Consider the following 56,957-nt stretch of genomic DNA (forward strand, 5'->3'; position numbering starts at 1 on the left):
CCCCCCCCCCCCCCCCCCCCCCCCCCCCCCCCCCCCCCCCCCCCCCCCCCCCCCCCCCCCCCCCCCCCCCCCCCCCCCCCCCCCCCCCCCCCCACGACCGCTCTTTTCGACTTCCTGAGAGGACCTCATGACCACCGCCCTGGACACGGGTACGTACGAGGTGCTGCGCGACCGCCTCACCGCGCAGGCGGCCGAACTGGCCCGCCGCGCCGAGGCGCTGAACGCCCGCCGCGTCGAGGAGTTCGGCTCCCTGCGCCTGGAGCTGGCCGGCACCGAACAACTGCGCACCGAGTCGGCGTGCGTGCCGCGCGACCTCGTGTCCGTCGGTGACGTCCTGCTCTTCGGCTACAACGCAGTCCCCGGCCGTGGGGCCGAGACCACCGTCGGTGACGTCTTCGCGCTGCACGACCGCGCCCTGAACAGACTGTCCGACGACGCCGTGCCCGGCCTGCTCGACGACCCCGCGTTCGTCCGGGAGTTCGCCGCGCTGCACCGGTACTTCCACCAGGCCCGGCTCCTCCGGCTCCGCCGGGTCGAGGACAAGGTGCTCGCCGTCTTCCGGACCGGCGAGAAGGCCGACGACATCCGGGTCCTGCGCTGGGCACTGTCCGACGACGGCCGGGCGTCCTTCCTGGACGCGCGCGGTGACCGCGACCACGTCCTGCCGCCCGCGCACGACTTCGCGTGGACGGTGACGACCCGCGAAGACCATGTCCTGGGCCGGCACCCGCACGTCTCCATCGAGGGTGAGGTGTTCGTCGAGACGCTGGGCGGGACGCTGACGGTCAAGGCCGAGGACGACACCGAGACGGACGACGGCGTCTACGCGGAGCCGGTGGCCGAGCCGCTGCAGTCGCTCGCCGACGCGCACATCGCGTACGCGCGGGTGGGCGACCTGATCCTGGTGGACGTCCTCCCCTACAAGGAGGACGCCCACCGCTACCTGGTGTTCAACACCCTCACCAGAACCGTCGTCCGCCTCGACGGCATCGGGCAGGCGTGCCGCCGGCTGCCCGAGGACCAGGGGATCGTCTTCCCCGGTGGTTACTGCCTGGCCACCGGAACCCACCGGACGTTCGACGGTGTCGACACCGAGGGCATGGAGTTCGAGCGGGTGGTCCGCTCCCCGAACGGCGAGGACGTCCTCTTCGCCTTCCACGCCCGCGTGGCGGGGCGCAGTCTGCTCCTGCCCTACAACGTCATCCGCAAGGAGGTCGCCGCCCCGCTGTCCTGCCAGGGCTGGGCCCTGTTCGACGACGGAGCCCTGCTCGCCCTGCGGGCGGCCGGCGCCGAGCCGCAGCGCGTGCACCCCGTTCAGCGCTGGATCTCCCCGTACGTCTCCGACACCCACGCCGCGGCCCAGCCGGCCGGCACCGGTCCGCTCGCCCGCGTCGGCAATGCCGACCTCGTGCGCGGCATCTCCGACTGTCTGTCCGTCACGCGCGCGGTCACCGAGACCACCCCGACCGGCGAGGTGTACGAGGCGCTCGTGGGGGCCTGCGCGCGGGTCGCGGACTCCCACCACTGGCTGGCCGAAGCGGACCTCGGCGCCCTGCACGAGCCGCTCACGCAGGTACGGGCCACCGCCGAACAGGTGCTGGCCGAGTTCGAGACCGTGCAGACGCTCACCCGGCAGGCGGCCGACGCGCTCACCGGGGCGGCGGCACGCGTCGCCACCGTCGTACGGCGCCTGCGCGGCGAGGCCCCGCGCGGCGCCGCGGCATGGGTCGCCGGGCTCACGGAGCTCCGGCAGGCGCAGGGACACCTGCTCACCCTCAAGGACATGCGGTACTCGGACCCCGACCGCATCGACGAGCTGGCCGCGGACATCGAGCGTGACCTCGCCTCGTTCGGGCAGCGGGCCGTGACCCACCTGGCGCACGAGGACGCCTTCGCCGACCACCGGGCCGACGTCGAGCAGCTCGTCGCCGACGCCGAGGCGATCACCACCGTGGCCGAGGCGGAGCCCGTCGCGGCCCGTCTCGACGAGCACGCCGACAACCTGCGCACGGTGACCGACGTCGTCTCCGGACTGGACATCGGTGACGCCACCGTCCGCACAGCCGTCCTGGAGCGGATCGCCGAGGTCCTCGGCGGCGTCAACCGCGCCCGTGCCACGCTGGACGGCCGCCGTCGTGCCCTGCGGGACCGCGAGGGCCGGGCCGAGTTCGCCGCCGAGTTCGCGCTGCTCGGCCAGGCGGTCACCGGTGCCCTCGCGGCGGCCGGCACCCCCGAGGAGTGCGACGAACAGCTGGCCCGCCTGCTCGTACGGGTGGAGGACCTGGAGTCCCGGTTCGCCGAGTCCGACGACTTCCTCGCCGAGCTGGCGGACAAGCGCGACGAGGTCCACGAGGCGTTCTCCGCCGGCAAGCAGACCCTCGCCGACGCCCGTGCCCGACGTGCCGAGCGCCTGGCCGAGTCGGCCGACCGGGTGCTGGGCACGATCGTCCGCCGGGCGTCGGCACTCGCCGACACGGACGCCGTCACCACGTACTTCACCTCCGACCCGATGCCCGCCAAGGTCCGCCGTACGGCCGACGAGCTGCGCGGACTCGGGGACCAGGTCAGGGCGGAGGAACTGGACGGCCGCCTGAAGTCCGCCCGGCAGCAGGCTCTGCGCGCGCTGCGCGACCGCACCGATCTGTACGCCGACGACGGCCGCACCGTCCGCCTGGGCGGTCACCGCTTCGCGGTCAACACCCAGCCCCTCGACCTCACCCTCGTGCCCCGAGGCGAGGGTCTGGCCTTCGCCCTGACCGGCACGGACTACCGTGCCCCGGTCACCGACCCCGAGTTCGCCGCGACCCGCCCGTACTGGGACCGACCGCTGCCCTCGGAGTCGCCCGAGGTCTACCGCGCCGAGCACCTGGCCGTCCGCCTGCTCGACGAGCACGGTCCGGCCGTTCTCGCAGCGACCGAGGACCTGCCCGCCCTGGTCCGGCAGGCGGCGGAGGCGACCTACGACGAGGGCTACGAGCGCGGTGTCCACGACCACGACGCGGCCCTGATCCTCGCCACCCTCCTGCGCCTGTACGAGGGCGCGGGTCTGCTGCGTCACGAGCCGGCCGCGCGCGCCGCCGCCCAGCTCTTCTGGGCGCACGGCACGACGGCCGAGGAACGTGACGGCTGGACGCGGCGGGCGGTGTCCCTGGCCCGGGCCCGTGACACCTTCGGACTCACCCCCGCGATCGCCGATCTGGAAGCCGAACTCGCCGGGGCGATCGGCACGCGGGCGGCAGCCGCCTACCTCTTCGAGGAGCTGACGACCGGCCCCGACGGGTTCGTGCTCGGCGCGGGCACCCGGACCCTGCTCGACAAGTTCCGCCGCACGGTGGGTGACTCCGCCTACGACGACGACCTCACCGCCCTCACCGACCCGGCCGCCCGCAGGCAACTCGTCGAGGCGTGGCTGACGTCGTACACCACGGCGACCGGCACCGGCCTCGCTCCGGGCGATCTGGCCGAGGCGGTGGCCGCGGAGCTGTGCCCCGGCCTGCCCCGCTACGAGTCGGACGCGCCCCTGACCGAGACCGTCGAGGGCCTGCTCGGTACCCACCCGCGCGTCCACCACCGGACCCTGACCGTCCGCGTCGACGAGCTCATCGCCCGCGTACGGGAGTTCCGCGCCCGGGAGGTCCCCGCCCACCGGGCCTACCAGCGCCGCCGCGCGACACTGGTCGCGGCCGAGCGCAGCCGCCTCCGCCTGGACGAGTACCGGCCGCGCGTGATGCAGGCGTTCGTGCGCAGCAGGCTCATCGACGAGGTCTACCTTCCCTTGATCGGCGACAGCCTCGCCAAGCAGATCGGCACCACGGGCGACACCAAGCGCACCGACACCGGCGGACTGCTGCTGCTCATCTCCCCGCCGGGCTACGGCAAGACGACCCTCGTGGAGTACGTCGCCGACCGGCTCGGCCTGCTGCTGGTGAAGGTCAACGGCCCGGCCCTGGGCCACACGGTGACCTCCCTCGACCCGGCCGAGGCCCCGAACGCCACCGCCCGGCAGGAGATCGAGAAGATCAATTTCGCGCTGGAGGCGGGCAACAACACGCTGCTCTACCTCGACGACATCCAGCACACCTCACCCGAGCTGCTGCAGAAGTTCATCCCGCTGTGCGACGCCACCCGGCGGATCGAGGGCGTACGAGACGGTGAGCCGCGCACCTACGACCTGCGCGGCAAGCGCTTCGCGGTGTGCATGGCGGGCAACCCGTACACCGAGTCCGGCAGCCGCTTCCAGGTCCCCGACATGCTCGCCAACCGCGCCGACGTGTGGAACCTCGGCGACGTCCTCACCGGCAAGCAGGACGCCTTCGCTCTCAGCTTCGTCGAGAACGCCCTGACCGCCAACGCGGTCCTCGCTCCGCTCGCCGGCCGTGACCGCGCCGACCTGGAACTGCTGCTCCGGCTGGCCGGGGGCGACCCGGCCGTACGCGCCGACCGGCTGACCCACCCGTACGCGCCTGCCGAGCTGGACCGGATCACCGCGGTCCTGCGCCATCTGCTCACCGCCCGCGAGACCGTCCTCGCGGTCAACGCCGCGTACATCGCCTCGGCCGCCCGGACGGACGCCACCCGGACCGAGCCGCCCTTCCGGCTCCAGGGTTCCTACCGCAACATGAACAAGATCGCCCAGCGCATCCAGCCGGTCATGAACGACGCCGAGCTGTCCGCCCTGGTGGACGACCACTACACGGCCGAAGCCCAGACCCTGACCACCGGCGCCGAGGCCAACCTGCTGAAGCTGGCCGAGCTGCGGGGCACCCTCGCCGCCGGCCAGGCCGCCCGCTGGACCGAGCTGAAGGCGGCGTACGTCCGCACCCAGACCCTCGGCGGTCCCGAGAACGACCCCCTCACCCGAGCCGTCGCCGCCCTGGGACTGCTGGCCGACCGGGTCGCGGCCGTCGAGTCGGCCATCAACCGCGCCGTCGACCCGCGTCACCACATCGCCAACCCGGCAGCCCGGCACGCCGTCCGCCCGGCGCCGGGGAACCGGGAGGACTGACAGGGCCGCGCGGTGGCGGCAGCCGCCTTCGTTGCCGGATGCCGGCAAGCATCCGGCCCTGCTTTCCGCCCCGTCCTGCGGATGATCTGTCTCCTCCGGACGGTCATCATGCCGAACCGGGGCGGCCCTCGCAGGGGATCCGCGTTGGGAGAGTGAGATCCGGGTGATCAGTATCCAGACCGATGCGTTGGATACGGCCGGGGGAGTGTTCATGGCCGTCGCGGGGCTGGGTTGCGCATGCTTCGGAGGGCTGGCCGTGCTCCGGCCGGGCAGTCCACCGAAGCCGTTCGAGGGGCCTGCGTGGGTGGTCCGCGCCTGGGGGTTCGGTTACGTGCTGCTGGGGCTCGGTACGGCTGCCAGGATGGGTCTCATGCTGGTCGGCAAGGAGCCGGCCCGGCTGACGGCCGTGACCCATTCGGTCGCCACACCGCTGCTCATTTGCTCGGTCACGGCAGCGTACGTGGTGCGGAGGCGGCGGCGTCGTCCGGCCGGGACCGCTGCCGTCGGACGGCACAAGTGAAGCAGCCCGTCGTCCGGAGCGAGGCGGTCCTGGTGATCGCCGCCTGCTGGGTGGTCAACGGTCTGGGGTACGGGGTGTTCGCTGCCCTTGACGAGCCTCAGCCGTCCATGGCGCCTCTGATCCGCATGGGGCCGGCCCGGTGGTTCTTCGCACGTCACCGCTGTTGGCGGGCCGCGATCGCGACGGGATTCACGGGGACTGCCGTGCTGTCCGGGCTCATGGACGTCCTGCGGCCGGGCCTGGACAAGTACGTGGCGGACGCCCTGGCCACGGGAGCGGCGGTGACGGTCGCCCTGACCGTCTTCACCTTGGCCGGCCGCGCAAGCGGCCGCAGTCAGGACTCGGCGAGCCGACTCCGGCCCGACCTGGCCCTTTCACCGACCGGACGCTCCCCGGCCGCTCCGTTGTCTGCCGGAACGCGGCAGTGTGCGGTGGATGACGCTGCCCGCCAGGCACCTGTCAGGAAGGCGTAAGGAGTGTGTAAAGTCCGTCGCGGAGTGCCGGGAAGCCTGGTCGGCGACAGGGAACAGCTGTCTTCGTCGATCGGAGTTGGTCTTCGTGGTGCTCGTCGCGGTCTTCGGCGCCGCTCTGCTCATCGCGGTTCTTCTTTCCGGACTCGCGGCCCGGACCGTGCTGTCCACCTCCTTCCTCTTCCTGGTCGGCGGTGCGCTCGTCAGCGACGGCTTCCTCGGGCTGATCCACATCACCCCTGACAGCGACATCGTCGCGGTCACCGCCGATCTGGCGCTGTTCGCGGTGCTGTTCACCGACGGCATGCACGTGTCCTTCCCGAAGCTTCGGGAGAACTGGAAGAACCCGGCCCGCGCCCTTGGCCTCGGCATGCCCCTCGCCTTCGTCGGTATGGCGCTGATCACCCACTACTTGGTCGGGTTGGACTGGACGACCTCCTTCCTCGTGGGCGCCGTCCTGGCCCCCACGGACCCCGTGTTCGCCTCGGCGATCGTGGGCCGCAAGGAAGTACCGCCCAAGCTCCGGCAGTTGCTGAACGTGGAGAGTGGTATCAACGACGGGCTCGCCCTGCCGGTGGTGCTCGTCCTCATCGCCGTCGCAGGACCGACCAGCGGCCACGCGGAGGCGTCCTTCGGAAAGATCGCCCTGGAACTCGGGCTGGGGCTGGCCTTCGGGGTGCTGCTGCCACTCCTGGTCAACGGACTCGTACGGTTCCGGCTGCTGGGAGCGGAGCCCAAGCTGCAGCCACTGCTGCCACTGGCCACCGGGATCATCCTGTACGGCGCGTGCCATCTGACCCATGCCAACCCTTACCTGGCTGCCTTCTCCGCAGGTGCCGTTCTCACCGCCGTCTCACCGGAGGCGAAGACGGCCTTCGAACCGCTGGGTGAGGCGCTCGCGGAACTGGCCAAGTTCGCCGCACTGCTGGTCTTCGGCGCACTGCTGACGCCCCAGCTCTTCGCCGACCTGTCCTTGGCCGGTTACGTGGCGGTGGTCCTGGCGATCGTGCTGGTGCGCCCGGCATCGATGATGATCTCTCTCGTCGGCACGCAGTTCGACCGACGGGAGAAGCTGGTGGCCGCGTGGTTCGGCCCCAAGGGGTTCGCGTCGGTGGTCTACGGGCTCCTCGTGCTGCAGGCCGGCATTCCGCAGGGGGAGCAGGCGTACACGCTCATCGCCGTCTGCATCGCCTTCTCGATCGTCGCTCACAGCAGCACCGACGTGCCCATCGCGAGGATCTTCGATGTCGAGGACCTGACCGGCATTCCAGAGCAGGCGAGCAGCGCGCAGACGCGGGTCGCGAGCGAGGAGGACGGGCATGTCCGCCGGCCGTGAGCACGGCGTGCGCCGACCGGGACGAGGGATCGTGGGATGGCTGATCGGCGTGGGCGCACTGGCTGTCGTGGCCGGGAGCGTGATGTACGTGCTGCCCGGCCCCGGCTTGCCCCTCTTGGCCACGGGGGCGTTGCTCCTGCTCGGCGGGGCGGTCCTGTGGCTCCTCGGACGGAGGTGGAGATGACCGCGGGGCCCCCGGAACCGTACGTGTGGCGTGCCGGATGGCCGGCCCGCGTGGCGGCTGCGGGGTCGTGTCTGCTGTTCGTGGTGCTCGCTGAGCGTCCCCACGGCGGGACGCTGGCCGACCCGCGGCCCGGCGCGGTGTTCTTCGCGGTGTGGACGTCGCTGGTGGCCGGATGGCTGTGCTGCCGAGTGGGACTGTGGCGCATCACCGCGGACCGGGACGGGGTGCACATCCGCAGGATGTGGGCCGTGACGTTCCTGCCGTGGTCGAGGATCGGACGAGCGGAGCTGCGGCGCGACGGGCTGCTCGAGTTCGTGGGGGCGACGGAGATTCCGCTGGCGGGTCTGTTCGCGCCGTCATGGGCCGACAGGCTGGCGCGTCGTAGAGGAGCCGGAGTCCGAGCGGCACAGGTGCTGACCGAGATGGCGCGAAGCCCCGGTCTGCGTCCGCAGGTCCGGGCAGGGCGGGCCGCGACCGGATCGGCGTTCGCTCATCGGGCGCTGCCGCTGGCAGTCGCAGTGTTCGCCGCAGCGGAGTGCATCCACCGCTGACCCGTCTGCCCGGGGGCGAGTTGTCGGCGATTACGCGAACTGGGGTTTCCTGACCGGCTTCACCACGCTGTGGCTGCCCTTTCCGGTGCCACGCCGCGGCAGCTCTCCCGCTGATGCGAGCCGCGGTGCTCGGCTGCGATTGCCTCGTTCGGGAGGAGCCCATCAAGATCTTCTCCCGGATTTCTCCCAAACGATCTCCAGGAACCACTCAGGGGCCCGACCCGCTGTGCGGATCAGGCCCCTGACTTGGTACTTCTCTGTCGGGGTGGCGGGATTTGAACCCACGACCTCTTCGTCCCGAACGAAGCGCGCTGCCAAGCTGCGCTACACCCCGATCGTCGCTGCTCTCGCGGCGACGACGTTTACTTTAGCCCACTGGGGGCCGGAGACGAAATCCGGTTTTCGGGCGGTGACGGACCGGGTTCGGGCGGGTGTGGTCCAGGGCCACGAGGAGGACGGCCAGGGCGTAGAAGGCGAGGCCCAGGAGGAGGGCGTTGGCGAGGACGCCCCTGTAGCCGTGCCGGGCGACGTCGAGGAAGGGGTAGAGGTAGCGGGCGGGGGAGCCGGGGAGGAGTTCGCCCCGGATCAGGGTGAAGGCCAGGTAGGCCAGGGGGTACAGCATCCAGGTGGCGGCCTGGCGGAGGCGGGTGCGGGCCGGCGGGGTGAGGAGGAGCCAGTCCAGCAGCGCGGCGATGGGGAGCACCGTGTGCAGGGTGTGGGCGGCGAGCGGCTCCAGCCAGCCTGCCGTCCCGGCGGTCCCGTCCGTCATCGAGAAGCGCGGGGCCGCGTCCGCCAGGAGGATGTGGTGGACCAGGGACGCCGTGATCACGTACAGCAGGGCCGCTCCCGTGATCGCGCCCGGCAGGGGGTGACGGGCGCTCCAGGCACGGCGTGCCGAGGCGAGCGTGACCAGGGCCAGCAGGAGCGCGCTCTGGACCGTGAAGTGGCTCAGGACCCGGACCGGGCTGCCGAGGAGGGTCTCGACCAGCACCGCCCCCGCCGCCAGCAGCGCCAGGACCAGGCGGTACGTCGCTGCCGGCGGGCGGCGTACCAGGGGTACGACGGCTCTGGCGGGGGCGAAGAGGGCGGCCGACGCCGGATGCGTCCGCGGCAGGGCGGGGATGTCCGGGAGGTCCCTGGGTATCGGGGCGGTCATGCACCCCAGCGTGGGCGGATGTCCGGTCCGGGGCGATGCGGGTGGGCCGGACGGGTGATCTCGGTCCCGGCCGATGCGGGTGATCCCGGCCCGGCCGGGACGAGTGGTCTCAGTCCCGGCCGACCAAGGTCAGCAGTGTCGCCTCCGGAGGGCAGGCGAAGCGGACCGGGGTGTAGCGGCTGGTGCCGCAGCCCGCGGAGACGTGGAGGTAGGACGTGCGGCCCTCGGACGTGTGCGTGGACAGGCCCTTCACACGGTCCGTGTCCAGGTCGCAGTTGGTGACCAGGGCGCCGTAGAAGGGGATGCAGAGCTGGCCGCCGTGGGTGTGGCCGGCCAGGACCAGCGGGTAGCCGTCGGCGGTGAAGGCGTCCAGGGCGCGCAGGTACGGGGCGTGGACGACGCCCATCGAGAAGTCCGCCCCGTCCGACGGGCCGCCCGACACCTCCGCGTAGCGGTCGCGCTTGATGTGCGGGTCGTCCAGGCCGGTCAGCTCGATCGACGTGCCCTCGATCTTCAGGGTGCCCCTGGTGTTCGTCAGGTTCAGCCAGCCGGCCGTGTCGAAGCCGTCCCGCAGGTCCTCCCACGGGTTGTGGACCACACCGACCGCCTGGGCGTTGCCGTTCAGGCCGTGGCGGCCCTGGACCTTCTCGATCAGATAGCGGCCGGGGTTGCGCAGGGTGGGGCCGTAGTAGTCGTTGGAGCCGAAGACGTACGCGCCCGGGAACTCCATCAGGGGACCGAGTGCGTCGAGGACCTCCGGCACGCCCTCGGGGTCGGACAGGTTGTCGCCCGTGTTGAGCACGAAGTCGGGGCGCAGGCCCGCCAGGGAGCGCAGCCAGCGCTGCTTCTTGCGCTGGCCGCCGACCATGTGGATGTCGGAGACCTGGAGCACGCGCAGGGGGCGCATCCCGGACGGGAGGACGGGGACGGTCACCCGTCGGAGACGGAAGGAGCGGGCCTCGAAGCCCGCCGCGTACAGCAGCCCGGCGGCGCCGGCCGCCGTGATTCCCAGGGGGATTCCGTATCGCGCGCGCATGGGCCCATCGTGTCAGATCCGACGGGGTCCCTCCGAACGGCCCCAGGCAACCCTCCGGGGGAACAGGGGACCTTAAATCAGTAGGCGTTCGTCGTCGCGCACCTGCGACAATCAAGCCATGACCACGCTCAAGTCGAAGCTGCAGGATGACCTCAACGCCGCGATCAAGGGGCGCGACGAGCTGCGCTCCTCGACGCTCCGGCTGACGCTCGCCGCGATCACCAAGGAGGAGGTCGCGGGCAAGGAGAAGCGCGAGCTCTCCGACGACGAGGTGCAGAAGGTGATCGCCCGCGAGGCGAAGAAGCGCCGTGAGGCGGCGGAGGCCTTCGCGCAGGGCGGCCGCTCCGAGCAGGCCGAGCGGGAGAAGGCGGAGGGCGAGGTGCTTGCCGAGTACCTGCCGAAGCAGCTGAGTGACGCCGAACTGCAGCAGATCGTCGCCCAGGCCGTCGAAGAGGCGAAGGCCGCCGGGGCCGAAGGGCCGCGCGCCATGGGTCAGGTCATGAAGATCGTGAACCCGAAGGTCGCGGGTCAGGCGGAGGGCGGTCGGGTCGCCGCGGTGGTCAAGAAGCTGCTGGCCGGCTGAGGGTCCTCCCGGAGGGTCTGCCGGGCCGCGGCTTCGGCGGCACGCGTCTGTTCATCGCCGCCGGACAGCACGGGAAGCGGCTCGTAGCCGATGGCGGACCTGTGTCTTCGAGCGAGCGAAGGGGACCTGCGCCTTCGAGTGAGTGAGAGTGAGGGGGCGGCGTTCTTCTCGCCGGTGGCGGGCACGGGGTTTCCTCGCTCACGGTGAAAGGGCCGTGTGCACCACGGATTCGGGTGGGCACACGGCCCTTCTCCCTCGTGCGCTCGCGCTGTCAGCAGATCAGCGACTGCGACGCGTTCTCGTTCTTCAGCGTGGAGTTGAGGTTGCCGTTGGTGCCGGCCGAGAACTTGTCCTGGGCGCCGCCGTATCCCGAGTTGTAGTGGATCACGGCGGTGCAGCTGGCCAGGTTGTTGCCGACAGCGGCGGCGTTGTTCTTGACCGGCTGGTCCGCGCCGTTGCCGCCCCAGCAACCACTGGTGCCGTAGTGCAGGCTGTACTGGATCTGATGGGTGTTGAAGACGTAGGAGTACTGGATTCCGTCACCGGCGTAGCGGCCGGAGTAGTCCGGGATCTCGGTGTTGGAGAGGAAACAGGCGCTCAGCCAGCCGCCGTTCCCGGAGTTGTAATTGAGCATGATGCAGCGACTGTTCCCGCTGGAGCTGCATTGATCCGACGAGTAGACGGTCGCCGCCGATGCGGTGGTGGGGAAGCTGAAGCTCATGGCGGCAGCAGCCGTGGTGGCGGCCGCTATTACTCCTGATCTTGCCCGGAAGCTCATGTGTTTTCCTCTCTTGGCGGGTGGATGATCAGCGGTACTCTGCCGCACGCTTCATGATCGTTTCGTTCTTCGACTTCTGTTCGTCGAGAGCGAGTTGCTCTTCCTCGATCCGTTTCTTCTGCAGGGTGGTCTCGGTCGAGAAATACACGTCGATCAAGTGCGTGGACTTCTTGCAGTCGATATCGGCGATCGCCATGGCTATCTCGGCTTGAGAGGCCTTTGCGGTGCCGTTGGAGAATGCTTGGTTGAGCGCCTCCAGCGGTGTGCCGACCCGGTACCCCTTTCCCTTCATGCAGGAGGACCACTTGTGGTTCACCGCCAGAACCCCGGGGTCTTGCTTGGCCCGCTGGAACGTCTCGACATTGATCTTGGCGGCCAGGCTGTCGTCGTACGATCCGAGCTTGCGGTCCGTTTCGCCCCGGCAGCCGCCCTCGGGGATCCGGTCGCCCTCGTACACTCCGCCCGCGGGCGGCTTCTGTCCCGAGGCCGTGGTCAGGTCGAAGACATAATTGGCGTCAGGTCCCTGTAGCTCGTACGGCTTCCAGTCGCCGGTGGGCTCCCGCGGGAGCCGGTAACCGTGCTCTCTGGCCTCCGCCGGATCCGTGATGCCCCAACGGCGCTTCATGTTTGCCGCGTTGTAGCTGTGCGGAGGGCGATTGCCGGGGGCCGGAGGGTCGTAGTCGAAGCCGAACCTCTTCATGCACGCGCGATTCAGGACGTTCTTCGCGTGCTGGAGCGCCACTTCTTCGGGATAGGTCTGGAGATAGGGTTCGATGGGCAGGGCCAAGCCCTTGACCAGCCCCCTCTCGACCTCTGCCGCCGGCCAGTCGCTCTTGTCGGCCCTGCCTCCGGTGGACTTGTCATCTCCGGCGGCTTCTTCGGCGGCCGGCGCACAGGAGACAAGACCGAGCGCGCAGACGAGAATCACCAAGCCGGCCAGGGGTGAGAAGCGGGGAACGTCTCGTCGATCCGATCTGGTTCGTGTCATACCTTCATGTCCACATGTCTATGCCCTGGAAAGCGGTCGGGTCAGAAGCTGGGAGTGCGGTGCCGGCTCGGCGTCGACGCGCTCGACTCCGTGTGCGAGCTCGACTGCGACGACGGAATGTGCTCACACCGTCCCCGGTCCGGCCTGCCGAGCAGGCCGAATTCCTGGGCCCGGGCGCCCAGGGCGACCCGTCCCGCCGCCTCCAGGCGGATCATCAGGCTTTGTACGTGACGTTGTACGGTGCGGTGCCCCAGATTCAGACGCCTGGCAATCGAGGCGTCGGCGAGGCCCAGATACAGCAGACTGAGGATCTTGAGCTCTGTCTCGCCTATGTCCGGCTTCTCGGACAACCCCGCCCCCTTGCCACCCGTCCCGTTCACATGCGTGATCACCTTACGGGGGAGTTCGGCATTCCTGTAAGGGGTACAAACTTTCACGAAAGGAGCTACATGGGTTATTAATGTTGGCGTAATTGCGCCAGCCGGAGAGGTTTATCCGGATGCCGGTCGTCCCGAAGACATTGTCCCGAAGACATTGCCGCGCTGACGTCCGGCCGGCGCGTCTCACGTAGGACGTTCACCGTGAGCGGGAACCCTTTGTGGCGGGGAGCGGAAGTGCTCCGGGAATCGCCAGGTCATGCTGCTGGGACGCCATTTCAGTCGGTGGGCCCGCGGTGGTGTTCGAGGCTCGCGGCGATGGCGGTGGAGGCGAGGAGGCGTTCCGGCTTGCGTTCGTAGCGTCGGTGGAGACGTCGGTGGAGGCGTCGGCGGCCGGACAGCCGGCGTCGCAGGTGCCGGTGGGCGTACACCTTGGCCCCGGTCCACTCGGTGAACCGGGGCCGGCGGCACCACCCGCTGGAACGACTCCCGCAGGTCTTCCGGTGCCATGCGTTCCACAAGCGCGGCAGCCGTCGCCCCGGACCGCCGCGAGATCACACCGACCGAAACGGCGTCCGAAGCCCGGTGTCGACGGGCGACTCTCCCGCGAACGGACGACTGCGGGTGCGGAGTCGGTTCAGTCGCGTCCTCCGGGGCCGGTGCCCGCCCCCCGGATGAAGCCTTCCGGGGCGGAGAAGCCCGGGTCCGGCTCGGTGTCTCCCGTGCCGCCCGATCCGTTGCCGCCCCCGTTGCCGTTGCCGCCGCTGACCAGGCCGCCGATGAAACCGCCGTCGCCGTTGTCACCGTTGTCGCCGTCGTCGTCGCCGCGGCCGGGCTTGTCGCGGTCGTCCTCGTCCTTCTCCTCCGGGTCGGGGATGTGGACGGGGACGAAGGACTCGGCCTCCTTGCCCGCCAGGGCGCCGGTCATGGCGTCCTTCCAGATGGGGCCCGGGGTGTCGGAACCGTAGACGAGGTCGTGGTGGACGCCGCCGATGGTGATGTTCCGCATCTTGACCTGCTGGCTGGCGCTGCCGACCCAGACGGCGCCCGAGAGGTTCGGCGTGTAGCCGACGAACCAGGCGTTGCGGCGCTCGTCGGTGGTACCGGTCTTGCCCGCGCTGTCCCGGTCGGAGAGGCCGGCCTGCTGACCGGTACCGGAGTCGACCACGCCCTTGAGCAGGGCGTTGATGGTGTCGGCGGTTCCCTCCGACATGGCCCGCGAGCAGGTGGACTTCGGCACTTCGAGGCTCTTCTTGGTCTCGCCCACCTGCTGCGTGACCGCCTCGATGGCGATGGGCGTGCAGTACATGCCGCGGTTGGCGAAGGCGGCGTACGCGGACGCCATGGTCAGCGGGGAGACGGACTCGGTACCGAGGGCGATCGACGGGACCTGGGGCAGTTCCTTGCCGCTGCCCTGGCGGACGTGCAGCTTCTCGGTCATCTCGGTGACCGGGCAGAGGCCGATGTCCGCGACCATCTCGATGAAGTAGGTGTTGACCGAGAGGGCCATCGCCTTCTTCAGCCGGTAGGGGCCCTTCTCCGACTCGTTCTCGTTCGGGATCTTGGTGCCGTCTTCGTTGGTGTAGGGCTTGCCACACGTCTGAATGGGGCTCGGGACCGTCAGCTCGTACGGCGAGGGGTACTCCTGGGTCGCCGGGCGGCCTTCCTCGAGGGCGGCCGCGGCCACGAACGGCTTGAACGTGGAGCCCGTCGGGAAGCCGTTGCTCGTGCCCAGCTTCTGGTCGGCCGAGTAGTTGATCACGGTCTCGTGCTGCTTGGCGTTGGTGCCGTACGGCTTCGACTGCCCCATCGCCACGATCTTGCCGGTGCCGGGTTCGACGAGGGTGGTCGCGGCGGCGACCTCGTCGCTCTTGTAGACGTGATCCTTCAGCGACTGCTGGACGGAGTTCTGGGCCTGCGGGTCGAGCGTCGTACGGATGGTCAGGCCGCCCTGGTTCCAGATCCTGGCCCGGTCCTCCTTGGTCTTGCCGAAGACCGGGTCGTTGAGGAAGACGTTCCGTACGTAGTCGCAGAAGAACCCGGCGTCGTTGACCGCGGTGATGCAGCCGTTCTTCGGCTTGCTGACCTTCAGGCCCAGCGGGGCCTCCACCGCCTCGTCGACCTGCGCCTGCGAGACGGCGCCGACCTGGGCCATCCGCCGGAGGACGACATCGCGCCGCTTCTTCGCCTCCGCCTCGTCGTTGACGGGGTCGTAGCGGCTCGGCGACTGGACGAGGCCGGCGAGGAGGGCGGACTCCTGGAGGTTGAGGTCCTTGGCGGACTTGGAGAAGTAGCGCCGGGCGGCGGCCTCGACGCCGTACGCCTGCTGGCCGAAGAAGGTGATGTTCAGATAGTTCTCGAGGATCTTCTTCTTGCCCAGCTCCTCCTCGACCTGGATCGCGTACTTCAGCTCGGCGATCTTGCGGCCGATGGTCTGCTGGGTGGCCTGCGCGACCTTCGTCGGGTCGTCGCCCGCCTCCTCGACGAAGACGTTCTTCACGTACTGCTGGGTGAGCGTGGACGCGCCCTCGGAGACCTCGCCGCTGCGCGCGTTCTTGTTGAGCGCGCGCAGGACGCCCTTGAGGTCGATCGCGCCGTGCTCGTAGAAGCGAGAGTCCTCGATCGCGACGATCGCCTTCTGCATGTACGGCGAGATGTCCTTGAGGTCGACCACCGTGCGGTCACGCGAGTAGACGGTGGCGAGCTGGCCGCCGTCGGAGTCGAGGATGGTGGTGCGCTGGCTCAGCGGCGGCGTCTTGAGGTTGGCCGGGAGCTCGTCGAAGCTCTCCACCGATCCCTTGGCCGCCAGGCCCAGCGCGCCCACCGCGGGCAGCGCGATGCCGGCCATGACGGCCCCCGCGAGGACACTGACACCGAGGAACTTGGCGGCCTGCTGTGCGGGAGACAGGCCACCGCCCGAGCGCTTCTTTGGCATGGGAGCAGCCTACGTTCTCATTCGCCGGACAAGCGTATATGCCTTGGCCTAAGCTGCTCTCAACTGTCACAGCAGTGAGGCCACGTATCAATACGTCCGGCGACCCCGAATCGTTCCGGATCTCCTCGATTTTTTTCGTACTGGTTTACGTCGAGGGTTGTTGAGCCCGTGTCCGGATCCGCCTCGTGTGTCATGCGGTGTCCGTTGTGACGCAACTGAACTGACCTGAAATGCCGGGTTTGTCGCGCATGTCGTCCCCTCACTCCCCCGGGTGATCTGCCGCTTACCCATAGTCCGTTCGGACCATTCAAGATTGGGCCCGCTGGGGGTGTTGCGCTGTGCCCACCTTCCGTAACGTCCTCAACTGGCGGCGGTGAATATGCCGCTGCCGCCGTGGGGGAGCCTCGATTCGGGAGAGGACGGCGCCGGTATGGGCTGGGTTACCGACTGGAGTGCGCAGGCTGCCTGCCGCACTACCGATCCGGATGAACTGTTCGTTCAGGGAGCAGCGCAGAACAGGGCCAAGGCGGTGTGCACCGGATGCCCGGTACGCACCGAATGTCTGGCCGATGCGCTCGACAACCGCGTCGAGTTCGGCGTATGGGGAGGCATGACGGAGCGTGAGCGCCGCGCACTGCTGCGCCGGCGGCCGACCGTGACCTCCTGGCGCAGGCTGCTGGAGACCGCGCGCTCGGAGTACGAGCGGGGGCCGGGTGTCGTACCGCTCAACGACGACGAGGTGTACGAGAACTACGCGGCGGTGAGCTGAGGGTCCTCGGGGGGTCTTGCGTCCCCCTGTTTCCTCCTCCCCCCGCGGTGCTGGTCTAGGGCGTTTCGGGCAGCTCCGGCCGGTCGGCCGCGAGCCGGTCGCCGATGTCCCGCAGTCCCGCGAGGTCGTGCACATCGCCGGGCAGCGCGGCCACCTCGGTCACCGCCACCTCGGGGTGGAGCGCGGTGAAGCGGTCGCGTGTGCGCTGCTCGCGCGAGAGCAGCCGCATCCGCTCGGCGTGCAGCCGCAGCAGGCCCGCGGTGAGCCGGTCGACGGACCGGTCGGGGTCGGCGTCCGTGGCCTCGGGGCTGCCGGCGTCAGCCGTGTCCTCGGTGTGCGCGGGGGATTCGGCAGGGTCGGGGGATCCTGCGGGAGCAGGGGATCCTGCGGGAGCAAGGGATTCTGAACTGCCGTACGTTTCGGGAGAGTTACGAAGTCCAGCTTTCCCGTCCACCTGATCCACAATGCGGGAGTCCTCAAGATTTTCCGCGGCGGCCAGCGCCCGCTCGGCCGACAGCCGGTCCGCGCCGCTGCCGTGCACCCGGTTGAGCACCAGCCCGGCCAGCGGCATCTCCTCGGCCGCCAGCCGCTCCACGAAGTACGCGGCCTCGCGCAGCGCGTCCCGCTCCGGGGCCGCCACCACCAGGAACGCCGTCCCGGGTGCCTGGAGCAGCTTGTACGTGGCGTCCGCGCGCGTACGGAACCCGCCGAACATCGAGTCCATCGCGGCCACGAACGTCTGTACGTCCTTCAGCAGCTGGCCGCCGAGCACCTTGCCCAGGGCGCCCGTCATCATCGACATCCCGACGTTCAGGAACTTCATCCCCGCGCGGCCACCGACCTTCGCCGGGGCCAGCAGGACACGGATCAGCTTGCCGTCGAGGAAGGACCCGAGCCGCTTGGGGGCGTCCAGGAAGTCCAGGGCGGAACGGGAGGGCGGGGTGTCGACCACGATGAGGTCCCACTCGTCCCGGGAGCGCAACTGGCCCAGCTTCTCCATCGCCATGTACTCCTGCGTGCCGGCGAAGCCCGCGGAGAGCGACTGGTAGAAGGGGTTGCCCAGGATCGCGGCGGCCCGGTCGGGGTCCGCGTGCCCCTCGACGATCTCGTCGAAGGTGCGCTTCATGTCGAGCATCATCGCGTGCAGCTCGCCGCCCGCGGAGTCGTCGATGCCCTTCACCCGGCGCGGGGTGTTGTCGAGCGAGTCGATGCCCATGGACTGGGCGAGGCGGCGGGCCGGGTCGATGGTGAGGACCACCACCTTGCGCCCCCGCTCGGCCGCGCGCAGGCCGAGCGCCGCCGCGGTGGTCGTCTTGCCGACCCCGCCCGAACCGCAGCACACCACGATCCGGGTGGCGGGGTCCTCGATCAGCGGGTCGATGTCGAGCGTGCGGGTGGGGGAGAGGTGGTGACGGGCCGGGTCCTGGGCCTGCGCCGGTTCCGGACGACGACTCATGACATCCCCTGCTTCCGGTGCTTCCGACTCGTGACGGGGTTGGTACGACGGTGGAGGTGCCGGTGGTGACGGCCGGTGCGGGGCCGGGACGTACGGGCGTGGTGCTCGGTCATGACATGCCCTGTTCGCGCAGCTCCCTGGCCAGTTGGTACAGGCCGGCCAGATCCATGCCCTCCGCGAGCAGCGGAAGCTCGTGCAACGGCACGTCGAGGTCCGCCAGCACGGCGCGCTGCTCGGTCTCCAGCGCGTACCGCTCGGCGTACTCCTCCGCCTGCGCGAGCAACGGGTCCACCAGCCGCTCGGCGTGTCCCCCGCGCCGCGCGCCACCGAGGCCGGCGGACGACAGTGCCCGCGCGATGGAGGAACGAGGGACCGCCGTCGCGAGTTCCAGGCCGTCCCCGTCCAGCACCTCCGGCCGGACCATGTTCACCACGACCCGCCCCACCGGCAGCCGCGCGGCGCGCAGTTCCGCGATGCCGTCGGCGGTCTCCTGGACCGGCATCTCCTCCAGCAGCGTCACCAGGTGCACGGCCGTCTCCGGCGATTTCAGCACCCGCATGACCGCCTGCGCCTGATTGTGTATCGGGCCGATCTTGGCGAGTCCGGCGACCTCGTCGTTGACGTTGAGGAAGCGGGTGATGCGGCCGGTCGGCGGGGCGTCCATCACGACGTAGTCGTAGACGAACCGCCCGTTCCTGTCCTTGCGGCGCACCGCCTCGCACGCCTTGCCGGTGAGCAGGACGTCCCGCACACCGGGCGCGATGGTGGTGGCGAAGTCGATCGCGCCGAGCTTCTTGAGGGCCCGGCCGGCGCCGCCGAGCTTGTAGAACATCTGGAGGTAGTCCAGGAGGGCCAGTTCGGCGTCGATGGCGAGGGCGTACACCTCGCCGCCTCCCGGAGCGACGGCGATCTTCCGTTCCTCGTAGGGCAGCGCCTCCGTTTCGAAGAGTTGCGCGATTCCCTGGCGGCCCTCGACCTCGACGAGGAGCGTCCGCTTCCCCTCCGTGGCCAGGGCCAGCGCGAGGGCCGCGGCCACCGTGGTCTTGCCGGTTCCGCCCTTGCCGCTGACGACCTGGAGCCTGCTCACGCCTTCGAGCCTAAATGCTCGCCCCGCACCCCGGCGGCTCCGGGTGGCGGTTCCCGGACGTCACGCCCCGCGCGAGGGGGTGGGACGGGGGCCGCGTCCCACGCGGGCGGGGGCTAGAGTCGGCCGCATGACCAAGTGGGAATACGCGACTGTGCCGCTGCTCGTCCACGCAACGAAGCAGATTCTGGACACCTGGGGCGAGGACGGCTGGGAGCTCGTCCAGGTCGTGCCCGGGCCGAACAACCCCGAGCAGCTGGTGGCCTACCTGAAGCGCGAGAAGCAGGCATGAGCGCCGTCGAGGCGAAACTGGCCGAGCTGGGCCTGAGCCTGCCGGAGGTCGTCCCGCCGCTGGCCGCGTACCAGCCGGCCGTGCGGTCGGGGCGGTACGTCTTCACCGCCGGCCAGCTGCCCATGGTGGACGGCAAGCTCCCGCTGACCGGGAAGGTCGGCGCGGAGGTCACCCCGGAGGAGGCGAAGGAGCTGGCGCGCACCTGCGCGCTGAACGCCCTCGCCGCGGTCAAGTCCGTCGCCGGGGACCTGGACCGGGTGGCGCGCGTGGTGAAGGTCGTCGGCTTCGTGGCCTCCGCCGCGGACTTCACCGGCCAGCCGGCCGTCCTCAACGGCGCGAGCGAGCTGCTCGGCGAGGTCCTCGGAGACAAGGGCGTCCACGCCCGCAGCGCGGTGGGCGTCGCGGTACTGCCCCTGGACGCTCCGGTGGAGGTCGAGATCCAGGTGGAACTCACGGAGGCGTAGCCCTCGGCCGGCCGGGTCCGCCACGTCGGCCGGGTCCGCCTGGCGGCAGGGCCTGCCCCGTCGACCGGACCCGCCTGGCGGCAGGGCACGCTGTTTCGGCGCGGTGCGCCGACAGGGCGGGCCCGGGCGGACCGCCGCCGGCCTGTTCCGGTGGGCCCCGCCGCCGTGCTGTGAGGAGCCGGGGTGCTCGTCCTGCCGGAGGTGCCGGTTCCGTCCGCGTGGGCGAGGAGCCGGGTCGGCCGGCGATGCCACCGGCCGCTTCCCCAGGCCCGCCGCCGCGAGTGAGAGAAGCCGGGACGGCGGTCGGCCCCGTTGCCGGGCTGCGCCCCGGGACGCCGTCGTCGGACCCTTTCGCCGGCTTCCCCGGCCGGCCGCCGGGGGTGGACAACGGGTGGCTCCTTCATGTGTCCCGGGCTCCGCCGTGGCCGTACCGGCCGCCGGTGCGCACCGCGCGGGGGTGCCGGTGCTGCCCCCGCACCGCGGCGGTCGGCGCCGGACGCCCTCCGCGCGGGGCCCGCCCCGCGTCCGTACCGCCTCCGCGCGGTGCCCGCCCGCGTCCGTACGCCGCTCGATGGCCCCGCCGTCCCCCATGGGCACTCGAACATCCGCCCGTCACGGGATAGCCTCCGGCCATGGTGAATGCGCAGGCCGGCGGGCAGTGGTACCCGCCCGAGTGGCCGGAGCGGATCCGTGCGCTGGCGGGTGGCGGCCTCACACCGGTCGTGCCGAGGCGAGCGGCCACCGTCATGCTGCTCAAGGACACCGGTGACGGGCCCGCCGTGCACATGCTGCGCCGGCGTACGTCCATGGCGTTCGCGGGCGGCGCGTACGCCTATCCCGGCGGCGGCGTCGACCCGCGGGACGACGACCGGCACGTCCGCTGGGCGGGCCCCACGCGCGCGTGGTGGGCGGACCGGCTCGGCGTCGACGGGACGGGGGCCCAGGCGATCGTCTGCGCGGCCGTGCGGGAGACGTACGAGGAGGCCGGTGTCCTGCTCGCCGGGCCCACCCCCGACACCGTGGTCGGCGACACGACCGGCGACGACTGGGAGGCGGACCGTGCCGCGCTCGTCGCGCGGGAGACGTCCTTCGCGGAGTTCCTGGACCGCCGCGGACTGGTCCTGCGCTCGGACCTGCTCGGCGCGTGGACGCGCTGGATCACCCCCGAGTTCGAGCCCCGCCGCTACGACACCTGGTTCTTCGTCGCCGCGCTCCCCGAGGGCCAGCGCACCCGCAACGCCTCCACGGAGGCCGACCGCACGGTGTGGATCACACCCCGCGCGGCGGCCGAGGGGTACGACCGGGGCGAACTGCTGATGATGCCCCCGACCATCGCCACACTGCGCCGGCTCACGGCGTACGGGACGGCCGCGGAGGTGCTCGAAGCGGCGCCCGCGCGGGACCTCACGCCGGTGCTGGCCACCGCGCGCCTGGTGGAGGGCGAGATCGTGCTCTCCTGGCCGGGGCACGACGAGTTCACGAAGCACATCCCGACCGGTGGAGCCCCCGAATGACGGACGCAAGCACCCTTCCGGGCCAGCCGCGGGGCGGTGTCCTCTCCGGCCCCGCCACCGCGCGTGCCGTCAACGTGCTGGCCCCCAACGCCTCGGCGATGACCCTGGACGGCACCAATACCTGGATCCTGTCGGAACCGGACTCCGACCTCGCCGTCGTGGTCGACCCCGGCCCGCTGGACGACGGACACCTGCGGCACGTCGTCGGGACCGCCGAGCGGGCCGGAAAGCGCGTCGCCCTCACCCTGCTGACGCACGGCCACCCCGACCACGCCGAGGGCGCCGCCCGTTTCGCCGGGCTGACCGGCACGAAGGTGCGGGCACTGGACCCGGCGCTGCGGCTCGGCGACGAGGGACTGGCCGCCGGGGACGTCATCACCGTCGGGGGCCTGGAGCTGAGGGTCGTGCCGACCCCCGGCCACACGGCCGACTCCCTGTGCTTCCATCTCCCGGCCGACCGGGCGGTCCTCACGGGCGACACCATCCTGGGGCGCGGTACGACCGTCGTGGCCCACCCCGACGGCCGTCTCGGCGACTACCTGGACACGCTGCGCCGGCTCAGGTCGCTCACGGTCGACGACGGCGTCCACACGGTGCTGCCCGGCCACGGGCCCGTCCTGGAGGACGCCCAGGGCGCCGTCGAGTTCTACCTCGCCCACCGCGCCCACCGCCTCGCCCAGGTCGAGACGGCCGTCGAGGACGGCCACCGCACCCCGGCCGAGGTCGTCGCCCACGTCTACGCCGACGTCGACCGCTCCCTGTGGCCGGCCGCGGAACTGTCCGTCCGCGCACAGCTGGAGTACCTCCAGGAGCACGGGCTCATCTAGCCCGCGGACACGGCGAGGCCCCGCTTCCCACGGGAAGCGGGGCCTCGATGCCGGCTCCGGATGTCAGCGGGAGCGCTTCGCGAGGCGTTCGACGTCCAGGAGGATCACCGCGCGGGCCTCCAGGCGGAGCCAGCCGCGCTGGGCGAAGTCCGCCAGGGCCTTGTTGACCGTCTCGCGGGACGCGCCGACCAGCTGGGCCAGCTCCTCCTGCGTGAGGTCGTGCACGACGTGGATGCCCTCCTCGGACTGCACGCCGAAGCGCCGGGAGAGGTCCAGCAGGGCGCGGGCGACACGGCCCGGGACGTCCGAGAAGACCAGGTCCGACATCGCGTCGTTGGTCTTGCGCAGCCGCCGCGCGACGGCCCGCAGCAGCGCCGTGGCCACCTCGGGGCGGGCGCTCAGCCAGGGCGTCAGGTCGCCGTGGCCCAGGGCGAGCAGCTTGACCTCGGTGAGCGCCGTGGCGGTCGCGGTGCGCGGACCGGGGTCGAACAGCGACAGCTCACCGATCAGCTCGCCCGGACCGACCACCGCGAGCATGTTCTCGCGGCCGTCGGGGGACGTGCGGTGCAGCTTGACCTTGCCCTCGGTGACCACGTACAGGCGGTCTCCGGGGTCGCCCTCGTGGAACAGGGAGTCGCCCCGTGCGAGGGTCACCTCACTCATGGAGGCGCGAAGCTCGGCGGCCTGCTCGTCGTCGAGCGCCGCGAAGAGCGGATTCCGCCGCAGAACGTCGTCCACGAGTTCTCTCCTTGTCGACCTGCTCAGGGGAGCTTGTTCCCCCACGTACCAGGGGACCGTGGTTCCCATTTTGCCGGACGGTCCAAACAGTGTGATCTGTCACAAGGATGCCGTACGGGCCGGTCGGGGTAAGCGGCAGGGGTCCAATTGGACGCCGATCCTCGGGGTCCGGGGCGGATGTCGGTGCCGGGCCGTAGGCTGGCCGGGTGTCCAATTCGCCGGTGAGAGCACAGGCCTAGGGAGCTGCGGGAGTGGGTGTACGTCGTGATTCCGCTGTGGGCGAACAGGGCTCCGATGGCGGTAGGGAAACGGCGAAAGCGACAAAGAGGCCGCCGTTGAAGGAGAAACCGACGACCCGCGCGAGCGGGGCGGCCGAGGCGACCGGGGAGACGGGCGCGCCGGTGAAGAAGACGACGGCGAAGAAGGCGGCCGGGGCGAAGAGGACCGGGGCGAAGAAGGCGACCGCCGCCAAGAAGGCGACCGCCGTGAAGAAGCCGATCGTCGCCCCCGGGAAGGCGACCGCCTCCGTGAAGGCCGCCCCGGTGAAGACCGTCGTCAAGCCGGCCGGGGACGAGTCGCGCACTGCGCTGGTCCGCCGCGCGCGCCGGATCAACCGCGAGCTCGCCGAGGTGTTCCCGTACGCCCACCCGGAGCTGGACTTCGAGAACCCCTTCCAACTCGTTGTCGCCACCGTGCTGTCGGCCCAGACCACCGACCTGCGCGTCAACCAGACGACCCCCGCCCTCTTCGCGAAGTACCCCACCCCCGAGGACCTGGCCGCCGCCAACCCCGAGGAGGTGGAGGAGATCCTGCGCCCCACCGGCTTCTTCCGGGCCAAGACCAAGTCGGTCATAGGCCTGTCGAAGGTGCTCGCGGAGGACTTCGGCGGCGAGGTGCCCGGCCGGCTCGAGGATCTCGTCAAACTGCCCGGCGTCGGCCGCAAGACCGCCTTCGTGGTGCTCGGCAACGCGTTCGGCCGCCCGGGGATCACCGTGGACACCCACTTCCAGCGCCTGGTGCGCCGCTGGCGCTGGACCGAGGAGACCGACCCCGACAAGATCGAGGCGGCCGTCGGCGCGCTCTTCCCCAAGAGCGACTGGACCGACCTGTCCCACCACGTCATCTGGCACGGCCGCCGCATCTGCCACGCCCGCAAGCCCGCCTGCGGCGCCTGCCCCATCGCGCCGCTCTGCCCGGCGTACGGCGAGGGCGAGACGGACCCGGAGAAGGCGAAGAAGCTGCTGAAGTACGAGAAGGGCGGCCTCCCGGGCCAGCGGCTGAAGCCCCCGCAGGCCTATCTGGACGCCGGCGGCAGGCCCGCCCCGCCGCTGGGGGCCGGATGAAGGGGCCGCACACGCGGCGGCGGCCGGTGGAACGATCTCGGGGCCGCCGGGCGTTGGACCCGTGGGACGCGGCCGGACGACGGGGGTGGCGATGACGCGGACGAGCGGTACCCAGGGCGGCCCGGTGACGCTCAGCCGGGAAGGTCTGCCCTCCTGGCTGGACCCGGTGGCCCACGCGGCGGAGACGGTCAGACCGACCCAGCTGAGCCGCTTCCTGCCCCCGGAGAACGGCACGGGGCGCCAGTCCGCCGTCCTGATCCTCTTCGGCGACGGCGACGGTGAGCGCGGCCCGGAGCTGCTGCTCATGGAGCGCGCCAGCTCACTGCGCTCGCACGCCGGACAGCCGTCCTTCCCCGGCGGTGCCCTCGACCCCGAGGACGGCGACCCGCAGGGCGACGGCCCGCTGCGGGCCGCTCTGCGCGAGGCCGAGGAGGAGACCGGGCTCGACCCGTCCGGCGTCCAGCTCTTCGGCGTACTGCCGAAGCTCTACATCCCGGTCAGCGGCTTCGTCGTCACACCCGTGCTCGGCTGGTGGCGCGCACCCAGTCCGGTGGGGGTCGTCGACCCGAACGAGACCGCGCGGGTCTTCACCGTCCCGGTGGCGGATCTCACCCACCCGGACAACCGTGTGACCACGGTCCACCCCAGCGGTTACCAGGGTCCGGCGTTCCTGGTCGAATCGGCCCTCGTATGGGGCTTCACCGCCGGGGTCATCGACCGGTTGCTGCACTTCGCGGGGTGGGAGCGGCCCTGGGACCGGGACCGGCGGGTCCCGCTGGACCTGCGGTCATGACAGGGTGGGCGCCGTGCTGGGTCGGACGAGGCGAGGCTTGAAGCGGTGAACGTGCTGGACATCCTGTTGCTGCTCGCCGCCGTGTGGTTCGCGGTCGTCGGCTACCGCCAGGGCTTCGTCGTCGGCATCCTGTCGGTGATCGGCTTCCTGGGCGGCGGTCTCGCCGCCGTCTACACACTGCCCGTCATCTGGGACGCCCTGACGGACGACTCCGAGGTCGGTACGACGGCCGCCGTCGTCGCGGTCGTCGTCGTCATAGTCTGCGCCTCCGTCGGCCAGGCCCTGACCACCCACCTCGGCAACAAACTGCGCCGCTACATCACCTGGTCCCCGGCCCGCGCGCTGGACGCCACGGGCGGCGCCCTGGTCAACGTCGTCGCGATGCTCCTGGTCGCCTGGCTGATCGGCTCGGCCCTCGCCGGCACGACGCTGCCGACGCTCGGCAAGGAGGTCCGTAACTCCAAGGTGCTGCTCGGGGTCTCCCGGGCGCTGCCCGGCCAGGCCGACACCTGGTTCGCCGACTTCTCCTCCGTCCTCGCGCAGAACGGCTTCCCGCAGGTCTTCAGCCCCTTCGCCAGCGAGCCGATCACGGACGTACGGCCCCCGGACCCGGCCCTGGCGAGCAGCCCCGTCGCCCTGCGCGCGCAGCGCTCCATCGTCAAGGTGATGGGCACCGCCGCGAGCTGCGGCAAGGTCCTGGAGGGCACCGGCTTCGTCTTCGCCGAGCGCCGCGTCATGACCAACGCGCACGTCGTGGGCGGCGTCGACGAGCCGACCGTGCAGATAGGCGGCGAGGGCAGGAAGTACGACGCGACGGTCGTCCTCTACGACTGGAAGCGCGACATCGCCGTCCTCGACGTGCCCGATCTGAAGGCGCCCGCGCTGCGGTTCACCACCGAGGACGCGAGCAGCGGCGACGGGGCGATCGTCGCCGGCTTCCCGGAGAACGGGGCGTACGACGTCCGCGCCGCGCGCCTGCGCGGCCGCATCACGGCCAACGGCCCCGACATCTACCACCGCGGCACGGTCCGCCGTGACGTGTACTCCCTGTACGCGACGGTGCGTCAGGGCAACTCGGGCGGCCCGCTGCTCACCCCCGAGGGGGAGGTCTACGGCGTGGTCTTCGCGAAGTCGCTCGACGACGCCGAGACGGGTTACGCGCTCACCGTGGACGAGATCCAGGAGGACATCGCCGCGGGCCGTACCGCGAACCGGCAGGTGGACAGCGACAGCTGCGCGCTGTGAGGTGAGGCCGCGGGTCAGCCGCGGGGGTGGCGCAGGCGGACGGAGACCCAACGCGCCCTGCGGCGGAGGATGCGCGGGATTCCCACCCTGAGGTCCGTACCTGCCATCTGTGGTGCACCGCCTCGCTGGTGGGAACCCATCCCGCCCGCCGTGCGGCGGTCGCGGCTTGCGTCACTGTAGTCGTGCGTCCAGCCCATACCCCGACGTCTGCCCCCGCCCCAAGGTCGATAACCACCTCGCGCGCCCCTAATTGGCCTATGCGCCGGGCAATTGGCCGACCGTCAGACGAACGCTCGATCCGGTCACCGATCGGGTTCGGGATCCTTCAGCCAATTGATCAGTTCGGTGGAGAAAGTGACCGGGTCCTCCTCGTGCGGGAAGTGCCCCAGCCCGTCGAACAGCCGCCAGCGGTACGGCGCTTCGACGTACTCCCCGGACCCCGCGGCACTGCGCGTGCGGACCACCGGGTCCAGCGAGCCGTGCAGATGCAGCGTCGGCACCCGCACCGGGCGCTTCATCCTGCGGTTGAACTGGATGCCGTCCGGGCGGGCCAGGGAGCGCACCATCCAGCGGTACGGCTCGATCGAGCAGTGCGCCGTGGACGGGATGCACATCGCCCGCCGGTAGTTCTCCAGCGCCTCCTCGTCCGGCAGGTGCGGCCCGGACCAGTCCCGGATGAGCTCGGCCACCAGCGCCCCGTCGTCCGCGGTGAGCCGGCGCTCCGGGATCCAGGGCCGCTGGAACCCCCAGATGTGGGACAGGGCTGCGGACTGCCTGGCGTCGGAGACCAGCGCCGAGCGCCAGCGCCGTGGATGCGGCATGGAGGCGACCGCGAGCCGCCGTACGAGCTTGGGGCGCATCGCCGCGGCCGTCCAGGCCAGATACCCGCCCAGGTCGTGCCCGACCAGCGCGGCGTCCGGCTCGCCGAGGGAGCGGACCACTCCGGTGATGTCCAGCGCGAGGTTGGCCGGGTCGTAGCCGCGCGGTGTGCGGTCGCTGCCGCCGACACCCCGCAGATCCATGGCGACGGCCCGGAAACCGGCGTCGGCGAGCGCCGTCAGCTGGTGCCGCCAGGTCCACCAGAACTGCGGGAAGCCGTGCAGCAGCAGCACCAGGGGGCCGTCGCCCAGCTCCGCGATGTGGAAGCGGGCACCGTTGGCGGCGACGTCCCGGTGCGTCAGCCCGGCGCCGCCCGGGATGTCGAGGCGTACGACCGAGGCGGGCTGCGCCGGAGGCGTGGCGGGATCCGTCATGAAGACGAGCGTGCCACAGCCTCGATGGCCTGGGGGACCCGGTCCTCGGGCAGTTCGGGGCGCGGGTGCGGCTTGGCCTTCTGCAGCACGCCCGCCGTCTCCTTCACGGAGGCGGCGACCTTCTGCGGGCCCCGGCCCTTCTTCGCCTTCTTCGCGAAGACGGCGCCGATCAGCGCGAGGAACAGCGCGATCAGCACGTTCGCCGCGAAGGAGAGCAGGAAGCAGAGCGCGAGGTTCCAGTCGCTCCAGGTGCGGATGCCGTAGGCGAGGGCGAAGCTCAGCATCGGCAGGGAGAACAGGAGCACCAAGCCGGCCAGCGTGAACAGGCCGCCGCTGGTCGCGCCCCGCCTGACGTCCTGCTTGAGCTGCGCCTTCGCCAGCGCGATCTCGTCGTGCACCAGCGCCGACATGTCGGCCGTCGCGGAGGCGAACAGCTGGCCGATGCTGCGTTCGGCGCCGACCGGGCTGCCGTCGGGTGCGCTCATCGCGGTCTCCCTCTCCTGCGTACGCTTTGTGTCCGCGCGTACGGTTCAGTCTTTTGTACCGTCTCGTCAGATCATGCCGGACCGTTGTGCTCCTCGCCTGCCCCGCCCGTCACTTCGGCAAGCGCGTCCCGCTCGGCGGCCTTCTCCCGGGCGAGCCGCCGGTGCTCGGCGGCCTTCCGCTCGTGGATCTCCGCCATGCGCAGGTGGTACGCCGGGTCGTCCTGCTCGTAGATGTCCGGGATGCCGCTGAGGTCCTCGTCGCGCTCCTCCTCCTCGGTCAGCCTGCGGTACTTGGCGTTCCGTATCTTCAGCAGCACCGTCGCGACGGCGGTGGCGATCAGCGAGCCGGCCAGGACGGCAGCCTTGACGCTGTCGGTCATCGACGCGTCGTCCTCGAAGGCGAGCTCCCCGATGAGCAGCGAGACGGTGAAACCGATCCCGGCGAGGGTCGCCACCGCGAACACGTCCGCCCAGGCGAGGTCGTCACTGAGCGAGGCCCTTGTGAAGCGCGCCGTCAGCCACGTACCGCCGAAGATGCCGAGCGTCTTGCCGACGACGAGTCCGAGCACCACGCCGAGCGTCTCGGGCTGGGTGAACACGTCCGCGAGGGCGCCGCCGGAGATCGCCACGCCCGCACTGAACAGGGCGAACAGCGGCACCGCGAGGCCCGCCGAGAGCGGCCGGACGAGGTGCTCGATGTGCTCGCCGGGGGAGTGCTCCTCGCCCTCGCGGCGGTGGCAGCGCAGCATCAGGCCCATGGCGACACCGGCGATGGTGGCGTGGATGCCGCTGTTGTACATCAGCGCCCACACGACCAGCGCGAGCGGCACGTACACGTACCAGCCGCGTACGCCCTTGCGCAGCAGCAGCCAGAAGACGGCCAGGCCGGCGACGGCGCCGCCGAGCGCCGCGAAGTTCAGGTCGTCGGTGAAGAAGACCGCGATGATCAGGATGGCGAAGAGGTCGTCGACGACGGCGAGGGTGAGCAGGAAGGCGCGCAGCGCGCTGGGCAGGGAGGTGCCGATGACGGCGAGCACGGCGAGCGCGAAGGCGATGTCGGTGGCGGTGGGCACGGCCCAGCCGGCCAGCGAGCCGCCGCCCACGCCGCTGGTGAGCGTGTAGACCAGCGCCGGTGCGGCCATGCCGCACAGGGCGGCGACGACGGGGAGCGCGGCGGCCTTGGGATCGCGCAGATCACCGGCGACGAGTTCGCGTTTGAGCTCGATCCCCGCGACGAAGAAGAAGATCGCGAGCAGTCCGTCGGCGGCCCAGTGCGCGACGGACAGGTTCAGCCCGAGGGCCTCGGGGCCGAAGTGGAAGTGGCTGACGCTCTCGTAGCTGTCGTGCAGACCGGGTACGTTCGCCCAGATCAGCGCGGCGACGGCGGCGAGGAGCAGCAGGACGCCGCCGACCGTCTCGGTACGCAGCGCGTCCGCGACGTACGACCGCTCGGGCAGGGAGAGGCGTCCGAAGGCCTTGCGGGGGCTGGGGGTGCGGGGCGCGGTCACGGGGGAGTTCCTCTGGTCGACGGGCAGCACGAATCGTGTGCCGACCAGACTTCCCGGCGCCCCATGAGACAGCTTTTTTGTTTAGTTTAGCTAACGTGCTCCTGGGGCGCATCAGGAGCATACGGTGGCACCCGGCGCAGGGGGTGCGCCGGGTGCCACCGTCCGGACGGTGTCCGCTCAGTCCTCGCTGGGCGCCGCCGGGAGCTTGGCCTGGATGAGGTCCATGACCGTGCTGTCGGTCAGCGTGGTGACGTCGCCGAGCTGGCGGTTCTCCGCGACGTCCCGCAGCAGGCGGCGCATGATCTTGCCGGAGCGGGTCTTCGGCAGCTCGGCCACCGGCAGGATCCGCTTGGGCTTGGCGATCGGGCCGAGCGTGGCGCCCACGTGGTTCCGCAGCTCACCGACGAGGTCCTCGCTCTCCGCCGCCGTGCCGCGCAGGATCACGAAGGCGACGATCGCCTGACCGGTCGTCTCGTCCGCCGCGCCGACCACGGCCGCCTCGGCGACCGACGAGTGCGAGACGAGCGCGGACTCGACCTCCGTGGTGGAGATGTTGTGCCCGGACACCAGCATGACGTCGTCGACCCGGCCGAGCAGCCAGATGTCGCCGTCGTCGTCCTTCTTGGCGCCGTCGCCGGCGAAGTACTTGCCCTCGAAGCGCGACCAGTACGTGTCGATGAACCGCTGGTCGTCGCCCCAGATGGTGCGCAGCATCGACGGCCACGGCTCGGTGAGGACCAGGTAGCCACCGCCGCCGTTCGGTACCTCATTGGCCTCGTCGTCGACGACGGTCGCGGCGATGCCGGGCAGCGGGGTCTGGGCGGAGCCCGGCTTGGCGGCGGTCACGCCCGGCAGCGGCGAGATCATGATGCCGCCGGTCTCGGTCTGCCACCAGGTGTCCACCACCGGGGTGCGGTCCGCGCCGATGTTCTTGCGGTACCAGATCCACGCCTCGGGGTTGATCGGCTCGCCCACCGATCCCAGCACGCGCAGGCTGCCGAGGTCGAACTTGGCGGGGATGTCGTCGCCCCACTTCATGAACGTGCGGATCGCGGTGGGCGCCGTGTAGAGGATCGTCACGCCGTACTTCTGCACGATCTCCCAGAAGCGGCCCTGGTGCGGGGTGTCCGGCGTGCCCTCGTACATCACCTGGGTGGCGCCGTTGGCGAGCGGGCCGTAGACGATGTAGGAGTGCCCGGTGACCCAGCCGACGTCGGCCGTGCACCAGTACACGTCGGTCTCCGGCTTGAGGTCGAAGACGGACCAGTGCGTGTACGCGACCTGGGTGAGGTAGCCGCCGGAGGTGTGCAGGATGCCCTTCGGCTTACCCGTCGTGCCGGAGGTGTAGAGGATGAACAGCGGGTGCTCGGCCCCGAACGCCTGAGGGGTGTGCTCGGCGCTCTGCCGCTCCACCATCTCGTGCCACCACACGTCCCGGCCCTCGGTGAAGGCGACGTCCTGGCCGGTGCGGCGGACGACGAGGACGTGCTCGACGGTGCCGGCCTTGGCGATCGCCTCGTCCACGGCGGGCTTGAGCGCGGAGGGCTTGCCGCGCCGGTAGCCGCCGTCGGCCGTGATGACGACACGGGCGTCGGCGTCCTGGATACGGGTGGCGAGCGCGTCCGCCGAGAAGCCGCCGAAGACGACGGAGTGCGCGGCGCCGATGCGGGCGCAGGCCAGCATCGCGACCGCGGTCTCCGGGATCATCGGCATGTAGACGGCGACCCGGTCGCCCGCCTGGACGCCCAGCTCCAGCAGGGCGTTGGCGGCCTTGGAGACCTCGTCCTTGAGCTGGGCGTAGGTGATGGCGCGGCTGTCGCCCGGCTCGCCCTCGAAGTGGATGGCGACCCGGTCGCCGTGCCCGGCCTCCACGTGCCGGTCCACGCAGTTGTAGGCGACGTTGAGCTCGCCGTCCTTGAACCACTTGGCGAACGGCGGGTTCGACCAGTCCAGGGTCTCGGTGGGCTCGGTGGCCCAGGTCAGCCGGCGGGCCTGCTCGGCCCAGAAGCCGAGCCTGTCAGCCTTGGCCTGTTCATACGCCTCCGCGGTGACGTTGGCGTTCGCGGCCAGGTCGGCGGGGGGCGTGAAGCGACGCTCCTCCTTCAGAAGGTTGGCCAGGCTTTCATTGCTCACGGCATCTGCCTTTCCCAGGGTGTCCGTTGTGTCCCAGGCCACACCTCATCAGACCCGGGGGTGCGCTGACAAGGGTCGACGGGAAATTGGTTTAGACCTGTCAGGTGGAGTGGCGCGGTGTGCGACACCTCTTCCCACGGGGCCCGGCGTAAGCCGGTTCAAGGTGTGTAACGCCTCTCACACCCGGACGGGTCGCTTCACATCGCCAGGTCCGGGGAACGGACCCGGTCGAACACCTTCTCCCCGTCCCGCTCGGTGAGGAGATACGCCTGGGCCTCACCCACGTGGAAGTACATGCCGTGCAGTTCCAGGGCCCCGTCCTTCATGGCCCGGGCCACCGATTCATGGGCGCGCAGATGCTCCAGCTGCTGCACCACGTTCGTCAGGCAGAGCTGCTCGACCGCGTCGGTGGGGGTCCGCCCGGCCAGCCGCGACGGAGGCAGGCTGCCGTCGCCCATGCGTCGCAGGCTCGGCCGGCCGTGCCGCAGCCAGCGTCTCAGCGGTGTGCGGGCGCCGTCCGGCTCGGTGTCGAGCAGCGCCTGCATCGCACTGCACCCCGAGTGCCCGCACACCGTGATCGACCGGACCGCCAGCATCTCCACGGCGTACTCGATGGCGGCCGCCACCGAGTCGTCGCCGCTCTCCGCGCCGGGCGGTGGCACGAGGTTGCCGACATTGCGCACCACGAACAGGTCTCCCGGACCACTGGACGTGATCATCGAGGTGATCACCCGGGAGTCGGTACAGGTCAGGAACAGCTGTCCGGGCCGCTGTCCCTCGCGTGCCAGCCGGGCCAGCTCACCGCGCACCAGCGGAGCGGTGTTGCGCTGGAACGCGCTGATGCCGCGCCTCAGTTCGTGTCCGCCGGTTTCGGCCGGCTCCGGTGCGCCTTCGGCGGCTCCGTCCGTTCCGTCCGCCCCCTCCGTTCCGTCGGTCCCGCCCGGCCGTGGGTCACCGCCCGGCCGTGGGCGTTCGCACTGGTGGTTGCGCCAGGCCGTCCAGGGCCGGCAGCGGCAGTCGGCGTCGGAGGTGCCGGCCTCCTCGCTCCCGTCGGGCGGGTGCCCGAAGGAGAGGGCGGCGGGTTCGGCGATCCGGACCCCGGCGCGGCGGCCGGTGATCTCGACGGTGCCGCCTCGCGCGGTGTGCGTGCTCTGCCAGTCCTGCAGCGTCTCGTACGCCGCGTGGTCCATGAAGGAGCCGTCCAACGCCACGACCACGTCGGCCCCTTGGGGGACGAGGTGCAGGGCCCGGCTGAGCCGTGGCACCGCGAGGAACGTCAACTGGCCTCGTACGTGTACGTGATGGACTCCTTCCTCCTCCTCGTGCGTGATCCGGGTGCGGGTGAGCCGGTGCAGGGCCACGCCGACGGCTACGGCGATGCCCAGTGCCACGCCCTCCAGGACGCCGAGGGACACGACGCCGAGGGTGGTCACGGCGTAGACCAGGACTTCACGGTGGCGGGTCACCGTGCGGATGTGGTGCAGGGACACCATCTGGATGCCGACGGCCATCACCAGGGCGGCGAGCGAGGCGAGCGGGATGAACTCCAGGAGCGGGACCATCAGCAGCGCGGCGATCACTACGAGAACGCCGTGCAGCATCGTGGAGTTCCGGCTCACGGCACCCGCTTTGACGTTCGCGGAACTGCGGACCGCCACGCCGGCCACCGGGAGCCCGCCGAGCGAGCCGGAGACGATGTTGGCCGCGCCCTGACCGAGCAGTTCACGGTCCAGGTCGGAGCGCCCGACCTGGCTGGAACCGGGGCGGCCGGACACCAGCTTGTCCACGGCCACGGCGCCGAGCAGCGACTGCACGCTGCACACCAGCGTCGTGGTGAGCACGGCGGCGGCGAGACCGAGAACGGGTCCCTCGGGCAGCCCGGCCAGGGCGTGGTTGCGCCAGGACGGCAGGTCCACCTTGGGCAGGACGAGGCCGGCCGCGGCGGCGACCGCGGTGGCTCCGGCGACGGCGACGAGCGCTGCCGGAACCGTGCGGAGAACACGTCCGGGGCGGCCCGGGATCCGGGGCCAGAGCAGCAGCAGGGCCAGGGTCAGCAGGCTCACCGACAGGGCCGCGGGATGCAGGTTCGCCAACTGGGCGGGAAGGGCGAGGAGGTTGTCGGGGACGGAGCTCTGGGGGGTGCCGCCGAGGACGATGTGGAGCTGGGCGACGGCGATGGTGACGCCGATGCCGGCGAGCATGCCGTGCACGATCGCGGGGCTCACGGCGAGCGCGCCGCGTGCCACGCGCAGGCAGCCGAGGCCGAGCTGGGAGATTCCGGCGAGGACGGTGATGGCGCAGGTCGTCCGCCAGCCGTACTGCTGGATGAGGTCGGCGGTGACGACGGTGAGTCCGGCGGCGGGACCGCTCACCTGGAGCGGGGAGCCGCCGATCCGCCCGGCGACGATTCCGCCCACGGCGGCGGCGACCAGGCCGGCCTGGAGCGGCGCTCCGGTGGCGAGGGCGATGCCGAGGGAGAGCGGGAGGGCGATCAGGAAGACCGCGACCGAGGCCGACAGGTCGGCACCCGCGATACGCGGGCGCGGGGGACCGGCCGGTGGCGGGCTGTGGGGCGGGTGGGCGCGCTCGGTCCGATCCGAGTCGGCGGCGCGGGCGGGAACGCAGGCTGACATGGCTTCCCTTCTCTCGTACATCAACAATCCGTAAACGGATCGTAATTGAGAGTAAAGGACTGGCATAGACTTTCCGGGCAAATGGATGAATCAATCACTCCAGCGAGTGATGTGGCTATTTCATCGGCTTGTCGTATTAATTCCTTCTTCGTTCCGTGCGACTTTGACGGCGCTGTCGGCGTGGACCGGCACAGCACCAGACGAAGCCCTCATCGAACTCGGCCCGAGAGAAGGAAGAAGGTGGGCGGATGGCCGCCACCCACGGAATCGCCACGGGCACCGTGATCGCCGCGGTCTGCGTCGCCTCGCTCGCCGGCTGCGGGACCGGCACCGACGGCACCGGCGAGCAGGCGCGTGACCAGGAGAAGGCCAAGCCGGCCCCGGCACCGAAGAACGTCGTCCGGCTGATCGGCGACGGCTCCACCGCCTACACCGGGGCACAGCCGCACCTGCCCCGGCCCGAGCGGCTGAAGCGCGGCGAGAAGCCCCCGCAGTTCGTGGTCTTCTCCTGGGACGGGGCGGGCGAGGACGGCCAGAAGCTCTTCTCGCATTTCCGCAAGGTCGCCAAGGAGAACGACGCGACCATGACGTACTTCCTGAGCGGCGTGTACCTGCTGCCGGAGGAGAAACGCGATCTGTACCGCCCGCCGCAGCACTCCCCGGGCCGCTCCGACATCGGCTTCAACGACCAGGAGGGCATCGCCGACACCGTGAAGCAGCTGCGCCTCGCGTGGCTCGAGGGCAACGAGATCGGCACCCACTTCAACGGTCACTTCTGCGGCAGCGACGGTGGGGTCGGCGAATGGTCGGTGGCGGAGTGGAAGGACGAGATCGCCCAGGCCAAGCGCTTCGTGAAGACCTGGAAGACCAACACCGGCATGAAGAACTCGGCCCCGCTGCCCTTCGACTACGACAAGGAGCTGATCGGTGCCCGCACCCCCTGCCTGGAGGGGCGGGAGAACTTCATGAAGGCAGCCCGCGACCTGGGCTTCCGCTACGACACCAGCGGGGTCAACAACCAGGTGTGGCCGAAGAAGAAGCAGGGCCTGTGGGACCTGTCGATGCAGCTCGTGCCCTTCCCCGGGCACTCCTTCGAACAGCTCACCATGGACTACAACTTCATGGTCAACCAGTCCGGCACCACCACCCAGGGCGACCCCGCCAAGCACGAGATGTGGGGCGACCAGATGCGGGACGGTCTCCTCCAGGGCTTCGAGCGGGCCTACAAGGGCAACAGGGCGCCCCTGATCATCGGCAACCACTTCGAGTCCTGGAACGGCGGCACCTACATGCGGGCCGTCGAGGAGGTCATCGAGGAGGTGTGCACCAAGTCCGACGTGCGCTGTGTCTCCTTCCGGCAGTTGGTGGACTGGCTGGACGCCCAGGACCCGGGGACCCTGGCGAAACTGCGCACGCTGGACGTCGGCGAGGCCCCGAAGAAGGGCTGGAAGTCCTTCCTGTCCGGCGATTCCGCACCGGCCCCCAAGGGGGTGCCCGGAGCCCCGGCCGAGAAGCGGTGAGCGTCAGGCGGACGCCGTGACGTTCTCGCCGAGCACGAAACCGGGGTCGATCTGGGCCGCCAGGTCGGCCCCGGTGCGCTCGTCGCCCCACGACCGGGCGTTCTTCAGATGGAAGTGCGCCATCTGGCGGGTGTAACGCTCGTGGTCGCGCGACTCGTACGTCGCGTCGGCGGCCGAGTGCAGCAGGCGCAGCGCGTGCCGGTTGGGCTCCTCCAGGAGGTCGAACCGGGGCGGCCGGCCCTTCTCCATGGCCCGGACCCAGTCCGAGTGGCCCACCGTCACCAGCAGGTCCTCCCCGGCCTCCGCGCGGAGGAAGTCGAGGTCGTCCGGGCCCTGCACCTTGTTGCCGACGACCTTCAGGGTGACGCCGAAGTCGCGGGCGTACTCCTTGTACTGGCGGTAGACGGAGACCCCCTTCCGGGTCGGCTCGGCCACGAGGAACGTGATGTCGAAGCGGGTGAACATGCCGGAGGCGAAGGAGTCCGAACCGGCCGTCATGTCGACCACGACGTACTCGCCGGGGCCGTCCACCAGGTGGTTCAGACACAGCTCCACCGCTCCGGTCTTGGAGTGGTAGCAGGCGACCCCCAGGTCGGCGTCGGTGAAGGGGCCGGTGACCATCAAACGGACGGCCCCGCCGTCGAGTTCCACCGGCCGCGCACAGGCGTCGTAGACCGGATTGTCCTCGCACACCCGCAGCAGCCGGGAGCCCTCACCGGGCGGAGTGGTCTTGATCATCGTCTCGGCGGACGCGATGCGCGGGTTGGTGCCGCGCAGATAGTCCTTGATCAGCGGCAGGTGCTCGCCCAGCGAGGGCAGCGCGGCCGCCTCCGCCTCGTCCAGGCCCAGCGCGGCCCCGAGGTGCTGGTTGATGTCGGCGTCCACCGCGACGGTCGGGGCGCCGACGGCCGCGAGATGACGGATGAACAGGGAGGACAGGGTCGTCTTCCCGCTGCCGCCCTTCCCCACGAAAGCAATTTTCATGTTCACCAAGCGTAATGGAGTGGTAGCTGTAGGTGGCAGTCGGACGTGAAGAAGACCACTCCTTCGTGGGGTGGGCGCCGGGGGTGCGTAGTGTCGTACTCATGAGTACGACAGGTGCGACCGCCGACCCGCTCGCCGCCCTGGGCTCGCTGCCCGGAGTGGCCGACTCCGTGGAGTCCGTGCGCAAGGCCGTGGACCGGGTCTACGGGCACCGGGTCATGCGGCGGCGCAGCAACGAGATCACCTCCGAGGCGGCGCTGCGCGGCGCCCGTGGCTCGGCGGCGCTGTCGGGCGCGGACTGGGCCCTGGAGGAGGTGCGCCGGCGCAGCGACTTCAGCGGCGACGACGCCCGCATGGTGGGTGCGGCACTGCGGCTGACCGCCGAGGCGGGGCAGTTGCTGTCCGTCTGGCGGCAGTCGCCCCTGCGGGTCCTGGCCCGGCTGCACCTGGTCGCGGCGGCCGACAAGGCCGAGCGGGTCGGGCGTCCCCGGCAGGAGGGCGAGCCGGTCGACGAGCCCCTGATCGGGCTCGGCCTGCCGAGCGCGGCGGAGGCGCACGGCCGGCTGGACGGGCTGTCCGAGCTGATCGTCGCGGGCGGTTCCGCCCCGGCGCTGGTGACGGCCGCCGTCGTGCACGGCGAACTTCTCGCGCTGCGCCCCTTCACCTCTCACAACGGCCTGGTCGCGCGTACGGCCGAACGCATCGTCCTGGTCGGCAGCGGTCTCGACCCCAAGTCGGTCTGCCCGGCCGAGGTCGGGCACGCCGAGCTGGGCCAGGAGGCCTACATCAGGGCGCTGGAAGGATACGTCTCCGGCACCCCCGAGGGCGTGGCGGCCTGGATCGCCCATTGCGGGCGCGCGGTCGAACTGGGGGCGCGCGAGTCGACGGCCGTGTGCGAGGCGCTCCAGCGCGGGGCCGCGTAAAAGGGGCCGGAGAAGAATCCGGCAGAGATGCGGCGGTACGAATACTCGTACCGCCGCTGGCATGTCCACCGCGTTACCAAGCGTCCTCGATATGTGCCCATCAGGTCGGGGACTTCGCCCGTCACCTGGTGCGGCTGGCCCGTAATCGACGGGTCGACGTCGCGTGGGTTCCCGGTGTTCATGCTCGGTCCGTGGGGCCACACATGCGTTGGTGAGGGTGATCCTCGCGGATGCCCTTGGTCTCGCGGGCCGTTAAGTCCTTTGTACTCCGGGTCCGGAGCAAGCGGAAGTCCTCGCTCTGCTTCTTTACTTTTGCCCTCAAAGACGCCCCGAACGGGCGCCGGCGGGGCGTGCGCGGCCGGCGATCGGCGGGGCGGCCCGCGCGGGAGGCGGTCAGGCCGCCGTCGTGCGGCGCCGGCTCGCGTACCAGACGAGGCCCGCGGTGGCCGCCGCGGCGCCTATGGCGGCCGCCGCGACCAGGGCGGGGCGCGGCGGTACGGAGAAGGCGGGGAGGCGCTGCTTGAGCCGTACCGGCCGGTGGAAGTCGAGGATCGGCCACTCCCGCGCGAGGGCCTCCCGGCGCAGCGCGCGGTCCGGGTTCACGGCGTGCGGGTGGCCCACGGACTCCAGCATCGGCACATCGGTCACCGAGTCGCTGTAGGCGTAGCAACGGGCCAGGTCGTAGCCCTCCGACTCGGCCAGTTCCCGGACCGCCTCGGCCTTGGTCGGGCCGTACGCGTAGTACTCCACCTCGCCGGTGAAGCACCCGTCGTCGCCCACGACCATACGGGTGGCCACCACCCGGTCCGCGCCGAGCAGTTCGCCGATCGGCTCGACCACCTCGGCGCCCGACGTGGACACGATCACGACGTCGCGTCCCGCGGTGTGGTGCCGCTCGATGAGGGTGGCGGCCTCGTCGTAGATGATCGGGTCGATCAGGTCGTGCAGGGTCTCGGCGACGATCTCCCTGACCTGCTGGACGTTCCAGCCGCGGCACAGTGCGGACAGGTACTTGCGCATCCGCTCCATCTGGTCGTGATCGGCGCCGCCGGCCAGGAACACGAACTGGGAGTACGCGGTGCGCAGGACGGCCCTGCGGTTGATCAGGCCGCCTTGATAGAAGGACTTGCTGAACGTGAGCGTGCTCGACTTCGCAATGACCGTCTTGTCCAGGTCAAAGAAGGCGGCTGTGCGGGGCATCGAGTGGTTTTCCACGTCCTTGAGCATAGGCGCAGCCCATTCGGCGTAAGGTGGGGCGTGTGGGTTTGCCTGAGAGGGCTCTCGGGTACACCATGGAAGTCACGGATCGTTCGCGACCGTGTCTAACCCGGTCCGACTCCTCCCCCCCCGAGTCGGCCGTGGGGACGACCCCCGCTCTCCCCCCCGGCGGGGGTCGTCGCATGTCCGGGTGGGTTTTCCTCATTCTCCTCGCGGTTGGTGCACCGTGCGGGTGCCGCGCGCACGGCTATCTGTCATGGACATGAATAGTTACCCGGGGTAGTCGTCGGACTGCCCTGCGGAAGTCGCACATGAGGTGTGCGGGACTCACCTGTTTGGGTGACCGCGATATTCACAGGCGCCGCCCCGTCCACAGTTATCGACCAAGATCCACATGTTTTTCCGGATCGCCGCATCGTGATTCCGACGCGCCCGCTCGCCGCGAGTTCACACCCGGTTCCGTTTGGCGGGTCGCGTACGGCCGGTTTCCGCCGGCCGTTCAAAGAAGAACCGCTTGCCGGCTCTTCGCACGTCTGGGAATCGCGGGGCCGCAGGGGCTGCGCGAGAGATGCAGCAAAGGGGGACGAACGTGTCCGGAACCATCACCCACGATCCGCCGCTGGCCACCGGAGGAGGCCGGCCGGGCGCACCGCTGATCCTCACCGAGGACGCCGGGCTCCTCGACGACCTGCTGCGCCTGTGCGCGGCGGCCGGCGCCACACCGGAGGTCCATCACACGGTGCCGGAACCAAGGGGCAGCTGGGAGGCCGCACCGCTCGTCCTGGTCGGGGACGACGCCGCGCGACGGGTGCGCGGGGCGGCACGCAGGCCGGGAGTGGTGCTGGTCGGCCGCGACCAGGACGACTCCGGGGTCTGGCGGCGGGCCGTCGAGATCGGCGCCGACCACGTGCTGATGCTGCCCGACGGCGAGCAGTGGCTGGTCGACCGCATCGCCGACGTGGCCGAAGGCGTCGGACGGCCCGCCCTGACCGTCGGTGTCATCGGCGGCCGGGGCGGCGCCGGAGCGTCCACGCTCGCGTGCGCGCTCGCCGTCACCTCCGCGCGTGAGGGACTGCGCACCCTCCTCGTGGACGCCGATCCGCTGGGCGGCGGACTCGACGTGGCCCTCGGGGGCGAGACGGCCGAAGGGCTGCGCTGGCCGGCGTTCGCCGCGTCACACGGCCGGGTCGGCGGCGGCGCCCTGGAGGAGTCACTGCCGGAACTGCACTCGCTGCGGGTGCTCAGCTGGGACCGCGGCGACTGTCTCGCCGTACCGCCCAGGGCCGTACGCGCGGTGCTCGCCGCGGCGCGGCGCGGGGGCGGCACCGTCGTGGTCGACCTGCCGCGCCGCCTCGACGACGGGGTCGCCGAGGTCCTCGCCCAGCTCGACCTCGGGCTCCTCGTGGTCCCCGCGGAACTGCGCGCCGTCGCGGCGGCGGGCCGCGTCGCCTCCGCCGTGGGCATGGTCCTGCGTGATCTGCGGGTGGCGGTACGCGGTCCGTACGCGCCGGGGCTGGACGACCGTGAGGTGGCCCGGCTGCTCGGGCTGCCCCTCGCCGGAGACGTGCCCGCCGAGCCCGCCCTGCGGCGCCCGGACGAGGCGGGCCGCCCGCCCGGGGCCTCGGGCCGGGGCCCGCTGGCCCGCTTCTGCAAGGAGTTCTGGGAGCGGGCGCTGGTGGAGGCGAGGGCGGCATGAGGAGGCCGGTGACGAGCGGAACGGTCATGCCTCCCGGCCTGCTCGACGGGGTGCGGCGGTGGCTGGCCGAGAGCGGGGCCGAGCCGACGCCCGCGCGGGTGGCGCAGGCGCTGCGGGACCAGGGACGGGTGCTCGGTGACGCCGAGGTGCTCGGAGCGGCCGAGCAGCTGCGGTCCGAGCTGGTCGGCAGCGGACCACTGGAACGGCTCATGTCCGAGCCCTCGGTGACCGACGTGCTGGTGTCGGCGCCGGACCGGGTCTGGGTGGACCGGGGCGGAGGGCTGGAGCTGACCGAGGTGGCCTTCCCCGACGAGACGGCCGTCCGGCGCCTCGCCCAGCGGCTCGCCGCCGTGGCCGGCCGGCGCCTGGACGACGCCCGGCCCTGGGTCGACGCGCGGCTGCCCGACGGGACCAGACTGCACGCCGTGCTGCCCCCGGTGGCCGTCGGCGGCACCTGCCTGTCGCTACGGGTCGTACGACCGCGCGCCTTCACCCTCGACGAACTCGTGGCGGCCGGGACGGTCCCACCGGGCGGGGACCGCGTGCTGCGGGCACTGCTGGACGCGCGGCTGTCGTTCCTCGTCAGCGGGGGGACCGGCAGCGGCAAGACGACCTTGCTGAGCGCGCTGCTGGGACTGGTCGGGCCGGACGAGCGCATCGTCCTGGCCGAGGACTCGGCGGAACTGCGGCCCGACCATCCGCACGTCGTGCGCCTGGAGACCAGACCCGCCAATCAGGAGGGCGCGGGCCTGGTCACCTTGGAGGACCTGGTGCGGCAGGCGCTGCGGATGCGGCCGGACCGGCTGGTCGTCGGTGAGGTGCGCGGCCCGGAGGTGGTCCATCTGCTGGCCGCCCTCAACACGGGCCACGACGGCTCGGGAACGGTCCACGCCAACGCCGCCACCGATGTACCGGCCCGGCTGGAGGCGCTCGGCACGGCCGCCGGACTCGACCGGTTCGCCCTGCACAGCCAGGCGGCGGCAGCCCTCTCGGTGGTGCTGCACCTCGTACGCGACCGGAGCGGGCGGCGGCGGATCGCGGAGGTGCACGTGCTGGAACGGGATCCGTCGGGACTGGTGCGGACGGTGCCGGCGCTGCGGTGGGGCCCGCAGGCCTTCACCCGGGAGCGGGGATGGCAGCGCCTGCGGGAGCTGCTCCAGCACGCGAACCCCGGCGGACCGGACAAGGGGACCGGAGGATGAACGGGACGACGGAGGTGTCGACGGGTGCGGCCGTGGCGTGCCTGGGGACCGCGGCCTGGCTGCTGGGCGGCGGGCATGCCGGGGCCAGGCGGGCGAGGTTGTTACTGGCCGGCGGAGGCGCGGTGGGTGGCGGACCACCGGGGTGGCCCCGGGTGACTTGCGCGTGGGGGCGGACGCGCGGGCGGCTGCGGGCCGAGTGGTGGTCGTTGGCCGCCGGCCTGGTGCTGGCGGTGCTGGGTGCGTCGCTGCTGCCGGTCGTCGCGGGGGCGGCCGGGGTGCCCTTGCTGAGGCGGGTGCGGCGGGCCGCCGGGGAACGCCGTGCGAGGGAGGGCCGCGGCGACGCGGTGATCGCGTTGTGCGGGGCGCTCGCCGGGGAGGTGCGCGCCGGACGGCAGCCGGGTGAGGCGCTGCTGCCGGCCGCGCGGGACTCCGGCGGCCTCGGTGACATGCAGGCGACGGTGCTCGCGGCGGCGCGCTTCGGCGGGGACGTCCCGGAGGCGCTCGCGGAGGCGGCACGGCAACCGGGTGCCGAGGGGCTGCGGGGACTCGCCGCGTGCTGGCGGGTGGCGGTGGACCAGGGAGCCGGGCTCGCGGCCGGACTCGACCGGCTGGAAGCGGCGCTGTGCGCCGAACGGGACCGGCGGGCCGACCTGCGCGCCCAGCTGGCCGGCGCCCGTGCGACGGCGGTGCTGCTCGCCGGGCTCCCGGTCGTGGGCCTGGCCCTCGGTGCGGCCCTCGGCGCCGACCCGCTGCACATCCTGCTGCACACACCGTCGGGACTGGTCTGTCTGGCGGCCGGCGGGGCGCTGGAGGGCCTGGGGCTGTGGTGGGCACTGCGGATCATGCGGGGTGCCGAGGAGGGGACGGCATGAGCGGGGACCTTGTCCACAGGCTGGGGGCAGTGGTGGGGACGGTGTTCGCACTCGCCTGGCCGGTGGGGTGGTGGGGCCGCGCGCGGCGCGAGCGGAGAGCACGGCGGCGACTGGCCGAGGTGCTGGCCCTGGAACGGACGGTGACCGCCTCGCATCTCACGCTGCTGCGTACCGCGCGGAGTTGGCTGCCGTACGCCGGCGTGGCGGGTGCCGGATGGGTGCTGGTGGGCGGTCCCGCCGGAGCGGTGGCGGGGCCGGCCGTCGCGGCCGGACTGTGGTGGTGGCGCCTGCGGCAGAGGGCCGCCGCTCCGCAAGCGCGGGAGACGGACACCACCGGGGCGGGACATCAACTTCCGCTCGCCGCCGATCTGCTGTCCGCCTGCATCGAGGCGGGCGCCGGCCCGGTACTCGCCGCGCAGGCCGTTGGAGAGACCTTGGGCGGGCCGGTCGGGGAGGCGCTGGCGCGGGGCGCGGCGGAGGTACGGCTCGGCGGTGAACCGGCCGCGGCATGGCGCCGACTGGCATCGGTGCCGGGCGCCCGGCCCCTGGCCCGGCTGCTGGAGCGGGCCGATGTGTCCGGACTTCCCCTGGCCGCTCCCGTGGCCCGGATCGCCGCCGAGGCCCGCGCGGAGTGGACCCGCGCGGCGACGGCACGGGCCCGGCGGGCGGCCGTCATGGTCAGCGCGCCGGTGGGGCTGTGCTTCCTGCCCGCGTTCATCGCGGTCGGCGTGCTGCCCGTGGTGATCGGACTCGCGGGCGGGGTGCTGGGAGGAGGTGGTGCCTGACGGGAGACGACCGGTGGTAGCGGCAGGACCCATGAGATCAATGCGACTACTCCATACGGGGGTTGAGATGTATCAGGCGGTACGGGCACGGCTGCGTGCCCTGGTGTGCAAGGTGCGTACGGCACGGAGGGACGTCGGAATGGTGACTTCGGAGTACGCGATGGGCGTCGTGGCGGCGGTGGCGTTCTCCGTCGTGCTCTACAAGGTGGTCACCAGCGGACCGGTCGCCGCGGCGCTGCGGGACATCGTGCAGCAGGCACTCGATGGCCGGGGGTGAACGGCGTGCGGACCGCGGGTTCGTGACGGCGGAGTCGGCCATGGTGCTGCCCGTGCTGGTGATGTTCGCGACGACGCTGGTCTGGGGCCTGCTGGTGGTGGCGGCACAGATCCAGTGCGTGGACGCGGCGCGCGCGGGCGCCCGCGCGGCGGCCCGGCAGGATTCCCCTGCCGCCGTCGTCGAGGTGACCCGCGAGGTGGCACCGCCCGGCGCGAGAGTCACGGTGAGCCGGGAGGCCGAGCAGGTCCGGGTGGTCGTCGAGGCCAGGCCCCCGGTCCTGCACGGACTGCCCTTCGAGCTGCGGGAGGAGGCCGTCGCCGCGGTGGAGGAGACGGTGGGGGCGACGACGTGAGGGCCCGGTTCCGGGAGCGGTGGCCGACAGACGGGCGGCGGCCCGCGCGGTGTTCCGACCGGGGGTCGGCGACCGTCTGGAGCGTCGGTGCGATCGCCGTGCTGTGTGTGGTGTCCGGCGTCGTCCTCGCCCTGGGACACGCCGTCGTGGTCCGGCACCGGGCGGCCGGCGGCGCGGATCTGGCGGCGCTCGCGGCGGCGGACCACTGGATGCGGGGCGGTACGGCGGCCTGCGCCCGGGCGGACCGGGTGGCCCGGGCGCAGGGCACACGGCTCGTACGGTGCGTGATCACCGGCGAGGTGTCGGACGTGTCGGTGGTGTCGGGCCGGGGGCCGTTCGCGGCGGAGATCAGGGCCAGGGCGGGGCCTGCGGGTACGGCGGAACCTCCGCGCCCGGGTCCGGCTCCGGGCGGATCCGGGATGCCGGGTTCGGCCTCGGGCGGATCCGGGATGCCGGGTTCGGCTCAGGGGTCCGCCCGGCCGCCGTGACCGGCTTCGGTTCCGGATACGGCCCGGGTTCCGGATCGAGCGCGGAATTGGATCAAAGCCTGATCCCGGAACAGGGTCTGGCTCCGGGGCAGGGCCCGATCCCGGATCAAGGCCCGGCTCCGGATCAAGGCCCGGCTCCGGAACAGGACCGAGTTCCAAGTCAGGTCCGCGTTCCGCATCGGTCTCAGGCGCCGGTGTCGGCCCCCGGCTACGCCCCAGTGGTTCCGGCCGCCCCCGCGGCGTCCTCCGTGCCCTCCGCGTCCTCCGCGTCCTCCGCATCCTCCGGCTTCTCCGCCGGTGCGCCCTCCAGCAGCACCGTGAGGAGTCGTACCGCGCCCCGCTTGTGCAGGGGCTCGTTGCCGTTGCCGCACTTGGGGGACTGGATGCAGGAAGGACAGCCGGCGTCGCACTCGCAGGAGGCGATGGCCTGGCGGGTGGCGGTGAGCCAGGCGCGGGCGGTGTGGAAGGCGCGCTCCGCGAAGCCCGCGCCGCCCGGATGGCCGTCGTAGACGAAGACCGTGGGCAGCAGCGTGTCGGGGTGCAGCGGGACCGAGACGCCGCCGATGTCCCAGCGGTCGCAGGTGGCGAAGAGCGGCAGCATGCCGATCGACGCGTGCTCGGCGGCGTGCAGGGCACCACCGAGGATCTCCGGGTTGATCCGGGCCCGGTCCAGCTGGTCCTCGGTGACCGTCCACCACACCGCGCGGGTGCGCAGCGTACGAGGAGGGAGGTCGAGCTTCGTCTCGCCCAGCACTTCGCCGGTGATGACCCGCCGGCGCAGGAAGGAGACCACTTGGTTGGTGACCTCGACGGAGCCGTAGCACAGGCGGCCGTCGCCCCACGGGATCTCGGTGTCCGTCTCCAGCACGGAGACCGACGTCGTGTCCCGGGCCACCGTCGTGTACGTCGGGGTGGCCCGTTCGACCAGGGCGACGGAGTCCTCCAGGTCGAGCGAGCAGACGAGATACGTCAGGCCCTGGTGCAGGTGGACCGCGCCCTCGTGGACGCTCGTGTGGGCCGCGCCCGCGTCGACCGTGCCGAGCAGCCTGCCCGTACCGGCCTCGACGACCTGGACCGGCCGGCCGCCCTGCCCCCGGATGTCGGTCAGGTCGGCGGCCCGCTCCCGGCGGGTCCAGTGCCAGGCCTTCGTCCGCCGGCGCAGCAGCTTCGCGGCCTCCAGCTGCGGGAGCAGCTCCTCGGTGGCCGGGCCGAACAGACCCAGGTCCTCCTCGGTCAGCGGCAGTTCCTCGGCCGCCGCGCACAGGTGCGGGGCGAGCACGTAGGGGTTGTCGGGGTCGAGGACGGTGGACTCCACGGGCCGGTCGAAGAGAGCCTCCGGGTGGTGGACGAGGAAGGTGTCCAGGGGGTCGTCGCGGGCGACCAGCACGGCGAGGGCGCCCCGCCCGGACCGCCCCGCGCGCCCGGCCTGCTGCCACAGGGAGGCCCGGGTGCCCGGATAGCCGGCGATGACCACGGCGTCCAGGCCGGAGACGTCCACGCCGAGTTCGAGGGCGTTCGTCGCGGCGAGGCCGAGCAGTTCGCCGGAGTGCAGGGCACGTTCCAGGGCGCGGCGCTCCTCGGGGAGATAACCGCCCCGGTACGCCGCGACACGCCGGGCAAGCGAGCGGTCGACCTCGGCGAGACGCTCCTGGGCGATCACGGAGATCAGCTCGGCGCCGCGCCGGGAGCGTACGAAGGTGACCGAGCGGATGCCCTGCACGGTGAGGTCGGTCAGCAGGTCGGCGGCCTCGGCGGTGGCCGTACGGCGGACCGGTGCGCCCTTCTCGCCGTGCAGCTCGGTCAGCGGCGGCTCCCAGAGGGCGAACACCAGTTCACCGCGCGGTGAGGCGTCGTCGGCCACCTCCACGACCGGCACGCCGGTGAGGCGGCGGGCGGCGACCGCGGGCTCGGCGGCGGTCGCGGAGGCCAGCAGGAACACGGGAGAGGCGCCGTAGCGGGCGCACAGGCGGCGCAGCCGCCGCAGCACCTGGGCGACGTGCGAGCCGAAGACGCCCCGGTAGGTGTGGCACTCGTCGATGACGACGTACTTCAGCGCCTTGAGGAAGGAGGACCAGCGGGGGTGGGCCGGCAGGATGCCCCGGTGCAGCATGTCCGGGTTGGTCAGCACGTAGTTGGCGTACTGACGGATCCACTCGCGCTCCTCGAACGGCGTGTCGCCGTCGTGGACGGCCGCGCGCACCGAATGGCCCAGTGGTTGTGAAAGTTCCTTCACGGACCGGCACTGGTCCGCCGCGAGGGCTTTCGTGGGGGCGAGGTAGAGGGCGGTCGCGCCACGGCCGTTCGGGGCCTCGGAGCCGTCCAGGAGTGTGGACAGGACGGGCATGAGGTACGCGAGGGACTTGCCGGACGCGGTGCCGGTGGCGACCACGACGGACTCGCCGTCCAGGGCGTGCTCGGCGGCGCGTGCCTGGTGGGCCCAGGGGTGTTCGACGCCCGCGGCCCGCACGGCGGCGAGGACCTCCGGACGGATCCGGTCCGGCCAGACGGCATGGCGACCCTCACGCGGGGGCAAGTGCTCCGTATGAGTGATGCGCGAAGCCCGGCTCGGTCCGGACGCGAGCCGGTCCAGGACCGCGCCCGGGGCGGGCCCGGACGGGAGGTCCGTCGGGGGTCGATCGGATCGGTGATTCTTGGCCATCGGCACCGAGTGTGTCACTGGCGTGACGGACAATGGGGCCAAGGCGTCGTGCACGCCTGCCGGTAAGTGATTGAATGCCATCGCGGCTGGCGAACCGTCCCGGGGGCTGAGCCGAGATGCCCCAAGGGCGACCGCTCGATAGCTAGGTGCTGGAGGATCCGTGGACCTGTCCCTGTCGACCGAAACCATGGGCGATCGCACGATCGTCAGGGTCGGTGGCGAAATCGACGTATATACCGCGCCCAAGCTGCGCGAGCAGTTGGTCGAGCTGGTGAACGACGGCAGTTTCCACCTTGTCGTCGACATGGAAGGCGTGGACTTCCTCGACTCCACCGGACTCGGCGTGCTGGTCGGCGGCCTGAAGCGCGTCCGTGCCCATGAGGGCTCACTGCGCCTGGTCTGCAACCAGGAGCGTATTCTCAAGATCTTCCGCATTACCGGCCTCACCAAGGTGTTCCCGATCCACACCTCGGTCGAGGAAGCGGTGGCGGCCACCGACTGACCACCCCGCTCCCGGGCCGCGTGCCCGGATGGCGGAAGAGAACCAGGAGGAGGGCCGGGCTTTCGGCGGCCCGGCCTCTCCACAGCACGCCCGTAGTCGCGAGGGGGATGCATGGCCACCGTCGAACTCCGCTTCAGCGCGCTGCCCGAGCACGTCAGGACCGCCCGGCTCGTGGCGGCGGCGGTGGCACGCAGGGCCGGAGTGGACGAGGCCGTCCTCGACGAGGTCAGACTCGCCGTCGGCGAGGCGTGCAGCCGGGCCGTGGGACTGCACCGGAACGGCGGCATCTCGGCCCCCGTGAAGGTGCTGCTGATCGAGGAGGAGAAGCAGTTCTCCATCGAGGTCGGCGACGAGGCGCCCCACGCGACCTCCGGCGAGCGGGCGCCCGGTGACGCGCCGGGCGACGCCGACGCGGAGACCGAGGAGGACGAGATGGGCCTCGCGGTCATCAGCGGACTCGTCGACGACGTCGAGGTCAGCGTGGGGCAGCACGGCGGATCGATCCGCATGAGGTGGCCCACCGTGCCGCCGGCCGGTCTCCTCGCCTGACCGCTCCACCCGGACGTTCACCCGGACGGCGACCGTTTTTCCGAAGGGCCCCCTCGTGGGGCCCTTCGTCATGTGCGGGTGTCAGTGCCCGCGCTTACAGTGGTCTCGTGCGGTTGATCGCGTGAATTCGTTCACGACCGGCCGCGCCATGAAAAATGCGATCACATGAATGCTCCAAAGGCATTACCGATTTCCGGTCGGCGATCGCCGGCGATCATTAGGGAAGAGCTCGTACGGGACATTTACATTTCACGCGCTCTGTTTTGATCGGCTTCCGGTACCTACAATCCCGTCCACATCTTGAGCTCAGCCCAAGCGTCAAGGAGGACGAATGGCGGGGCTTTCCCTCATACAAGAGTCGGGCCAGTCCACATCCCTCGCAGCCGCCGTGCTGACCGACGACAACCGCCTGCTCGTGGTGGTCATCGGCGTCGTCGCGCTGGCGGCGCTGGTGGTCGCCGGGGTCCTGGTGCGCCAGGTCCTCGCGGCCGGCGAGGGCACCGACAGCATGAAGAAGATCGCGGCGGCGGTCCAGGAGGGCGCGAACGCCTATCTGGCCCGCCAGTTGCGCACCCTCGGCGTATTCGCCGTGGTCGTGTTCTTCCTGCTCATGCTGCTGCCCGCGGACGACTGGAATCAGCGTGCCGGACGGTCGGTGTTCTTCTTGATCGGAGCGGCGTTCTCGGCGGCCACCGGCTATATCGGTATGTGGCTCGCCGTGCGCAGCAATGTGCGGGTCGCCGCGGCGGCGCGCGAAGCGACTCCGGCCGAGGGTGAGCCGGAAAAGGATCTCACCGCCGTCTCGCACAAAGCGATGAAGATCGCTTTCCGTACGGGCGGCGTCGTCGGCATGTTCACCGTCGGCCTCGGCCTGCTGGGCGCCTCCTGCGTGGTGCTGGTGTACGCGGCCGACGCCCCGAAGGTGCTCGAGGGGTTCGGTCTCGGGGCCGCGCTGATCGCGATGTTCATGCGGGTCGGCGGCGGCATCTTCACCAAGGCCGCCGACGTCGGCGCCGACCTGGTCGGCAAGGTCGAGCAGGGCATTCCGGAGGACGATCCGCGCAATGCCGCGACCATCGCCGACAACGTGGGCGACAACGTCGGCGACTGCGCGGGCATGGCGGCCGACCTGTTCGAGTCGTACGCCGTGACCCTGGTGGCCGCGCTGATCCTGGGCTCGGCGGCGTTCGGCGACGCCGGGCTCGCCTTCCCGCTGCTGGTGCCCGCCATCGGTGTCCTCACCGCGATGGCCGGCATCTTCGCGGTGGCCCCGAGGCGCGCCGACCGCAGCGGCATGAGCGCGATCAACCGGGGGTTCTTCATCTCCGCGCTGATCTCGCTCGTCCTGGTCGCGATCGCCGTGTTCGTCTACCTGCCGTCGTCGTACGCCGATCTCGACGGCGTCACCGACGAGGCGATCCTGGGCAAGGACGGCGACCCGCGGATCCTCGCGCTCGTCGCGGTGGCCATCGGCATCGTGCTCGCCGCCCTCATCCAGCAGCTCACCGGCTACTTCACCGAGACCACCCGGCGCCCCGTGCGGGACATCGGCAAGACCTCGCTCACCGGCCCGGCCACCGTCGTCCTCTCCGGTATCTCCATCGGTCTCGAATCCGCCGTCTACACCGCCCTGTTGATCGGCCTCGGCGTGTACGGGGCGTTCCTGCTCGGCGGTACGTCGATCATGCTGGCGCTGTTCGCGGTGGCGCTGGCCGGCACCGGACTGCTCACCACGGTCGGCGTGATCGTCGCGATGGACACCTTCGGCCCGGTCTCCGACAACGCGCAGGGCATCGCCGAGATGTCCGGCGACGTGGAGGGCGCGGGCGCCCAGGTGCTCACCAACCTGGACGCGGTCGGCAACACCACCAAGGCCATCACCAAGGGCATCGCGATCGCCACGGCCGTACTGGCGGCGGCGGCGCTGTTCGGCTCGTACCGGGACGCCATCACCACCGGCGCGAGAGACGTGGGCGAGCGGCTCAGCGGTGAGGGCGCGCCGATGAGCCTGATGATGGACATCTCCCAGCCCAACAACCTCGTCGGCCTGATCGCGGGCGCGGCGGTCGTCTTCCTCTTCTCGGGGCTGGCGATCAACGCGGTGTCCCGGTCGGCGGGTTCGGTGGTCTACGAGGTGCGGCGGCAGTTCCGCGAGCGGCCCGGGATCATGGACCACAGCGAGGAGCCGGAGTACGGCAAGGTCGTCGACATCTGCACCAAGGACGCCCTGCGCGAGCTCGCCACGCCCGGACTGCTCGCCGTGATGGCGCCCATCTTCATCGGGTTCACGCTCGGCGTCGGTGCCCTGGGCGCCTTCCTCGCGGGCGCGATCGGCGCGGGCACCCTGATGGCGGTGTTCCTCGCCAACTCCGGTGGCGCCTGGGACAACGCGAAGAAACTCGTCGAGGACGGCCACCACGGCGGCAAGGGCAGCGAGGCCCATGCGGCCACCGTCATCGGCGACACCGTCGGCGACCCCTTCAAGGACACCGCCGGACCCGCGATCAACCCCCTGCTGAAGGTGATGAACCTGGTGGCGCTGCTCATCGCGCCCGCGGTCATCAAGTTCTCCTACGGCGCGGACGAGAGCGTCGGGATGCGGGTGCTCATCGCGGTCCTGGCGCTGCTCGTCATAGTCGGCGCGGTGTACGTGTCCAAGCGGCGCGGCATCGCGGTGGAGGACGAGGACGACCCCGAGCCGGAGCCCAAGTCGGCCGATCCGGCGGTGGTTTCCTAGAGCCGGGCGGCGGACACCGGATCAAGGTGCGGGCGGGCGGCGCGTATTGACGCGTCACCCGCCCGCACCCCGCGTGCGAGGCCCATGCCGTGAGCCTTCTCTCGCGTGGTGCAAATGGCTTCAAAAGTTCCTTACCGGACGTCCGACGGGTGGGTGTAGGCCATCTGGCGTGTATGTTCCGGGGCCGAAGGCCATGGAAGGGACCAATCCGGTGAACAAGAAGCTCGCGGCCGCACTGTCCGGCGGTGCGGTACTGGTACTGGCGCTGACGGGATGCGGCGGCGACGACGACAACGAGAAGCTGGACGCCTGGGCGAAGCAGGTCTGCGACGCGGTGAAGCCGCAGGCCGCCAAGATCAAGTCGGCCAACGCCGCGATCCAGAAGGAGACCTCGGACAACAGCACGCCGGAAGAGGTCCAGAAGGCCGACTCGAAGGCCTTCCAGGACATGTCCGACGCCTACAAGGCGATCGGCGCCGCCGTGGACAAGGCCGGGGCGCCGGACGTCGAGAACGGGGAGAAGAAGCAGACGGACGCGGTCAAGGAACTCAACGACATCTCCGCGTCGTACGCCTCGCTGAAGAAGCAGGTCGACGGCCTCGACACGGACGACCAGGCGGAGTTCGCCGACGGGCTGAAGGACATCGCCGCCGAGCTGGACAAGCTCGGCAAGAGCGGCAGCGACGCCCTCAGCGCGCTGGAGGAGGGCGAGGTCGGCGAGGCCATGTCCCGGCAGGCGAGCTGCCAGACGGCCACCGCGACGGCGGGGGCCACCAAGAGCTGACGCCGCGGGACGCGCCGGGTGGGGGCGGCGGCCACAATGGAGGGCGTGAGTGACGCCAGCCTGCCGCCCCTGCCCTCGTCCGACCGTCCCGAAGCCGCCGCCCGGCTGCGGGACGCGCTGCTCGGAGCCTCCTTCACCGCCGACGGACTGCTCGACCTGCTCGGCGCCCCCGCCTACGCGGCACTGGCCCGCAGCGAGACCGTGCCCGCCCTGAGGGCCACCCGCGGGGACACGCCGCTGGAGATGCTCGTACGGCTGTTCCTGCTGCAGCAGCCCGTGCCGCACGCGCGCGTGGCCGGCGTACTGCCCGTGGACGTCTGCCTGGAGAGCGGATGGCTGACGCGCGCCGGCGCGGACGAACTCACCGCGACCGTGGACGTGCGGCCGTACGGCGGGCCGGGCGGCGAGGACTGGTTCATCGTGTCCGACCTCGGGTGCGCGGTCGGCGGCGCCGGGGGCATCGGCAGCCGCGACGAGGGCGTCGTGCTCGGCGTCGGCGGGGCGTCCACGACCCTGGCCGGCATCACCGTCCGTACACCCGTGGCCTCCGCGCTCGACGTCGGCACCGGCTCCGGCATCCAGGCGCTGCACGCCGCCCGGCACGCCACGCGCGTGACGGCCACCGACGTCAACCCGCGCGCCCTGCACATCACCGCGCTCACCCTGGCCCTCTCCGGGGTCCCGGCCGCCGACCTGCGCGAGGGCTCGCTGTTCACGCCGGTCCGGGCCGACGAGACGTACGACCTGATCGTGTCCAACCCGCCCTTCGTGATCTCGCCGGGCGCCCGGCTCACCTACCGCGACGGCGGGATGGGCGGGGACGATCTGTGCCGCACGATCGTTCAGGAGGCGGGGGAACGGCTGAACGAGGGCGGGTTCGCGCAGTTCCTCGCCAACTGGCAGCACGTCGAGGGGGAGGACTGGCAGGACAGACTCAGGTCGTGGGTGCCCCGCGGGTGCGACGCCTGGATCGTGCAGCGCGAGGTGCAGGACATCACCCAGTACGCCGAGCTGTGGCTGCGGGACGCGGGCGACCACCGCGGTGACGAGGCCGAGTACCGGGCGCGGTACGACGCGTGGCTGGACGAGTTCGAGGCGCGCAAGGTGAAGGCGGTCGGCTTCGGCTGGATCGCCCTGCGCAAGTCGGGCTCCGCCGCGGAGTCGATCACCGTGGAGGAGTGGCCGCACCCGGTCGAGCAGCCGCTCGGCGAGACGGTCCGGGCGCACTTCGACCGGCTCGACTACCTGCGGACGCACGACGACGCGGCGCTCCTCGAAGCGCGCTTCGCGCTGGCCGCCGAGGTGGTGCAGGAGCAGGTCGGGCTGCCCGGTGCCGAGGACCCGGAGCACGTCGTGCTGCGGCAGAACCGCGGGATGCGCCGGGCCACCAAGGTGGACACGATCGGCGCGGGCTTCGCGGGCGTGTGCGACGGCACCATGGGCGCGGGCCGGATCCTGGACGCCATCGCCCAGCTCCTCGGCGAGGACCCCGTGCTGCTGCGCGACCGCACACCGGCCCAGATCCGGCTGCTGGTGGAGCAGGGGTTCCTGGAGCCCGTCGGCTGACACGAGCGGCGGCGGGCTCACGGGCGGGCCGTCCCATGGGCACCTCGGCGGGCTCACGGGCGGGCGGTCTCATGAGGCACCTCGGCGGGTCGCCTCATGAGTCACGTCACTGTCTTCTGCCGCGCCCTTCACGCCGGTCACAGCCGCCGCCCGGTCCTTTCACATCGATCCGGAATTTCCGTGAAAGGGCCCCCGGGCCGGTTTCCGGACACTTGATCAGGCCCGTAGCCCTCCCGTTCACCTCCGATTCGTCTGCCCGCCGCCCGGGCGTGGCAGCCTCCCCCCGAGGCCGGTAGCGGCGGACGGGAAAGAGGGCATCGGGCGACCATGGAGAGCGGACCGGCGATCTTCGCGGGGATGGTGTTCTGCCTGTTCGGAGGCGGATTGCTGGCCTGGACCGTGACCCGCGCGCGGCAGCACCGCCCCGTCGCCCAGGGTGTGAGCCCCGTCGCATCGGCCACCGTCGCGGGACTGGCCGCGATGATCTCCCTGGCCCTCGGCGCATGGTGCCTGACCCGCCTGTGAGGAGCGCGAAACCCTGGCAGCTCCCGGTAACCGGTAGATCGCGCTCCGCATGGGCGCGGGCGGAGTCTGGACACTCCGGGCGGCAGGAACGGTGGTAGTCGGGTTACCGTTCGAGTGGCCGTTGCGGGCTTTTCCCGTTTGACACGGGGGCGGGATGTACCGTCACACTCCGCAGCGTCACCATGACCCGACCCCGGGGAGACCGCCTGGGGAGCCCCAAGCGTCGACCGGAGAGAAGAGCGAAGTTGTCCCCGACCAGCGAGACCGCGAAGGGCGGCCGCCGACTCGTCATCGTCGAGTCGCCTGCCAAGGCGAAGACGATCAAGGGCTACCTCGGCCCCGGCTACATCGTCGAGGCGAGCGTCGGGCACATTCGCGATCTTCCCAACGGTGCCGCCGAGGTGCCGGAGAAGTACACCGGTGAGGTCCGCCGCCTCGGTGTGGACGTCGACCACGACTTCCAGCCGATCTATGTGGTCAACGCGGACAAGCGGGCCCAGGTCAAGAAGCTCAAGGACCTGCTGAAGGAGTCCGACGAACTCTTCCTCGCCACCGATGAGGACCGCGAGGGCGAGGCCATCGCCTGGCACCTGCAGGAAGTGCTCAAGCCGAAGATCCCGGTCAAGCGGATGGTCTTCCACGAGATCACCAAGGACGCGATCCGCGCGGCCGTGGCCAACCCGCGCCAGCTCAACCAGAAGCTGGTCGACGCCCAGGAGACCCGCCGCATCCTCGACCGCCTCTACGGCTACGAGGTCTCGCCGGTCCTGTGGAAGAAGGTCATGCCCCGGCTGTCCGCCGGCCGCGTCCAGTCCGTCGCCACCCGGCTCGTGGTGGAGCGGGAACGCGAGCGCATGGCGTTCCGCTCCGCCGAGTACTGGGACCTGACCGGCACCTTCGCGACGGGCCGCGCGGGTGACGCGTCGGACCCGTCGTCGCTGGTCGCACGCCTCCAGACGGTCGACGGGCGGCGGGTCGCGCAGGGCCGCGACTTCGACTCCCTGGGACAGCTCAAGAGCGCGAACACCCTCCACCTCGACGAGGCCAACGCCCGCGCCCTGGCCGCCGCCCTGGAGAACACGCGGTTCGCCGTGCGCTCCGTCGAGTCCAAGCCGTACCGCCGCTCGCCGTACGCCCCGTTCCGTACGACGACGATGCAGCAGGAGGCGTCGAGGAAGCTCGGCTTCGGCGCCAAGGCGACCATGCAGGTCGCCCAGAAGCTGTACGAGAACGGCTACATCACTTACATGCGTACGGACTCGACGACCCTGAGCGAGACGGCGGTCGCCGCCGCCCGCGCCCAGGTCACGCAGCTGTACGGCGCCGACTACCTGCCCCCGCAGCCGCGCACCTACGCGGGCAAGGTCAAGAACGCGCAGGAGGCGCACGAGGCGATCCGCCCCTCGGGCGACCGTTTCCGCACGCCCGCCGAGACCGGTCTGACCGGCGACCAGTTCAAGCTGTACGAGCTGATCTGGAAGCGGACCGTCGCCTCGCAGATGAAGGACGCCACCGGCAACTCCGTCACCGTGAGGATCGGCGGCACGGCGGCCGACGGCCGGGACGTCGAGTTCAGCGCGTCCGGCAAGACGATCACCTTCCACGGCTTCCTGAAGGCGTACGTGGAAGGCGCCGACGACCCGAACGCCGAGCTCGACGACCGCGAGCGCCGGCTGCCGCAGGTCGCCGAGGGCGACGCCCTCACCGCCGAGGAGATCACGGTCGACGGGCACGCCACCAAGCCCCCGGCCCGCTACACCGAGGCGTCGCTGGTCAAGGAGCTGGAGGAGCGGGAGATCGGCCGTCCGTCGACGTACGCGTCGATCATCGGCACGATCCTCGACCGCGGCTACGTGTTCAAGAAGGGCACGGCCCTGGTGCCGTCCTTCCTCTCCTTCGCCGTGGTCAACCTGCTGGAGAAGCACTTCGGCCGGCTCGTCGACTACGACTTCACCGCCCGGATGGAGGACGACCTCGACCGCATCGCGCGGGGCGAGGCGCGCGCGGTGCCGTGGCTGAAGCGGTTCTACTTCGGCGAGGGCGCGAGCAACGGCGACGCGGCCGACGCCGGCAACGGCGACGGGGACCACCTCGGCGGTCTCAAGGAGCTGGTGACCGACCTGGGCGCGATCGACGCGCGCGAGGTGTCGTCGTTCCCGGTGGGCAACGGCATCGTGCTGCGGGTCGGGCGCTACGGCCCGTACATCGAGCGCGGCGAGAAGGACACCGAGCAGCACCAGCGCGCCGACATCCCCACGGACCTGGCGCCCGACGAGCTGACCGTCGAGCTCGCCGAGGAGCTGCTCGCCAAGCCGAGCGGCGACTTCGAGCTGGGCGCCGACCCGGCGACCGGTCACACGATCGTCGCCAAGGACGGCCGCTACGGCCCGTACGTCACGGAGGTCCTCCCCGAGGGCACCCCGAAGACCGGCAAGAACGCGGTCAAGCCGCGTACCGCCTCCCTCTTCAAGTCGATGTCCCTGGACACGGTCACGCTCGACGACGCGCTGAAGCTGATGTCGCTGCCGCGCGTGGTCGGCGCGGACGCCGAGGGCCAGGAGATCACCGCGCAGAACGGCCGCTACGGGCCGTATCTGAAGAAGGGCACCGACTCGCGGTCGCTGCAGTCCGAGGAGCAGCTCTTCACGATCACGCTGGAGGAGGCGCTGGCGATCTACGCCCAGCCCAAGCAGCGTGGCCGGGCCGCGGCCAAGCCGCCGCTGAAGGAGCTGGGCACCGACCCGGTCAGCGAGAAGCCGGTCGTGGTGAAGGACGGCCGCTTCGGGCCGTACGTCACCGACGGGGAGACCAACGCGACGCTGCGCTCCGGCGACAGCGTCGAGACGATCACCCCGGAGCGCG

The 56,957-nt window shown here is 71.3% G+C and carries 47 protein-coding genes and 1 tRNA gene (1 of these 48 running past the window's edge); 29 read left to right on the forward strand and 19 right to left on the reverse strand.

Annotated elements, in window-relative coordinates:
* The first annotated feature begins 127 nt into the window (after positions 1-127).
* The 4 genes from ACZ62B_RS35890 to ACZ62B_RS35905 all read left to right on the forward strand — a co-directional run bounded on the left by ACZ62B_RS35890 (position 128) and on the right by ACZ62B_RS35905 (position 8,066).
* Positions 128-5,005, forward strand: coding sequence for a DNA repair ATPase (locus tag ACZ62B_RS35890; protein ID WP_469693631.1), 4,878 nt, complete (start codon positions 128-130; stop codon positions 5,003-5,005).
* A 304-nt stretch (positions 5,006-5,309) separates the two neighbouring features.
* Entirely contained in the window at positions 5,310-5,525 is a 216-nt protein-coding gene (locus tag ACZ62B_RS35895) for a hypothetical protein (protein ID WP_469693633.1), read from the forward strand.
* Between the two features lie 558 nt (positions 5,526-6,083).
* On the forward strand, positions 6,084-7,331 hold the full coding sequence (locus ACZ62B_RS35900; RefSeq protein ID WP_344567397.1) for a cation:proton antiporter: 1,248 nt from the start codon (positions 6,084-6,086) through the stop codon (positions 7,329-7,331).
* 180 nt (positions 7,332-7,511) lie between these two features.
* A complete protein-coding gene (locus ACZ62B_RS35905) occupies positions 7,512-8,066 on the forward strand; it encodes a hypothetical protein (RefSeq protein ID WP_344567395.1) in 555 nt (184 codons plus the stop codon).
* Positions 8,067-8,326: 260 nt separating this feature from the next.
* Here the strand turns inward: ACZ62B_RS35905 and ACZ62B_RS35910 are convergent.
* From ACZ62B_RS35910 to ACZ62B_RS35920, 3 genes are all read right to left on the reverse strand, one after another.
* Positions 8,327-8,400, reverse strand: a tRNA-Pro gene (locus ACZ62B_RS35910).
* A gap of 33 nt (positions 8,401-8,433) precedes the next feature.
* Complete coding sequence (locus tag ACZ62B_RS35915; RefSeq protein WP_344567393.1) at positions 8,434-9,222, reverse strand: Pr6Pr family membrane protein; 789 nt, start codon at positions 9,220-9,222, stop codon at positions 8,434-8,436.
* Between the two features lie 109 nt (positions 9,223-9,331).
* Positions 9,332-10,258 (reverse strand): metallophosphoesterase, encoded by a 927-nt coding sequence (locus ACZ62B_RS35920; protein WP_344567391.1) that lies wholly within the window; start codon positions 10,256-10,258, stop codon positions 9,332-9,334.
* Between the two features lie 118 nt (positions 10,259-10,376).
* On the opposite strand from ACZ62B_RS35920, the gene ACZ62B_RS35925 reads away from it, so the two are divergent.
* Positions 10,377-10,841, forward strand: coding sequence for a GatB/YqeY domain-containing protein (locus ACZ62B_RS35925; protein ID WP_344567389.1), 465 nt, complete (start codon positions 10,377-10,379; stop codon positions 10,839-10,841).
* Between the two features lie 271 nt (positions 10,842-11,112).
* Here the strand turns inward: ACZ62B_RS35925 and ACZ62B_RS35930 are convergent, their stop codons facing one another.
* From ACZ62B_RS35930 to ACZ62B_RS35945, 4 genes are all read right to left on the reverse strand, one after another.
* Positions 11,113-11,475 carry a hypothetical protein gene (locus tag ACZ62B_RS35930; protein ID WP_469693635.1) on the reverse strand — a complete coding sequence of 121 codons (363 nt, stop codon included), beginning with the start codon at positions 11,473-11,475 and terminating at the stop codon, positions 11,113-11,115.
* Between the two features lie 172 nt (positions 11,476-11,647).
* Positions 11,648-12,550, reverse strand: coding sequence for a hypothetical protein (locus ACZ62B_RS35935; RefSeq protein WP_468721750.1), 903 nt, complete (start codon positions 12,548-12,550; stop codon positions 11,648-11,650).
* A 98-nt stretch (positions 12,551-12,648) separates the two neighbouring features.
* Entirely contained in the window at positions 12,649-12,957 is a 309-nt protein-coding gene (locus ACZ62B_RS35940) for a response regulator transcription factor (protein WP_468889965.1), read from the reverse strand.
* Positions 12,958-13,621: 664 nt separating this feature from the next.
* Positions 13,622-15,919 carry a transglycosylase domain-containing protein gene (locus ACZ62B_RS35945; protein WP_468721753.1) on the reverse strand — a complete coding sequence of 766 codons (2,298 nt, stop codon included), beginning with the start codon at positions 15,917-15,919 and terminating at the stop codon, positions 13,622-13,624.
* A 430-nt stretch (positions 15,920-16,349) separates the two neighbouring features.
* On the opposite strand from ACZ62B_RS35945, the gene wblA reads away from it, so the two are divergent.
* Positions 16,350-16,688: a transcriptional regulator WblA gene (gene wblA, locus ACZ62B_RS35950; protein ID WP_201263129.1), complete on the forward strand. Its 339-nt coding sequence runs from the start codon at positions 16,350-16,352 to the stop codon at positions 16,686-16,688.
* Between the two features lie 55 nt (positions 16,689-16,743).
* On the opposite strand, the gene bagB is transcribed toward wblA, so the two are convergent.
* A complete protein-coding gene (gene bagB, locus ACZ62B_RS35955; protein ID WP_469693638.1) occupies positions 16,744-18,144 on the reverse strand; it encodes an ATPase BagB in 1,401 nt (466 codons plus the stop codon).
* A gap of 109 nt (positions 18,145-18,253) precedes the next feature.
* Positions 18,254-19,231, reverse strand: a complete 978-nt coding sequence (gene bagA / locus ACZ62B_RS35960) for an ATPase BagA (RefSeq protein ID WP_344567377.1) — start codon at positions 19,229-19,231, stop codon at positions 18,254-18,256.
* A gap of 127 nt (positions 19,232-19,358) precedes the next feature.
* On the opposite strand from bagA, the gene ACZ62B_RS35965 reads away from it, so the two are divergent.
* The 4 genes from ACZ62B_RS35965 to ACZ62B_RS35980 all read left to right on the forward strand — a co-directional run bounded on the left by ACZ62B_RS35965 (position 19,359) and on the right by ACZ62B_RS35980 (position 22,325).
* Positions 19,359-19,520 carry a DUF4177 domain-containing protein gene (locus tag ACZ62B_RS35965; RefSeq protein ID WP_003975360.1) on the forward strand — a complete coding sequence of 54 codons (162 nt, stop codon included), beginning with the start codon at positions 19,359-19,361 and terminating at the stop codon, positions 19,518-19,520.
* Complete coding sequence (locus tag ACZ62B_RS35970; protein ID WP_344567375.1) at positions 19,517-19,984, forward strand: RidA family protein; 468 nt, start codon at positions 19,517-19,519, stop codon at positions 19,982-19,984. The genes ACZ62B_RS35965 and ACZ62B_RS35970 overlap by 4 nt, the downstream gene beginning before the upstream one ends.
* Positions 19,985-20,616: 632 nt before the next feature.
* Positions 20,617-21,498, forward strand: coding sequence for an NUDIX hydrolase (locus ACZ62B_RS35975; RefSeq protein ID WP_344567373.1), 882 nt, complete (start codon positions 20,617-20,619; stop codon positions 21,496-21,498).
* A complete protein-coding gene (locus tag ACZ62B_RS35980) occupies positions 21,495-22,325 on the forward strand; it encodes an MBL fold metallo-hydrolase (RefSeq protein WP_468889970.1) in 831 nt (276 codons plus the stop codon). Before ACZ62B_RS35975 ends, ACZ62B_RS35980 begins: the two co-directional genes overlap by 4 nt.
* A 63-nt stretch (positions 22,326-22,388) precedes the next feature.
* On the opposite strand, the gene ACZ62B_RS35985 is transcribed toward ACZ62B_RS35980, so the two are convergent.
* Complete coding sequence (locus ACZ62B_RS35985) at positions 22,389-23,063, reverse strand: Crp/Fnr family transcriptional regulator (RefSeq protein WP_004928297.1); 675 nt, start codon at positions 23,061-23,063, stop codon at positions 22,389-22,391.
* Positions 23,064-23,398: 335 nt separating this feature from the next.
* Here ACZ62B_RS35985 and nth point away from each other — a divergent pair, with 335 nt between their 5' ends.
* The 3 genes from nth to ACZ62B_RS36000 all read left to right on the forward strand — a co-directional run bounded on the left by nth (position 23,399) and on the right by ACZ62B_RS36000 (position 26,444).
* Complete coding sequence (nth, locus tag ACZ62B_RS35990; protein WP_468883052.1) at positions 23,399-24,406, forward strand: endonuclease III; 1,008 nt, start codon at positions 23,399-23,401, stop codon at positions 24,404-24,406.
* A 91-nt stretch (positions 24,407-24,497) separates the two neighbouring features.
* Positions 24,498-25,199, forward strand: coding sequence for an NUDIX hydrolase (locus ACZ62B_RS35995; RefSeq protein WP_344567366.1), 702 nt, complete (start codon positions 24,498-24,500; stop codon positions 25,197-25,199).
* Positions 25,200-25,244: 45 nt separating this feature from the next.
* On the forward strand, positions 25,245-26,444 hold the full coding sequence (locus tag ACZ62B_RS36000; protein WP_344567364.1) for a MarP family serine protease: 1,200 nt from the start codon (positions 25,245-25,247) through the stop codon (positions 26,442-26,444).
* A gap of 14 nt (positions 26,445-26,458) precedes the next feature.
* Here the strand turns inward: ACZ62B_RS36000 and ACZ62B_RS36005 are convergent, their stop codons facing one another.
* The 6 genes from ACZ62B_RS36005 to ACZ62B_RS36030 form a co-directional block, all read right to left on the reverse strand.
* A complete protein-coding gene (locus tag ACZ62B_RS36005; RefSeq protein ID WP_073936676.1) occupies positions 26,459-26,641 on the reverse strand; it encodes a hypothetical protein in 183 nt (60 codons plus the stop codon).
* Between the two features lie 105 nt (positions 26,642-26,746).
* Entirely contained in the window at positions 26,747-27,697 is a 951-nt protein-coding gene (locus tag ACZ62B_RS36010) for an alpha/beta fold hydrolase (RefSeq protein ID WP_344567354.1), read from the reverse strand.
* Positions 27,694-28,182 carry a phage holin family protein gene (locus ACZ62B_RS36015; protein WP_469693643.1) on the reverse strand — a complete coding sequence of 163 codons (489 nt, stop codon included), beginning with the start codon at positions 28,180-28,182 and terminating at the stop codon, positions 27,694-27,696. Before ACZ62B_RS36015 ends, ACZ62B_RS36010 begins: the two co-directional genes overlap by 4 nt.
* 71 nt (positions 28,183-28,253) lie before the next feature.
* A complete protein-coding gene (nhaA, locus tag ACZ62B_RS36020) occupies positions 28,254-29,690 on the reverse strand; it encodes a Na+/H+ antiporter NhaA (RefSeq protein ID WP_469693645.1) in 1,437 nt (478 codons plus the stop codon).
* A 177-nt stretch (positions 29,691-29,867) separates the two neighbouring features.
* The gene (acs, locus tag ACZ62B_RS36025) at positions 29,868-31,823 is read right to left on the reverse strand and encodes an acetate--CoA ligase (protein WP_469693647.1); all 1,956 of its coding nucleotides are present in this window, start codon (positions 31,821-31,823) and stop codon (positions 29,868-29,870) included.
* A 197-nt stretch (positions 31,824-32,020) separates the two neighbouring features.
* Positions 32,021-34,456: a bifunctional SulP family inorganic anion transporter/carbonic anhydrase gene (locus ACZ62B_RS36030; protein WP_469693649.1), complete on the reverse strand. Its 2,436-nt coding sequence runs from the start codon at positions 34,454-34,456 to the stop codon at positions 32,021-32,023.
* 248 nt (positions 34,457-34,704) lie between these two features.
* Between ACZ62B_RS36030 and ACZ62B_RS36035 the strand changes: the two genes are divergently transcribed.
* Complete coding sequence (locus tag ACZ62B_RS36035; RefSeq protein WP_469693651.1) at positions 34,705-35,976, forward strand: polysaccharide deacetylase family protein; 1,272 nt, start codon at positions 34,705-34,707, stop codon at positions 35,974-35,976.
* Positions 35,977-35,979: 3 nt separating this feature from the next.
* On the opposite strand, the gene ACZ62B_RS36040 is transcribed toward ACZ62B_RS36035, so the two are convergent.
* Positions 35,980-36,960, reverse strand: coding sequence for an ATP-binding protein (locus ACZ62B_RS36040; RefSeq protein WP_344567342.1), 981 nt, complete (start codon positions 36,958-36,960; stop codon positions 35,980-35,982).
* A gap of 101 nt (positions 36,961-37,061) precedes the next feature.
* Here ACZ62B_RS36040 and ACZ62B_RS36045 point away from each other — a divergent pair, with 101 nt between their 5' ends.
* Positions 37,062-37,883 carry a Fic family protein gene (locus ACZ62B_RS36045; protein ID WP_469693653.1) on the forward strand — a complete coding sequence of 274 codons (822 nt, stop codon included), beginning with the start codon at positions 37,062-37,064 and terminating at the stop codon, positions 37,881-37,883.
* A gap of 393 nt (positions 37,884-38,276) precedes the next feature.
* Here the strand turns inward: ACZ62B_RS36045 and ACZ62B_RS36050 are convergent, their stop codons facing one another.
* Complete coding sequence (locus tag ACZ62B_RS36050) at positions 38,277-39,110, reverse strand: HAD family hydrolase (protein ID WP_073936685.1); 834 nt, start codon at positions 39,108-39,110, stop codon at positions 38,277-38,279.
* 559 nt (positions 39,111-39,669) lie between these two features.
* Here ACZ62B_RS36050 and ssd point away from each other — a divergent pair.
* The 7 genes from ssd (at position 39,670) to ACZ62B_RS36085 (ending at position 44,773) form a co-directional block, all read left to right on the forward strand.
* Positions 39,670-40,797 carry a septum site-determining protein Ssd gene (gene ssd, locus ACZ62B_RS36055; protein WP_469693655.1) on the forward strand — a complete coding sequence of 376 codons (1,128 nt, stop codon included), beginning with the start codon at positions 39,670-39,672 and terminating at the stop codon, positions 40,795-40,797.
* Positions 40,794-41,999, forward strand: coding sequence for a TadA family conjugal transfer-associated ATPase (locus ACZ62B_RS36060; protein WP_344567335.1), 1,206 nt, complete (start codon positions 40,794-40,796; stop codon positions 41,997-41,999). Before ssd ends, ACZ62B_RS36060 begins: the two co-directional genes overlap by 4 nt.
* Entirely contained in the window at positions 41,996-42,871 is an 876-nt protein-coding gene (locus ACZ62B_RS36065; protein ID WP_344567333.1) for a type II secretion system F family protein, read from the forward strand. Before ACZ62B_RS36060 ends, ACZ62B_RS36065 begins: the two co-directional genes overlap by 4 nt.
* Positions 42,868-43,656 carry a type II secretion system F family protein gene (locus ACZ62B_RS36070; RefSeq protein WP_469693657.1) on the forward strand — a complete coding sequence of 263 codons (789 nt, stop codon included), beginning with the start codon at positions 42,868-42,870 and terminating at the stop codon, positions 43,654-43,656. Before ACZ62B_RS36065 ends, ACZ62B_RS36070 begins: the two co-directional genes overlap by 4 nt.
* Positions 43,657-43,723: 67 nt before the next feature.
* The gene (locus tag ACZ62B_RS36075) at positions 43,724-43,933 is read left to right on the forward strand and encodes a DUF4244 domain-containing protein (RefSeq protein ID WP_344567329.1); all 210 of its coding nucleotides are present in this window, start codon (positions 43,724-43,726) and stop codon (positions 43,931-43,933) included.
* Positions 43,920-44,285, forward strand: coding sequence for a TadE family type IV pilus minor pilin (locus ACZ62B_RS36080; RefSeq protein ID WP_344567327.1), 366 nt, complete (start codon positions 43,920-43,922; stop codon positions 44,283-44,285). Before ACZ62B_RS36075 ends, ACZ62B_RS36080 begins: the two co-directional genes overlap by 14 nt.
* On the forward strand, positions 44,282-44,773 hold the full coding sequence (locus ACZ62B_RS36085; protein WP_469693660.1) for an Rv3654c family TadE-like protein: 492 nt from the start codon (positions 44,282-44,284) through the stop codon (positions 44,771-44,773). Before ACZ62B_RS36080 ends, ACZ62B_RS36085 begins: the two co-directional genes overlap by 4 nt.
* Before the next feature lie 208 nt (positions 44,774-44,981).
* On the opposite strand, the gene ACZ62B_RS36090 is transcribed toward ACZ62B_RS36085, so the two are convergent.
* A complete protein-coding gene (locus ACZ62B_RS36090; protein ID WP_469693662.1) occupies positions 44,982-47,513 on the reverse strand; it encodes a DEAD/DEAH box helicase in 2,532 nt (843 codons plus the stop codon).
* 79 nt (positions 47,514-47,592) lie between these two features.
* On the opposite strand from ACZ62B_RS36090, the gene bldG reads away from it, so the two are divergent.
* The 7 genes from bldG to topA all read left to right on the forward strand — a co-directional run.
* Positions 47,593-47,934 (forward strand): anti-sigma factor antagonist BldG, encoded by a 342-nt coding sequence (gene bldG / locus ACZ62B_RS36095; protein WP_003991900.1) that lies wholly within the window; start codon positions 47,593-47,595, stop codon positions 47,932-47,934.
* A gap of 111 nt (positions 47,935-48,045) precedes the next feature.
* Positions 48,046-48,483, forward strand: coding sequence for an ATP-binding protein (locus ACZ62B_RS36100; RefSeq protein ID WP_469693664.1), 438 nt, complete (start codon positions 48,046-48,048; stop codon positions 48,481-48,483).
* A gap of 331 nt (positions 48,484-48,814) precedes the next feature.
* Entirely contained in the window at positions 48,815-51,220 is a 2,406-nt protein-coding gene (locus tag ACZ62B_RS36105) for a sodium-translocating pyrophosphatase (RefSeq protein ID WP_344567316.1), read from the forward strand.
* Positions 51,221-51,413: 193 nt separating this feature from the next.
* Positions 51,414-52,004, forward strand: a complete 591-nt coding sequence (locus ACZ62B_RS36110; protein ID WP_344567315.1) for a small secreted protein — start codon at positions 51,414-51,416, stop codon at positions 52,002-52,004.
* A gap of 36 nt (positions 52,005-52,040) precedes the next feature.
* On the forward strand, positions 52,041-53,570 hold the full coding sequence (locus ACZ62B_RS36115; RefSeq protein ID WP_468883037.1) for a DUF7059 domain-containing protein: 1,530 nt from the start codon (positions 52,041-52,043) through the stop codon (positions 53,568-53,570).
* Positions 53,571-53,897: 327 nt separating this feature from the next.
* Complete coding sequence (locus tag ACZ62B_RS36120) at positions 53,898-54,095, forward strand: hypothetical protein (RefSeq protein WP_344567311.1); 198 nt, start codon at positions 53,898-53,900, stop codon at positions 54,093-54,095.
* A gap of 245 nt (positions 54,096-54,340) precedes the next feature.
* Positions 54,341-56,957 carry the 5' portion of a type I DNA topoisomerase gene (gene topA, locus ACZ62B_RS36125; protein ID WP_344567309.1) on the forward strand. Its footprint extends 200 nt past the window's final position, so only the first 2,617 of its 2,817 coding nucleotides appear in the window; it begins with the start codon at positions 54,341-54,343; its stop codon lies beyond the right edge, outside the window.

Source organism: Streptomyces sp. NPDC053426 (assembly GCF_055585405.1).

Bases quoted from the DNA above. Each gene is read 5' to 3' on its own strand.
- ACZ62B_RS35890 (WP_469693631.1), top strand. From the start codon at position 128: ATGACCACCGCCCTGGACACGGGTACGTACGAGGTGCTGCGCGACCGC.
- ACZ62B_RS35905 (WP_344567395.1), top strand. From the start codon at position 7,512: ATGACCGCGGGGCCCCCGGAACCGTACGTGTGGCGTGCCGGATGGCCG.
- ACZ62B_RS35915 (WP_344567393.1), bottom strand. From the start codon at position 9,222: ATGACCGCCCCGATACCCAGGGACCTCCCGGACATCCCCGCCCTGCCG.
- ACZ62B_RS35920 (WP_344567391.1), bottom strand. From the start codon at position 10,258: ATGCGCGCGCGATACGGAATCCCCCTGGGAATCACGGCGGCCGGCGCC.
- ACZ62B_RS35925 (WP_344567389.1), top strand. From the start codon at position 10,377: ATGACCACGCTCAAGTCGAAGCTGCAGGATGACCTCAACGCCGCGATC.
- ACZ62B_RS35930 (WP_469693635.1), bottom strand. From the start codon at position 11,475: ATGCTCAATTACAACTCCGGGAACGGCGGCTGGCTGAGCGCCTGTTTC.
- ACZ62B_RS35945 (WP_468721753.1), bottom strand. From the start codon at position 15,919: ATGCCAAAGAAGCGCTCGGGCGGTGGCCTGTCTCCCGCACAGCAGGCC.
- wblA (WP_201263129.1), top strand. From the start codon at position 16,350: ATGGGCTGGGTTACCGACTGGAGTGCGCAGGCTGCCTGCCGCACTACC.
- bagB (WP_469693638.1), bottom strand. From the start codon at position 18,144: ATGAGTCGTCGTCCGGAACCGGCGCAGGCCCAGGACCCGGCCCGTCAC.
- ACZ62B_RS35965 (WP_003975360.1), top strand. From the start codon at position 19,359: ATGACCAAGTGGGAATACGCGACTGTGCCGCTGCTCGTCCACGCAACG.
- ACZ62B_RS35970 (WP_344567375.1), top strand. From the start codon at position 19,517: ATGAGCGCCGTCGAGGCGAAACTGGCCGAGCTGGGCCTGAGCCTGCCG.
- ACZ62B_RS35975 (WP_344567373.1), top strand. From the start codon at position 20,617: ATGGTGAATGCGCAGGCCGGCGGGCAGTGGTACCCGCCCGAGTGGCCG.
- ACZ62B_RS35980 (WP_468889970.1), top strand. From the start codon at position 21,495: ATGACGGACGCAAGCACCCTTCCGGGCCAGCCGCGGGGCGGTGTCCTC.
- ACZ62B_RS35995 (WP_344567366.1), top strand. From the start codon at position 24,498: ATGACGCGGACGAGCGGTACCCAGGGCGGCCCGGTGACGCTCAGCCGG.
- ACZ62B_RS36005 (WP_073936676.1), bottom strand. From the start codon at position 26,641: ATGGGCTGGACGCACGACTACAGTGACGCAAGCCGCGACCGCCGCACG.
- ACZ62B_RS36010 (WP_344567354.1), bottom strand. From the start codon at position 27,697: ATGACGGATCCCGCCACGCCTCCGGCGCAGCCCGCCTCGGTCGTACGC.
- ACZ62B_RS36015 (WP_469693643.1), bottom strand. From the start codon at position 28,182: ATGAGCGCACCCGACGGCAGCCCGGTCGGCGCCGAACGCAGCATCGGC.
- ACZ62B_RS36030 (WP_469693649.1), bottom strand. From the start codon at position 34,456: ATGTCAGCCTGCGTTCCCGCCCGCGCCGCCGACTCGGATCGGACCGAG.
- ACZ62B_RS36035 (WP_469693651.1), top strand. From the start codon at position 34,705: ATGGCCGCCACCCACGGAATCGCCACGGGCACCGTGATCGCCGCGGTC.
- ACZ62B_RS36040 (WP_344567342.1), bottom strand. From the start codon at position 36,960: ATGAAAATTGCTTTCGTGGGGAAGGGCGGCAGCGGGAAGACGACCCTG.
- ACZ62B_RS36045 (WP_469693653.1), top strand. From the start codon at position 37,062: ATGAGTACGACAGGTGCGACCGCCGACCCGCTCGCCGCCCTGGGCTCG.
- ACZ62B_RS36050 (WP_073936685.1), bottom strand. From the start codon at position 39,110: ATGCTCAAGGACGTGGAAAACCACTCGATGCCCCGCACAGCCGCCTTC.
- ssd (WP_469693655.1), top strand. From the start codon at position 39,670: ATGCAGCAAAGGGGGACGAACGTGTCCGGAACCATCACCCACGATCCG.
- ACZ62B_RS36060 (WP_344567335.1), top strand. From the start codon at position 40,794: ATGAGGAGGCCGGTGACGAGCGGAACGGTCATGCCTCCCGGCCTGCTC.
- ACZ62B_RS36065 (WP_344567333.1), top strand. From the start codon at position 41,996: ATGAACGGGACGACGGAGGTGTCGACGGGTGCGGCCGTGGCGTGCCTG.
- ACZ62B_RS36070 (WP_469693657.1), top strand. From the start codon at position 42,868: ATGAGCGGGGACCTTGTCCACAGGCTGGGGGCAGTGGTGGGGACGGTG.
- ACZ62B_RS36075 (WP_344567329.1), top strand. From the start codon at position 43,724: ATGTATCAGGCGGTACGGGCACGGCTGCGTGCCCTGGTGTGCAAGGTG.
- ACZ62B_RS36080 (WP_344567327.1), top strand. From the start codon at position 43,920: ATGGCCGGGGGTGAACGGCGTGCGGACCGCGGGTTCGTGACGGCGGAG.
- ACZ62B_RS36090 (WP_469693662.1), bottom strand. From the start codon at position 47,513: ATGGCATTCAATCACTTACCGGCAGGCGTGCACGACGCCTTGGCCCCA.
- ACZ62B_RS36100 (WP_469693664.1), top strand. From the start codon at position 48,046: ATGGCCACCGTCGAACTCCGCTTCAGCGCGCTGCCCGAGCACGTCAGG.
- ACZ62B_RS36105 (WP_344567316.1), top strand. From the start codon at position 48,815: ATGGCGGGGCTTTCCCTCATACAAGAGTCGGGCCAGTCCACATCCCTC.
- ACZ62B_RS36110 (WP_344567315.1), top strand. From the start codon at position 51,414: ATGGAAGGGACCAATCCGGTGAACAAGAAGCTCGCGGCCGCACTGTCC.
- ACZ62B_RS36115 (WP_468883037.1), top strand. From the start codon at position 52,041: ATGGAGGGCGTGAGTGACGCCAGCCTGCCGCCCCTGCCCTCGTCCGAC.
- ACZ62B_RS36120 (WP_344567311.1), top strand. From the start codon at position 53,898: ATGGAGAGCGGACCGGCGATCTTCGCGGGGATGGTGTTCTGCCTGTTC.